This window comes from Ottowia flava, from assembly GCF_008017535.1.
Lineage (GTDB): Bacteria > Pseudomonadota > Gammaproteobacteria > Burkholderiales > Burkholderiaceae_C > Ottowia > Ottowia flava.
This window is the reverse complement of sequence record NZ_VRUA01000010.1, coordinates 56568-111751: the sequence shown is the minus strand read 5'-3', so window position 1 is coordinate 111751 and position 55184 is coordinate 56568. Positions and strand designations below refer to the sequence as shown.

At 67.7% G+C, this 55184-nt stretch carries 53 protein-coding genes and 1 tRNA gene (2 of these 54 cut by a window edge); 26 read left to right on the top strand and 28 right to left on the bottom strand.

All coding sequences use genetic code 11. The annotated features are described in order from the left end of the window. On the bottom strand, nt 1–516 hold the 5' portion of the coding sequence (gene speE / locus FVQ98_RS11725) for a polyamine aminopropyltransferase (RefSeq protein WP_147913623.1). 450 nt of this gene lie to the left of the window's left edge; 516 of the gene's 966 nt are visible here — the first part of the coding sequence; its start codon is at nt 514–516; its stop codon lies off the left edge, out of view. After that, complete coding sequence (gene speD / locus FVQ98_RS11720) at nt 513–956, bottom strand: adenosylmethionine decarboxylase (RefSeq protein WP_147913622.1); 444 nt, start codon at nt 954–956, stop codon at nt 513–515. The genes speE and speD overlap by 4 nt, the downstream gene beginning before the upstream one ends. A 239-nt stretch (nt 957–1195) precedes the next feature. On the opposite strand from speD, the gene FVQ98_RS11715 reads away from it, so the two are divergent. Beyond that, a complete protein-coding gene (locus FVQ98_RS11715) occupies nt 1196–1750 on the top strand; it encodes a DUF2946 family protein (protein ID WP_147913621.1) in 555 nt (184 codons plus the stop codon). A gap of 108 nt (nt 1751–1858) precedes the next feature. On the opposite strand, the gene FVQ98_RS11710 is transcribed toward FVQ98_RS11715, so the two are convergent. The 4 genes from FVQ98_RS11710 to FVQ98_RS11695 form a co-directional block, all read right to left on the bottom strand. After that, nucleotides 1859–2758 (bottom strand): c-type cytochrome, encoded by a 900-nt coding sequence (locus tag FVQ98_RS11710; protein WP_147913620.1) that lies wholly within the window; start codon nt 2756–2758, stop codon nt 1859–1861. A gap of 123 nt (nt 2759–2881) precedes the next feature. After that, entirely contained in the window at nt 2882–4423 is a 1542-nt protein-coding gene (locus tag FVQ98_RS11705; RefSeq protein ID WP_147913619.1) for an efflux transporter outer membrane subunit, read from the bottom strand. Next, nucleotides 4423–7686, bottom strand: a complete 3264-nt coding sequence (locus FVQ98_RS11700) for an efflux RND transporter permease subunit (protein WP_147913618.1) — start codon at nt 7684–7686, stop codon at nt 4423–4425. Before FVQ98_RS11700 ends, FVQ98_RS11705 begins: the two co-directional genes overlap by 1 nt. A 17-nt stretch (nt 7687–7703) precedes the next feature. Further along, nucleotides 7704–9011, bottom strand: coding sequence for an efflux RND transporter periplasmic adaptor subunit (locus FVQ98_RS11695; RefSeq protein WP_147913617.1), 1308 nt, complete (start codon nt 9009–9011; stop codon nt 7704–7706). Nucleotides 9012–9236: 225 nt separating this feature from the next. Between FVQ98_RS11695 and FVQ98_RS11690 the strand changes: the two genes are divergently transcribed. Continuing rightward, nucleotides 9237–9890 carry a TetR family transcriptional regulator gene (locus tag FVQ98_RS11690; protein WP_147913616.1) on the top strand — a complete coding sequence of 218 codons (654 nt, stop codon included), beginning with the start codon at nt 9237–9239 and terminating at the stop codon, nt 9888–9890. 16 nt (nt 9891–9906) lie between these two features. Continuing rightward, nucleotides 9907–9982, top strand: a tRNA-Arg gene (locus tag FVQ98_RS11685). A gap of 315 nt (nt 9983–10297) precedes the next feature. Here the strand turns inward: FVQ98_RS11685 and FVQ98_RS11680 are convergent. The 5 genes from FVQ98_RS11680 to FVQ98_RS11660 form a co-directional block, all read right to left on the bottom strand. Continuing rightward, nucleotides 10298–11827: a catalase gene (locus FVQ98_RS11680; protein ID WP_147913615.1), complete on the bottom strand. Its 1530-nt coding sequence runs from the start codon at nt 11825–11827 to the stop codon at nt 10298–10300. Nucleotides 11828–12055: 228 nt separating this feature from the next. Next, nucleotides 12056–14017 (bottom strand): penicillin-binding protein 2, encoded by a 1962-nt coding sequence (gene mrdA / locus FVQ98_RS11675; RefSeq protein WP_147913614.1) that lies wholly within the window; start codon nt 14015–14017, stop codon nt 12056–12058. Between the two features lie 75 nt (nt 14018–14092). Further along, nucleotides 14093–14611, bottom strand: a complete 519-nt coding sequence (gene mreD / locus FVQ98_RS11670) for a rod shape-determining protein MreD (RefSeq protein ID WP_147913613.1) — start codon at nt 14609–14611, stop codon at nt 14093–14095. Further along, nucleotides 14608–15738, bottom strand: coding sequence for a rod shape-determining protein MreC (mreC, locus tag FVQ98_RS11665; RefSeq protein ID WP_147913612.1), 1131 nt, complete (start codon nt 15736–15738; stop codon nt 14608–14610). Before mreC ends, mreD begins: the two co-directional genes overlap by 4 nt. A gap of 181 nt (nt 15739–15919) precedes the next feature. Next, nucleotides 15920–16960 carry a rod shape-determining protein gene (locus FVQ98_RS11660; protein WP_147913611.1) on the bottom strand — a complete coding sequence of 347 codons (1041 nt, stop codon included), beginning with the start codon at nt 16958–16960 and terminating at the stop codon, nt 15920–15922. 200 nt (nt 16961–17160) lie between these two features. Here FVQ98_RS11660 and gatC point away from each other — a divergent pair, with 200 nt between their 5' ends. The 4 genes from gatC to gatB all read left to right on the top strand — a co-directional run bounded on the left by gatC (nt 17161) and on the right by gatB (nt 20962). Beyond that, nucleotides 17161–17460 (top strand): Asp-tRNA(Asn)/Glu-tRNA(Gln) amidotransferase subunit GatC, encoded by a 300-nt coding sequence (gene gatC / locus FVQ98_RS11655; RefSeq protein ID WP_147913610.1) that lies wholly within the window; start codon nt 17161–17163, stop codon nt 17458–17460. Next, nucleotides 17460–18926: an Asp-tRNA(Asn)/Glu-tRNA(Gln) amidotransferase subunit GatA gene (gatA, locus tag FVQ98_RS11650; protein ID WP_147913609.1), complete on the top strand. Its 1467-nt coding sequence runs from the start codon at nt 17460–17462 to the stop codon at nt 18924–18926. The genes gatC and gatA overlap by 1 nt, the downstream gene beginning before the upstream one ends. Before the next feature lie 31 nt (nt 18927–18957). Then, a complete protein-coding gene (locus FVQ98_RS11645) occupies nt 18958–19392 on the top strand; it encodes a copper resistance protein NlpE (RefSeq protein WP_147913608.1) in 435 nt (144 codons plus the stop codon). Between the two features lie 67 nt (nt 19393–19459). Beyond that, complete coding sequence (gene gatB, locus FVQ98_RS11640; protein WP_147913607.1) at nt 19460–20962, top strand: Asp-tRNA(Asn)/Glu-tRNA(Gln) amidotransferase subunit GatB; 1503 nt, start codon at nt 19460–19462, stop codon at nt 20960–20962. A gap of 134 nt (nt 20963–21096) precedes the next feature. On the opposite strand, the gene FVQ98_RS11635 is transcribed toward gatB, so the two are convergent. Further along, nucleotides 21097–21813, bottom strand: coding sequence for a DUF4124 domain-containing protein (locus FVQ98_RS11635; RefSeq protein WP_147913606.1), 717 nt, complete (start codon nt 21811–21813; stop codon nt 21097–21099). Then, nucleotides 21810–22529: an orotate phosphoribosyltransferase gene (pyrE, locus tag FVQ98_RS11630; protein WP_147913605.1), complete on the bottom strand. Its 720-nt coding sequence runs from the start codon at nt 22527–22529 to the stop codon at nt 21810–21812. Before pyrE ends, FVQ98_RS11635 begins: the two co-directional genes overlap by 4 nt. A 12-nt stretch (nt 22530–22541) precedes the next feature. On the opposite strand from pyrE, the gene FVQ98_RS11625 reads away from it, so the two are divergent. Then, entirely contained in the window at nt 22542–23333 is a 792-nt protein-coding gene (locus tag FVQ98_RS11625; protein ID WP_147913604.1) for an exodeoxyribonuclease III, read from the top strand. A gap of 103 nt (nt 23334–23436) precedes the next feature. Here FVQ98_RS11625 and FVQ98_RS11620 read toward each other — a convergent pair whose 3' ends face one another. Together FVQ98_RS11620 and FVQ98_RS11615 are read right to left on the bottom strand one after the other, a co-directional pair. Next, nucleotides 23437–24501 (bottom strand): phosphotransferase, encoded by a 1065-nt coding sequence (locus FVQ98_RS11620; RefSeq protein ID WP_147913603.1) that lies wholly within the window; start codon nt 24499–24501, stop codon nt 23437–23439. Further along, nucleotides 24498–25691 (bottom strand): acyl-CoA dehydrogenase family protein, encoded by a 1194-nt coding sequence (locus tag FVQ98_RS11615; RefSeq protein ID WP_147913602.1) that lies wholly within the window; start codon nt 25689–25691, stop codon nt 24498–24500. The genes FVQ98_RS11620 and FVQ98_RS11615 overlap by 4 nt, the downstream gene beginning before the upstream one ends. Before the next feature lie 120 nt (nt 25692–25811). Here FVQ98_RS11615 and FVQ98_RS11610 point away from each other — a divergent pair, with 120 nt between their 5' ends. From FVQ98_RS11610 to FVQ98_RS11590, 5 genes are all read left to right on the top strand, one after another. Further along, nucleotides 25812–26516 (top strand): GntR family transcriptional regulator, encoded by a 705-nt coding sequence (locus FVQ98_RS11610; RefSeq protein WP_147913601.1) that lies wholly within the window; start codon nt 25812–25814, stop codon nt 26514–26516. A gap of 72 nt (nt 26517–26588) precedes the next feature. After that, nucleotides 26589–27755 carry an acyl-CoA dehydrogenase family protein gene (locus FVQ98_RS11605; RefSeq protein WP_147913600.1) on the top strand — a complete coding sequence of 389 codons (1167 nt, stop codon included), beginning with the start codon at nt 26589–26591 and terminating at the stop codon, nt 27753–27755. A 170-nt stretch (nt 27756–27925) separates the two neighbouring features. After that, on the top strand, nt 27926–28561 hold the full coding sequence (locus FVQ98_RS11600) for an MBL fold metallo-hydrolase (protein WP_147913677.1): 636 nt from the start codon (nt 27926–27928) through the stop codon (nt 28559–28561). A gap of 160 nt (nt 28562–28721) precedes the next feature. After that, the gene (locus FVQ98_RS11595; RefSeq protein WP_370512953.1) at nt 28722–30089 is read left to right on the top strand and encodes an AmpG family muropeptide MFS transporter; all 1368 of its coding nucleotides are present in this window, start codon (nt 28722–28724) and stop codon (nt 30087–30089) included. A 154-nt stretch (nt 30090–30243) separates the two neighbouring features. Next, a complete protein-coding gene (locus FVQ98_RS11590; protein WP_147913598.1) occupies nt 30244–30951 on the top strand; it encodes a response regulator in 708 nt (235 codons plus the stop codon). On the opposite strand, the gene FVQ98_RS20415 is transcribed toward FVQ98_RS11590, so the two are convergent. Further along, entirely contained in the window at nt 30924–31394 is a 471-nt protein-coding gene (locus FVQ98_RS20415; RefSeq protein ID WP_377615110.1) for a DUF2859 domain-containing protein, read from the bottom strand. The genes FVQ98_RS11590 and FVQ98_RS20415 overlap by 28 nt on opposite strands. On the opposite strand from FVQ98_RS20415, the gene FVQ98_RS11585 reads away from it, so the two are divergent. After that, nucleotides 31350–32204, top strand: a complete 855-nt coding sequence (locus FVQ98_RS11585) for an ATP-binding protein (protein WP_377615109.1) — start codon at nt 31350–31352, stop codon at nt 32202–32204. The two genes, FVQ98_RS20415 and FVQ98_RS11585, sit on opposite strands and share 45 nt — an antisense overlap. 278 nt (nt 32205–32482) lie before the next feature. On the opposite strand, the gene FVQ98_RS11580 is transcribed toward FVQ98_RS11585, so the two are convergent. The 9 genes from FVQ98_RS11580 to radA all read right to left on the bottom strand — a co-directional run bounded on the left by FVQ98_RS11580 (nt 32483) and on the right by radA (nt 42507). Next, nucleotides 32483–33751 carry an O-antigen ligase family protein gene (locus FVQ98_RS11580; protein WP_147913597.1) on the bottom strand — a complete coding sequence of 423 codons (1269 nt, stop codon included), beginning with the start codon at nt 33749–33751 and terminating at the stop codon, nt 32483–32485. 71 nt (nt 33752–33822) lie between these two features. Beyond that, nucleotides 33823–34035: a zinc-finger domain-containing protein gene (locus tag FVQ98_RS11575; RefSeq protein WP_147913596.1), complete on the bottom strand. Its 213-nt coding sequence runs from the start codon at nt 34033–34035 to the stop codon at nt 33823–33825. A gap of 75 nt (nt 34036–34110) precedes the next feature. Then, nucleotides 34111–35160, bottom strand: a complete 1050-nt coding sequence (locus tag FVQ98_RS11570) for a glycosyltransferase (protein ID WP_147913595.1) — start codon at nt 35158–35160, stop codon at nt 34111–34113. Nucleotides 35161–35210: 50 nt separating this feature from the next. Continuing rightward, nucleotides 35211–36149, bottom strand: coding sequence for a branched-chain amino acid transaminase (locus FVQ98_RS11565; RefSeq protein ID WP_147913594.1), 939 nt, complete (start codon nt 36147–36149; stop codon nt 35211–35213). A 73-nt stretch (nt 36150–36222) separates the two neighbouring features. Further along, the gene (locus FVQ98_RS11560; protein ID WP_255507743.1) at nt 36223–36720 is read right to left on the bottom strand and encodes a glycerate kinase; all 498 of its coding nucleotides are present in this window, start codon (nt 36718–36720) and stop codon (nt 36223–36225) included. A gap of 138 nt (nt 36721–36858) precedes the next feature. Beyond that, nucleotides 36859–37905, bottom strand: a complete 1047-nt coding sequence (gene proX / locus FVQ98_RS11555) for a glycine betaine/L-proline ABC transporter substrate-binding protein ProX (RefSeq protein ID WP_147913593.1) — start codon at nt 37903–37905, stop codon at nt 36859–36861. Between the two features lie 23 nt (nt 37906–37928). Next, a complete protein-coding gene (proW, locus tag FVQ98_RS11550) occupies nt 37929–39197 on the bottom strand; it encodes a glycine betaine/L-proline ABC transporter permease ProW (protein ID WP_147913592.1) in 1269 nt (422 codons plus the stop codon). Between the two features lie 39 nt (nt 39198–39236). Continuing rightward, a complete protein-coding gene (gene proV, locus FVQ98_RS11545) occupies nt 39237–40496 on the bottom strand; it encodes a glycine betaine/L-proline ABC transporter ATP-binding protein ProV (RefSeq protein ID WP_147913591.1) in 1260 nt (419 codons plus the stop codon). A 589-nt stretch (nt 40497–41085) separates the two neighbouring features. Next, on the bottom strand, nt 41086–42507 hold the full coding sequence (gene radA, locus FVQ98_RS11540; RefSeq protein WP_147913590.1) for a DNA repair protein RadA: 1422 nt from the start codon (nt 42505–42507) through the stop codon (nt 41086–41088). A 102-nt stretch (nt 42508–42609) separates the two neighbouring features. On the opposite strand from radA, the gene FVQ98_RS11535 reads away from it, so the two are divergent. Then, nucleotides 42610–43839 carry an MFS transporter gene (locus FVQ98_RS11535; RefSeq protein WP_147913589.1) on the top strand — a complete coding sequence of 410 codons (1230 nt, stop codon included), beginning with the start codon at nt 42610–42612 and terminating at the stop codon, nt 43837–43839. 266 nt (nt 43840–44105) lie between these two features. Continuing rightward, nucleotides 44106–44693 carry a GAF domain-containing protein gene (locus FVQ98_RS11530; protein WP_147913588.1) on the top strand — a complete coding sequence of 196 codons (588 nt, stop codon included), beginning with the start codon at nt 44106–44108 and terminating at the stop codon, nt 44691–44693. Between the two features lie 7 nt (nt 44694–44700). Here the strand turns inward: FVQ98_RS11530 and FVQ98_RS11525 are convergent, their stop codons facing one another. From FVQ98_RS11525 to FVQ98_RS11515, 3 genes are read right to left on the bottom strand one after another with little or no spacing between them, the layout of a single operon-like run. Next, entirely contained in the window at nt 44701–44949 is a 249-nt protein-coding gene (locus FVQ98_RS11525) for a hypothetical protein (protein ID WP_147913587.1), read from the bottom strand. Continuing rightward, nucleotides 44946–46007 carry an NAD(P)H-dependent flavin oxidoreductase gene (locus FVQ98_RS11520; protein WP_147913586.1) on the bottom strand — a complete coding sequence of 354 codons (1062 nt, stop codon included), beginning with the start codon at nt 46005–46007 and terminating at the stop codon, nt 44946–44948. The genes FVQ98_RS11525 and FVQ98_RS11520 overlap by 4 nt, the downstream gene beginning before the upstream one ends. Before the next feature lie 20 nt (nt 46008–46027). Then, on the bottom strand, nt 46028–46753 hold the full coding sequence (locus FVQ98_RS11515) for an aldolase (RefSeq protein ID WP_147913585.1): 726 nt from the start codon (nt 46751–46753) through the stop codon (nt 46028–46030). 183 nt (nt 46754–46936) lie between these two features. On the opposite strand from FVQ98_RS11515, the gene hpaR reads away from it, so the two are divergent. From hpaR to FVQ98_RS11465, 10 genes are all read left to right on the top strand, one after another. Beyond that, complete coding sequence (gene hpaR, locus FVQ98_RS11510; RefSeq protein WP_147913584.1) at nt 46937–47443, top strand: homoprotocatechuate degradation operon regulator HpaR; 507 nt, start codon at nt 46937–46939, stop codon at nt 47441–47443. Next, complete coding sequence (locus FVQ98_RS11505; protein WP_147913583.1) at nt 47440–48144, top strand: fumarylacetoacetate hydrolase family protein; 705 nt, start codon at nt 47440–47442, stop codon at nt 48142–48144. The genes hpaR and FVQ98_RS11505 overlap by 4 nt, the downstream gene beginning before the upstream one ends. Next, nucleotides 48141–48938, top strand: coding sequence for a fumarylacetoacetate hydrolase family protein (locus FVQ98_RS11500; RefSeq protein WP_147913582.1), 798 nt, complete (start codon nt 48141–48143; stop codon nt 48936–48938). Before FVQ98_RS11505 ends, FVQ98_RS11500 begins: the two co-directional genes overlap by 4 nt. A 12-nt stretch (nt 48939–48950) precedes the next feature. After that, nucleotides 48951–50420 (top strand): 5-carboxymethyl-2-hydroxymuconate semialdehyde dehydrogenase, encoded by a 1470-nt coding sequence (hpaE, locus tag FVQ98_RS11495; RefSeq protein ID WP_147913581.1) that lies wholly within the window; start codon nt 48951–48953, stop codon nt 50418–50420. A gap of 59 nt (nt 50421–50479) precedes the next feature. Further along, complete coding sequence (locus FVQ98_RS11490) at nt 50480–51448, top strand: tripartite tricarboxylate transporter substrate binding protein (protein WP_147913675.1); 969 nt, start codon at nt 50480–50482, stop codon at nt 51446–51448. A gap of 186 nt (nt 51449–51634) precedes the next feature. Then, entirely contained in the window at nt 51635–52558 is a 924-nt protein-coding gene (gene hpaD, locus FVQ98_RS11485; RefSeq protein WP_147913580.1) for a 3,4-dihydroxyphenylacetate 2,3-dioxygenase, read from the top strand. 14 nt (nt 52559–52572) lie between these two features. After that, entirely contained in the window at nt 52573–53031 is a 459-nt protein-coding gene (locus FVQ98_RS11480) for a 5-carboxymethyl-2-hydroxymuconate Delta-isomerase (protein WP_147913579.1), read from the top strand. Nucleotides 53032–53035: 4 nt separating this feature from the next. Beyond that, the gene (gene hpaH / locus FVQ98_RS11475) at nt 53036–53851 is read left to right on the top strand and encodes a 2-oxo-hept-4-ene-1,7-dioate hydratase (RefSeq protein WP_147913578.1); all 816 of its coding nucleotides are present in this window, start codon (nt 53036–53038) and stop codon (nt 53849–53851) included. Between the two features lie 9 nt (nt 53852–53860). After that, nucleotides 53861–54688: an aldolase/citrate lyase family protein gene (locus tag FVQ98_RS11470; protein WP_147913577.1), complete on the top strand. Its 828-nt coding sequence runs from the start codon at nt 53861–53863 to the stop codon at nt 54686–54688. 25 nt (nt 54689–54713) lie between these two features. After that, nucleotides 54714–55184 carry the 5' portion of a class II aldolase/adducin family protein gene (locus FVQ98_RS11465; protein ID WP_147913576.1) on the top strand. The gene runs 312 nt beyond the window's last position, so 471 of the gene's 783 nt are visible here — the first part of the coding sequence; it begins with the start codon at nt 54714–54716; its stop codon lies off the right edge, out of view.

The window sequence follows — 55184 nt, the reverse complement described above, 5'->3', positions numbered from 1 at the left end:
GGGGCCGAACGGATCGGTCAGGTCGAGCACGATCTGGTCGAACCGTTCACCGTCGGCCTGGAACATGTAGGCATGGCCGTCGCCGATGCGCAGTTCCAGCCGCGGGTCGTCGAACGCGCCCGCGCTCACCCTGGGCAGCCATTCACGCGCCATGGCGGGCACGTCGCCATCCAGCTCGACCATCAGCACGCGCGCCATCTGGCGGTGGCGCAGCAACTCGCGCGCGCTGCCGCCGTCGCCGCCGCCGATCACCAAAGCGCTGCGCACATTGCCGTGGCTGACCGCGGGCAGCTGCACCATGGGCTCGTGGTAGAAAAATTCGTCGCGCTCGCTGGTCATGAAGCAGCCGTCGATGCGCATCGCGCGGCCGAACAGCGGCGTGTCCAGCACCTCGATGTGCTGCAGCGGCGTGCGCCGCTCGGCCAGCACGCGCGCCGTCCGCAGGTAAAAGCCGAAGTCGGGCGACAGCGCCTCGGCAACGAAGCCCGCGCCGGGCCCCTCAGCGGGGGCGCTCATGCGCGTTCGACGCGGTGCAGGTGCGGCTCGGTCGGGCCGAAGGCGGTGGCCACGGTGTCGAACAGCTGCTGCGCGCTGGCGCTGTTGTCGGTGCTGTAGCTGCACACGTACACGTCGAGCGTGACGTAGCCGTCTTCTGGCCAGGTGTGGATCGACAGGTGCGATTCGGCCAGCACGATGCAGCCCGTCACGCCCGCGCCTTCGCCGAAACTGTGGAACAGCGCGCCGACGGTGGTCAGGCCCGCGTCGGCCACGGCGCGTTTGCAGAAGGCTTCGAGGTAGGCCGCGTCGTGCATCAGGCGCGCGTCGCAGCGGCAACCGTGCAGGTCGCCGATCAGGTGCAGGCCGGGCGCCTTGCGTGCCACGGGGCGCAGGCGGGTGGTGTCAGGGGCAGAGGCCAGGGCCAATGCGGAACGAGGGGTGGTTTGCAGTGGCTGCATGCCATTCTCCAGGGTCGACATTTGTGGGCAGCGGGCGCCGAACGGGCCGCTGGGCGAGGCCGCCGGAGGGCGTGCAGCGCGGGTGGCGTTGGCGGCGTGCAAGGGGCGTCGCACGGCCAGGCTGCAGCTTGGGCGAAAAACCCATGATTATATTCCGTTACGGAATAAGGCGCACGTTCCATTCACCCATCTGAATGGATCGACGCGCTCTCCGTTGCGCGCCGCGTATCATGGCCCGCATGGACGACATCGTGTTGCAGGCCATGGCCAAGTGGCCGAACGTGCCGCATTGCTACGGCTGGCTGGGCCTGGACGCGCGTGGTGACTGGTACCTGCGCGACGGCGAGGCCCAGGCGCTGGGCACGTTCACCAGCGGCGTGCCCGGCGCCAAGGGCTCGCGCCTGGTGCACGAAAAGCTGGTCGCCTTCATCCAGCGCAACTACCAGCCCGACGAGCAGGGACGCTGGTTCTTTCAGAACGGGCCGCAGCGCGTGTTCGTCGAGCTGGAAGCCGCGCCCTGGGTCTGGCGGCTGGCGGACGATGGCAGCGTCACGGCGCAGGACGGCCGGCCGGCGCAGGTGCAGGAGGCGCTGGTGGACGAGCAGGGCCGCGTCTTCCTGCAGGCCGACCGCGGCCTGGGCCTGGTGCACACGCAGGACATGGGCCTGCTGGCCGACGCGGTGGACGCCGGGCGCTGGATACCGCGCGAGGTGGACAGCGCCAGCCTGCCGGCGCTGGGTGGCTACGTGCTCAGCCCGCAGGCGGCGTCAGGCAAGGCGCCTGCGACGGGCTGATTACTTCAACTTTGATAGCTGCTTGCGCAGGTGGCTGTAGGGCCAGCGGCATAAAACATCAAAAAAGCCGCTCGAGGGAGCGGCTTTTTTGTGGTGGCAGCGAAAGACTTACTTGGCCGCGTCCGCCATGTACTGAATGGCGGCACGCAGTTCGTCGTCGGTGGCGGTGGAGGCGCCACGCGGGGGCATGGCGCCCTTGCCGGTGATCGCCACTTTCAGCATGGTGTCGATGCCAGTGGCCAGGTAGGGCGCCCAGGCCGCCTTGTCGCCAAACTTCGGGGCACCGGCCACGCCAGCGCCGTGGCAGGCCACGCAGCTCTTGTCGTACAGCGCCTTGCCCACGGCAGGGTCGACCGCGGCGGTGGCTGCCGCGGGGGCGGCCGCAGCGGGTGCTGCCTCGGCCGACGCGGGGGCCGCCGGAGCGGGGGTTGCAGCCGGTGCAGCGGCAGGCGCGGCAGCGGCCGCAGGCGCCGGGGCAGCCTCGGCCGAAGCCGCGGCGCTGGCGCCGGCAGCGGGCGCAGCCGGCTCGGTGAACTTGGCACCAGCGGCGTTGGCCATGTAGGCCACGGCGCGAGCGATTTCAGTGTCGGTGAAGTTGCCGCCACCTTGCGGAGCCATGCCGCCCTTGCCCTTCAGCGCGGACTGCACCAGCGTGTCGAAACCGAGGGCAATGCGGGGCGCCCAGGCGGCGGTGTCTTCAAACTTGGGCGCGCCGGCGGTGCCGGTGGCGTGGCAGGCCGCGCACTGGGCCTTGTAGACCTCGGCGCCGGCCACCAGCGGGCGGTTGGCGTCACGCACTTCCACCGTGCCGATCTTCTGCAGGCGCTCGGCAATGCCGCGTTCCACGTCGGTCGCGCCGGGCGCCAGCTTGTTGCTGGTGGTCACGAAATAGACGAGGCCGATGATGATGAACACCGGAAGCACGAAAGCCCCCACGCTGACCCAGAACAGCTGCTTGGGGGTCTTGATCGGGCCGGTGTGTGCTTCCTCGTGCGTGATGTCGCTCATGGCGTCCTCGGGGACTCTCGTCGTGGGTGTCGAAAAAAAAGCGCAGCGCGGCACATCGAACGCGCGCGCGGCAACCGCTGATTATAGGGACTGCCGGACCCCCGCCCGGCAGTCGCAGGGCCCTCAGCTTGCCGGTGTGGCGGCAGACATGGCTTGCGGTGCGGGCTCGGTCCAGCCGCCGCCCAGCGCCTTGTACAGCTGCACCTCGTTGGCACGCTGTGCGAACTGGGTCTGGGCGAGCGCCTGCTCGATCGCAAACAGCGAACGCTGCGCGTCCAGCAGGTCGAGGTAGCTGGCGATGCCGTTGCGGTAGCGCAGGTCGGCCAGACGGAAGCGGTCGCGTTCGGCCACGGCTTGGGCGGTCAGCGCGGCCAGCTGATCGGCAAGCGTGGCGCGGCCAGCCAGGGCGTCGGCCACTTCGCGGAACGCCGTCTGGATGCTCTTCTCGTACTGCGCCACGGCGATCTCGCGCCCGGCCTTGGCGGAATCCAGGCCTGCTTGGTTGCGGCCCATGTCGAAGATCGGCAGCGTGATGCTGGGGCCGAACGACCAGGCCCTCATGCCACCGGAGCCGAACAGGCCGTCCAGGTCGCTGCTGACGCGCCCGAGCGAGCCGGTCAGCGTGATGCGTGGGAAGAAGTTGGCGCGCGCCGCGCCGATGTTGGCGTTGGCCCCAATCAGCTGCTGTTCGGCCGCGCGGATGTCCGGGCGGCGCAGCAGCAGGTCCGACGGCAGGCCGGCCGGCACTTCGGCAAAGCCGGGCAGCGGGGCGGCCGGCTCGACGGCGGCCGTCGGTTTGGTCAAATCGTTGGGCGCCGCGGCCAGGTTGACCGGCGGCACGGCCGGGATCAATTCGTCCGGCAGCGGCTGGCCGACCAACAGCGTGAGCAGGTTGATGTCCTGCGCGCGCAGACGTGCCTGCTGGGCGCGCGTGGCCTGCGCGCTGGCGCTGAGGGATTCGGCTTGGCGCATGTCGAGCGCCGACGAGACGCCGTTGTCAAAGCGCAGCTTGGTCAGGCGCAGCGACTGGTCGCGTGTGGCCAGCGTGCGCTCGGCCAGGGCTTGCAACTCGGTGTCGGTCTTCAGCTGCAGCCAGGTGCTGGCCACGCTGGCGATCAGGCTGATCTGGGCGCTCTTGCGCGCTTCTTCCGTCGCCAGGTAGTTGGCCAAGGCCACATCCTTGAGCGCGGCGACGCGGCCGAAGAAGTCCAGTTCCCATGCCGAAACGCCGATGCCGACCGAGTACTGCGAGGACACGCTGGAGCCGCCCATCGCCGCATACGGGTTGGGTGCCGAGCGCGTGCCGCCGGCGCTGGCGCCCAGCGTGGGCACCTGGTCGGCGCGGCGAATCTGGTATTGCGCGCGCGCCTGCTCGATGTTCTGCACCGCCACGCGCAGGTCGCGGTTGTTGTCCAGCGCCAGCTGAACCAGCTGGCGCAGCTGCTCGTCCTGCACGAACTGCTGCCATGGCAGGTCGGCCGCGGCGATCAGGCCTTCCGGCTGGGCGCCGGCGCTGGCCGGCCAGTCGGTAGCCACTGGCGCGGCGGGGCGCTCGTATTGGGGGACCAGCGAGCAGCCGGTCAGCACCACCATCAGGGCTGCGGCGGCCAGCACGCGCAAGCGCGGCGTGCCCGCGGTGGGGAGGACGAGGGAGCGTGTGCCCATCATGGTTGATCCTTAGGGGGGTTGGGCTGCGGGGCGTCGTGCGCACCGTCGTGCAGGGCGCGGCGGTCGGCCTCGGAAAGGTTGGACTCCGCATCCTCGACGTAGTGGCGTGCCGCTTCAGGCGTGATGCCCGACTGCGCCGCGTGCTCGGCAAAGCGCTCCTGCTCGCGCTGCGAGCTCTTGAAGAACTTGCGCACCACCACAAAGAAGATCGGCACGAAGAACACGGCGAGCAAGGTGCCGACGACGATGCCGCCGATCACCCCGGTGCCGATGGCGCGCTGGCTGGCCGCGCCTGCCCCGCTGGACGTGGCCAGAGGCACGACGCCCAGCGTGAACGCCAGCGAGGTCATGATGATCGGGCGGAACCGCAGGTGCGCCGCGGCCAGCGCCGATTCCAGCGCGCTGAGGCCCTGGGCCTGCAGGTCTTTCGCGAACTCAATGATCAGGATGGCGTTCTTCGCGGACAGACCGATGATGGTGATCAGCCCCACCTGGAAGTACACGTCATTCAACATCCCTCGACTGGTCACCGCCAGCAGCACGCCCAGCACGCCGAGCGGCACCACCAGAATCACCGCCAGCGGGATCGACCAGCTTTCGTACAGCGCGGCCAGCGCCAGCACCACCGCCAGGATGGCGAAGCCGTACAGGATCAGCGCCTGGTTGCCGGCGAGTTTTTCCTCGCGCGACTGGCCGGTCCACTCGTAGCCAAAGCCTTCCGGCAGCTTGGCCGCCAGCGCTTCCATTTCCTTCATCGCTTCGCCGGTGGAGTGCCCGGCCTTGGCAGCGCCGGAAATGCGCATCGACGGGTAGCCGTTGTAGCGGATCGTCTGCATGGCGCCCGTGATCCACTGGGTCGAGGCGAAGGCGGACAGCGGCACCGCCTGTCCTTTGCTGTTCAGCGCGGTCAGCTGCAGGATGTCTTCCGGCTGCATGCGCGCGGGTGCGTCGGCCTGGATGATCACGCGCTGCAGGCGCCCCTGGTTGGGGAAGTCGTTGACGTAGGCCGAGCCGAGCGACGCCGAAATCGCGTTGTTGATGGCGGCAAAGGTCACGCCCTGCGCGGCCGCCTTGTCGCGGTCGATGTTGATCTGCAGTTGGGGCGCGTCTTCCAGCCCGTCGGGGCGCACGCCGTCCAGCACCTTGCTTTGCATGGCCATGCCCAGCATCTGGTTGCGCGCCGCCAGCAGCGCGTCGTGGCCCTTGCCACCGCGGTCCTGCAGCCGGAAGTTGAAGCCGGAGCTGACGCCCAGTTCAGGAATCGGCGGCGGGCTTAAGGGGAAGATGAACGCGTCCTTGACGCCCGACAAGGCCCCCATCGCACGCTTGACGATGGCGTCGACCGAGTGCTCGGCGCCCTTGCGTTCGTCCCAGGGCTTGAGCGAGATAAAGGACAGCGCGGCGTTCTGGCCCTGACCGGCAAACGAGAAGCCCGCGACCGCGACCATGCTGGCCACTTCAGGCTGTTTGAGGATGTAGTTCTCGACCTGTTCGATCACGCCGATCGTGCGGTCCAGCGTGGCACCGGGCGGCAGCTGCATGTTGACCAGCATCGTGCCCTGGTCTTCGTTCGGCAGGAAGCCGGTGGGCAGGCGCGCGTACAGCCAACCCGCACCCACGGCGAGCGCCAGGTACACGACCATCAGGCTGCCGGAGCGGCGCAGCAGCTTGCCCACGATACTTTCGTAGCCCTTGGCCGTGCGGTTGAACCGGCGGTTGAACCAGCCGAAGAAACCGCGCTTCTCGGCGTGGTGGTCGTCGATCGGCTTGAGCAGCGTGGCGCACAGCGCGGGCGTGAGCGACAGAGCCATGAAGGCAGAGAAGAAGATCGACACCGCCATCACCGCCGAGAACTGGCGGTAGATGTTGCCGACCGAGCCGGCAAAGAAGGCCAGCGGGACGAACACCGCGATCAGCACCACGGTCACGCCGATGATGGCGCCGGAGATCTGGCCCATGGCCTTGCGCGTGGCCTCCAGTGGGGGCAGGCCTTCCTCGGCCATGATCCGTTCGACGTTCTCCACCACCACGATGGCGTCGTCCACCACGATACCGATCACCAGCACCATGCCGAACATGGTCAGCACGTTGATCGACATGCCGAAGGCCAGCAGCGCCGCGAACGTGCCCAGCAGCGCCACGGGCACCACAATGGTCGGAATGACCGTGTAGCGCCAGTTCTGCAGGAACAGGAACATCACCAGGAACACCAGCGCAACGGCTTCCAGCAGTGTCTTGACCACTTCGGTGATCGAGATGCGCACGAAGTCGGACGAGTCGTAGGGCACCACCCACTTCATGCCGGCGGGGAAGAACTGCTGCAGCTGCGTCATGCGCGCACGCACTTCCTGGGCGGCGGCCAAGGCGTTGCCGCTGGGCGACAGCTGTACACCCAGGCCGGCGCCGGGCTTGCCGTTCAGACGGGCCGAGGTCGCGTAGCTTTGAGCACCCAGTTCGACCCGGGCCACGTCTTTCAGGCGCACGGTGCTGCCGTCGGCGTTGGCGCGCAGCACGATGTTGCTGAACTGCTCCACGTTGGCCAGCTGGCCGGCCACGACCACGGTAGCGCTCATGGTCTGGCCCAGCGCCAGCGGCAGATCGCCGATGCTGCCGCCCGCCACCTGTGCGTTCTGCTGGCTGATGGCGCTGGCGACGTCGGCGGTCGATAGGTTGTAGCTCTGCAGCTTGGCCGGCTCGACCCAGATGCGCATGGCGCGCTCGGCGCCGAACAGCTGCACCTGGCCAATGCCGGGCAGGCGCTGCAGCTCGGGCAGCACGTTGCGCGAGGCGTAGTCGGAAATGTCGTTGATGTCGGTGCCGGGGTCGTCCGAAGACAGCATCACGAACAGCAGGAAGTTGGAGGCGGATTTCTCCACCCGCACGCCCTGCTGGTTCACCGCCGAAGGCAGGCGCGGCGTGGCGCGCGACAGGCGGTTCTGCACGTCCACCTGCGCCAGATCGATGTTGGTGCCGGGCTCGAAGCTCAGCGTGATCGAGCCGGTGCCGTTGGCCTGCGCCACCGACTCCATGTATGCCAGCCCGGGCGAGCCGTTCATTTCACGCTCGATCACCGACAGCACGGCGTCTTCCAGGGTTTGAGCCGAGGCGCCGGGGTAAGCGGCAGATACCACCACCGTGGGCGGAGCGACCGTCGGGTACTGGGCGATGGGCAACTGCGTGATCGAGATGGCGCCCAGCACCATCAGGAACAGCGCGATGACCCACGCAAAGATGGGTCGGTCAATAAAAAACTTGGCCATGCGAGCGTCCTAGCAAATCAACGGGACGCGGCCGAGGCGGGCGCTGCAGCGGGGGCCGACGCGGCGGATGCCGGTGCACGGGACGCTCCTGAAGCAGGAGCTGCCGCCGCACCAGGGGCGCCGGCTTTGGGCTTGTTCGGGTCCCAAGCCACGGGCTTGACCTTCTTCGCACCGAACATCAGCTTCATGGCGCCTTCGACCATCACCTGCTCGCCCGGCTTCAGGCCTTCGGTCACGATCCAATCGGTGCCTTTCTGGCCACCGATCTTGATCGGGCGCGGACCCACAGCGCCGTCGGCGGCGACCACCATCACGCTGTCGCCATGGCTGCCGCGCGTCACGGCTTGCTGCGGCAGCAGGATGGCGTTGGCCACCTGTGCCTGCTCGATCACCGCGCGCACGTACAGGCCCGGCAGCAGCACGCCCTGCGGGTTGGGCACCTCGGCGCGCAGCAGGATCTGGCCGGTGGCCGGGTCGACCGTCTGGTCCGAGAAGAGCAGGCGGCCGGGCTGGCTGTATTCGGTGCCGTCTTCCAGCACGATCTTGACGGACTGAACGCCCGAATCGCGCTCCAGCTGGCCCTTGGACAGCTGTTGGCGCAGTTTCATCGCGTCCGAGGCGGATTGCGTGATGTTCAGGTACAGCGGGTTGATCTGCTGGATCACCGCCAGTTGCGTCGCGTCGCCCTGGCCCACCAGCGCGCCTTCGGTCACCAGTGCGCGGCCGATGCGGCCGGAAATCGGCGCCGTGACGGTGGCGTAGCCGACGTTGATGTCTGCAGATTTGATAGCTGCCCGCGCAGCCGCCACCTGGGCTTGAGCCGCTTTTTCTGCAGCAACGGCGGCGTCAAACTCCTGCTTGCTGACCGCGTTGGCCGCCACCAGCGGGCGGTAGCGCGTCACCGTGCCGCTGGTCTGCGCGAGCTGTGCCTGGGCCTGCGCCAGTTGCGCCTGCGCGGTTTGCAGCGTCGCCTGATAGGGCGCAGGGTCGATCGCGAACAGCTTCTGCCCGGCGCGCACATCGCTGCCTTCCTGGAACAGGCGCTTTTGCAGGATGCCGGCGGCGCGGGCGCGGACCTGGGCCACGCGCGAGGGCTCCAGCCGGCCGGGCAGCTCGGTTGTCAGGCCCACGGTCCCTGGCTGCACCGTGACCACGGCGACTTCCGGTGGCGGCATGGCACCGCCCGCGCCGGGACCGGCGGCAGCAGGCGCATCCTTCTTGTCACCGCCGCCGCACGCTGCCAGGCTGAAGGCGATCAGGACGGCCGCGCCCAACGGCAGCAAGCGGTGGGGCGCGGAGGAGCGAACGGCGTGTTGTTCGGACATGTTGTTCTCGGTTCAAAAGGAAACGGGCAATCACCGGACCGATGGCCCGGTGGTTGAAAGGGGCGGCGCTGATGTTGGCGCCATCTTGCAGGTTGCTGATGACAGATATTGTCAGCGGGCACCGCATGTAGAAAAGGATCTCTGACGGCATTCTACATACATTCATGCATGTATGTGATAACATCGACACCAATTTTCCTGCATCACCCTGGGGTTTTATTGCCGATGGCCCGCCGTACGAAGGAAGACGCACTTGCCACGCGCGACGCATTGCTCGATGCGGCCGAGCGCGTGTTCGGCCGTCGCGGCGTGGCACGCACCTCGCTGGCCGAGATCGCCGAAGACGCCGGCCTGACCCGCGGCGCGGTGTACTGGCATTTCAAGGACAAGGCCGACCTGTTCACCGCCATGATGGACCGCGTCACGCTCCCGCTCGATGCCAGCATGGCCCGGCTGGCCGAGGTGGAGCGCGATCCGCTGATCCAGTTGCTCGAACGTGTGCACGAGGCCGTTGTGGTCATCGCCACCGACGAGCGCACCCGGCGCGTGCTGGAAATCGGCTGCCTGATGGTCGAGCAGGTGGCCGAAATGGGCAGCCTGCGCGACCGCGAGGTGCAAAAGCAGCGCCTGGGCATCCAGATGCTGACGCAGTCCATCCAGCGTGCGGCTGACTACCACCGCGTCACGCTGCCCGCGCCGTCGGAAACGCTGGCGCATGGCCTGTACGGCCTGGCCCATGGCCTGGTGGTCCAGTGGCTGCTGGACCGGTCGTTCGACCTGCGAACCACCACCCTGACCGCGGTCGACGCCTACCTCAGCGGCCTCGGATTCGACCTCAGCCAAGCCCGCGCGCAGTGCACCGCCCACAATCAGGGATAATCCCCGGCTTGCAGCAGCGGCTGTAGCTCAGTGGATAGAGTATTGGCCTCCGAAGCCAAGGGTCGTGGGTTCGATCCCCGCCAGCCGCGCCATCGCATCCAACGCCTTGAAGTTCAAGGCGTTTTTTGTTTCCCGGCGAGCTGTGCGTCGACGGCACGCGCTGCGCCGAAGCGCGGCACGCCAGGCGGCGAACGGGTCGGGTGCGCTACACGAACGTCAGCCCCAAAAAAATATGTCAAATAGGCTGATCGCCCTACGGGGATCTGCGCAGGCAGCTACTGATTAGATAGCACTTGTGCCGCGGGTCACGCGTTGGCAGCTGCCTGCTCAGCGCCGTCGCCGGCAAGAAAAAAACCTGCGACCGTGACGTCGCAGGTTAGAGCGGGGCGCCGCGTGGCGAACGCCCTTCAGACCGGCAGCGGCACCAGTGGGTTGCCGTTCATCGGGTCGTCCTTCTTGGACGCGAGCGCCTTGGCCAGGTCCAGCCCCAGCGCCTTGGCCACACCGGCACCGTAGGCCGGATCGGCGGCGTTGCAGTTGCGGATGTGGCGGAATTTGATGAACTCGGGGGCGTCGCCCATGGCGCGGGCGGTGTTGCCGAACAGGGCTTCCTGTTGCTCGGGCTTCATCAGGCGGAACAGCTTGCCCGGTTGCTCGAAGTAGTCCTTGTCGTCCTCGTGGAAGTCCCAGAACTTGGCGTCGCCGTGGATGCGCAGCGGCGGCTCTTCGTACTGCGGTTGGCCCTGCCACTGGCCGAAACTGTTGGGTTCGTAGTGCGGCAGGCCGCCGTAGTTGGCGTCGACGCGGCCCTGGCCGTCGCGGTGGTTGCTGTGAACGGGGCACTGCGCCTGGTTGACGGGGATCTGCTGGTAGTTCACGCCCAGGCGGTAGCGCTGGGCATCGGCATAGTTGAACAGGCGCGCCTGCAGCATGCGGTCGGGGCTGGCGCCGATGCCGGGCACCAGGTTGCTGGGGGCGAAGGCGGACTGTTCGACGTCGAGGAAGAAGTTCTCGGGGTTGCGGTTCAGCTCGAATTCGCCGACCTCGATCAGCGGGTAGTCGCCCTTGTACCAGACCTTGGTGAGGTCAAACGGGTGCAGGCGGTAGGTCTCGGCTTCCACCTCGGGCATGACCTGGATGTACATCTTCCACTTGGGGAAGTCGCCGCGCTCGATGGCGTCGAACAGGTCGCGCTGGTTGCTTTCACGGTCCTTCCCCACCAGCTCGGCCGCCTCGGCGTCGGTCAGGTTCTCGATGCCTTGCTGCGTGCGGAAGTGCAGCTTGACCCAGAAGCGCTCACCGGCCTCGTTCCAGAAGCTGTAGGTGTGCGAGCTGAAGCCGTGCATGTGGCGGTAGCTCTTGGGGATGCCGCGGTCGCTCATCACCACGGTGACCTGGTGCAGCGCCTCGGGAAGCAGCGTCCAGAAGTCCCAGTTGTTGGTGGCGCTGCGCAGGTTGGTCTTGGGGTCGCGCTTGACGGCCTTGTTCAGGTCGGGGAACTGGCGCGGGTCGCGCATGAAGAACACCGGCGTGTTGTTGCCGACCATGTCCCAGTTGCCTTCTTCGGTATAGAACTTGAGGGCAAAGCCGCGGATGTCGCGCTCGGCGTCGGCGGCGCCGCGCTCACCGGCCACGGTGGTGAAGCGCGCGAACATTTCGGTTTTCTTGCCGACTTCGCTGAAGATCTTGGCGCGCGTGTACTTCGTGATGTCGTGCGTGACGGTGAAGGTGCCGAAGGCGCCTGAGCCTTTGGCGTGCATGCGGCGCTCGGGAATGACTTCGCGCGCGAAGTTGGCCAGCTTCTCGTTCAGCCAGACGTCCTGCGCCAGCAGCGGGCCGCGCGGGCCGGCGGTCAGGCTGTTGCGGTTGGTGACCACGGGCGCGCCGAAATCCGTGGTCATGTGGGTAACGGGGCACTTCTTCGAATCGTCTTTCATGGGAGCTCCTGGCTGATTGAACGAGGCTGGGGCGTGTCCAGCGTGCCCTCATCATATAAAGTGTTTATGAAAATGGAAAAATAATAGTTTTTATTTCGACCATAGGTGAAGCGCATTGAAGGGGTCAATGCGCCATGTGAAAACTGACCTGACGGCGAGCGACTGGGTAACGACGGGGGTGTGATCACCCCGCCGCGCGGCTTGGCGGAATCGCCGGCCGTGCGCCGCTCAGGGCGCAATGGCCGCTGCTGCGGCCGTGCCAGGCACCATGTCGGCCACGCGCCGTGGTGTGCCGATGGGCGCGGCTGCCTGACCCTGCTGCACCGCGCGCATGTCCGCTTCGCTGGGGTAGAGACCGGCCAGCCAGTAGTCCATCACGCGGCGCACCAGCGGGGCAGCGTGCGCGGCGCCGAAACCCGCGTTTTCGACGATGGCCGCCACGGCGATGCGCGGGTTGTCGGCCGGGGCGAAGGCGATGTAGAGCGAATGGTCGCGCTGGTGCTCGGCCAGGCGGCGGGCGTCGTAGCGCGATTTCTGGCCAATGGTCACCGCCTGTGCCGTGCCGGTTTTGCCCCCCGAGAGGTAGGGCGCACCGGCGAACACGCGGGTCGAGGTGCCCTCCTGCGTCACGCCGACCATGCCGCGCTTGACCAGGGCCACGTTGGCAGGCTTGTAGCCCAGGTCGACCGGTGCGGGTTGCTCGACGTCCTTGAACGCCAGGGTCTGGGGGTCCTGCTCGGCCTTGACGATGTGCGGCGTGTGGCGCACGCCGCCAGCAGCCAACGTGGCCGTGGCGCTGGCCAACTGGAGCATGGTGAAGTTGTTGTAGCCCTGGCCGATGCCCAGCGAGATCGTCTCGCCCGCATACCACTTCTGCTGCGCTGCACGCTTATAGGTGGTGCGCTTCCACTCGGTCGACGGCAGGATGCCGCGCGTTTCGCCCGGGATGTCGATGCCGGTGATCTGCCCAAAGCCCAGCGGCTTCATGAAGTCGTGGATGGCGTTCACGCCCATGTCGTTGGCCAGCTGGTAGTAGTACACGTTGCTGGACTTCACGATGCTGCGATACAAGTCCACCGCGCCCAGCGCGTGGCCGGAACGGAAGGTGTGGCCGGCAAAGGTCCAGGAGCCGCCGTCCATGATCACGGTGTTCGGCGCGCGCTTGCCGGTTTCCAGTGCCGCGAGGCCCATGAAGGGCTTGTAGGTGGAGCCCGGCGGATAGGTGCCGCGCAGCGCACGGTTGAGCAGCGGCTTGTTGAGCGAGTCGTTCAGCTCGGTCCAGGTTTCCTGGTCGATGCCTTCCACGAACAGGTTGGGGTCGTAGGTTGGCTTGCTGACGAAGGCCAGCACCTCGCCGTTCTGCGGGTCGATGGCGACCAGCGCGCCGCGGCGCTCGCCGTACATGTCTTCCACCAGCTTTTGCAACTGGATGTCGATCGACAGGCGGATCGACTCCCCCGGCGTCGCCGGGTGGCTGGCCAGGCGCCGCACGGCGTGGCCTCCGGCGGAGGTCTCCATCTGCTCGACGCCGGTGGTGCCGTGCAGGAGCTTCTCATAGCTGGCCTCCACGCCCAGCTTGCCGATGTAGTCGGTGCCGCGGTAGTTGGGCGCATCGTCCGAATCGTCGATGCGCTCCTTCTCCTTCTGGTTGATGCGCCCGATGTAGCCCACCACGTGGCCACCAGTCTCGCCCAGCGGGTAGGTGCGGAACAGCCGCGCCTTGATCTCAACGCCGGGGAAGCGGTAGCGCTGCGCGGCAAAGCGGGCGACTTCCTCGTCCGTCAGACGCATGCGCACGGGCAGCGATTCGAAGGTCCGCGAATCTTCCTGCAGGCGCTTGAAGCGGCGGCGGTCGCGCGGCGAGATTTCCACCACCTGGTTGATCGCGTCGATCACCTCGTCCACCGGCTTGCCGGTGCGCGACGGCGTGATTTCCAGCGTGTAGGACTTGTAATTGGTGGCCAGCACCACGCCGTTGCGGTCCAGGATCTCGCCGCGGTTGGGCACGATCGGCACCACCGCCGTGCGGTTGGTCTCGGCGCGTTCGGCGTAGACGTCGTGGCGCACCACCTGCAACACATAAAGCCGCCAGCCAATCAACGCAAAGCAGCCCAGCACCACCAGCGCGACCACGGCCAACCGCACGCGAAAGCGCGTCAGTTCGGCGTCCAGGTTGCGGATCTCAGCCATGCGTTGATACTACGAAAAAGATAGCTGTCTGCGCAGGTGGTTGTAGGGCTGGGTTGCGATTTTGCTCGAAAGCGGTCACAGGGGCCGGTTGGCGTCCGGGTTCGGCGCCCGGCGCTGCGGCGCCAGCAACAAGATGCTGACGAAGGGCCACAAGGCCGATTCCAGCAAGGGCGCCAGCAGCACCTGCCAGCCGGGAAACACCGCGCCGCCGATCAACCGCAGCGCGATGGTAATGGCGTGCGCCGCGGCGAACAAGGGCAGCAACTGCACCGCCTGCCCCGGCACCGAAAACCACAGGATGCGCCGGTGGATCATGATGGCGCTGTAGATCAGCACCGAATACGCCAGCGCGTGCTGCCCCAGCAGCGAGGCCTCGTGCACATCCAGCACCAGCCCAAACACAAAGGCCACACCCAGGCCGATGCGGCGCGGCTGGTGGATGCTCCAGAACACCAGCACCACCGCCAGCACGTCGGGCATCCACAGCACGCGGCCCAACGGCAGCAGGTCGAGCATCAGCGCCAACAGCAGGCTGCCCCAGATGAAGGTGGGGCTGGCTGGCAACAGTAGCTGCTGGCCGCGCGGCATGATCATCGGGCGGCTCCTGAAGCAGCGGTGCGGGGCGGGGCTGCGCGCGGGCTCGAGGCCGCCCGTGCGGGCGGTGCGGTGCGCCGTGGCGGTGTCGCCGCAACTGGAGCGCCTCGCGCCGGGGCGCTGGCCGACGCGGCACGCGGTCCAGCCGGGCGGGAGCCGCGCGGCGCGGGTGCTGCGGCCACCGCATCGTCCACCACGGCCGACGCGGGCCGCGCGGCGGGCAAAGCCCCTGGCAGCGGCGCACTGGCCGTTTGGAGCGCCGCGGTGGAGGGCGGCGTCAGCGGCGTGAGCACCATCACGTGCGTGACCGCGCTTAGGTTGGCCAAGGGCTGGCAGACGATGCGCGCAAAGCTGGTGTCGCTGCGCCGGTCGACGCGCGTGACCTTGGCCACGGGCAGGCCGGGCGCATAGACCCCGTCCACCCCGCTGGTGGTCAGCAAGTCGCCTTCCTTGACGTCTTCGGTGACCGACATGTAGCGCAGCTCCATCGAGCCACCGTGCTGCGTCGGGTCTCCATAGGCCACGCTGCGTGCGCCGGTGCGGGCGTTCATCACCGGGATCACCTGATCGCGATCGATCAGCAGCGTGATCTCACTGACGAACGGGTAGACGCGCGTCACCTGACCCAGCACGCCGGATTCGTCCATCACGGGCGAGCCCGGCTCGATGCCCTGCATCTGCCCCTTGTCGATCACCACGCGGCGGCTGTACGGGTCGGTTGCGTCGTACAGCACCTGCGCTGCGGTGGCCGTCACCTGCACACGCTCGCGCAGCGTCAGCAAGCCGCGCAGGCGGTTGTTTTCCAGCAGCAACTGTTCAACCTGGCCGGCGCGCTGCGACTGTTCGGCCAGCTTGCGGCGTGCGGCTTCTTCAGTCACGTGCGCGGTTTTCAGGTCGGTGAGGTAGGCGGTGAAATCGTTCACCATCTGCACCGGCTGCAAGGCCAGCCATTGCGCCGGGTACAGCGCCGTGGCAATGGCAGCGCGCAGGGGTTGCACCAGGTGAAAGCGCGCATCGGCCACCATCAGAAACAGTGCCAGGGCGCTGAAAAACACCAGGCGAGACAGCGCCGACGGCCCTTGTTTGAAGAAGGGCGGCGGCGAGCGGTCTAGCGTTTCGAGAGGCATGGGGCGTCAGCGGGTGCCGGTCGCTGGCGAATTCGGGAGTGATTCGCTACGGAAATGTGAGCATTATGCGCAATTCCCGGCGGCGCGAGCGGCACTTTTTGCGTATGCAGTTGCTTCCGTTGGCTTTTGGCATGCTCCCGCGTGGGGCATAGGCCAGCGCGGCGCGATGGCCGCAGCCCAATCACTCGTTGGTGAAGATGTTGCCCAGGCGCTCGATGCGCTCCAGCGCCAGGCCGCAGCCACGCACCACGCAGGTAAGGGGCTCTTCGGCCACCAGCACCGGCAGCCCGGTTTCCTCGGCCAGCAGGCGCTCCAGGTCGCGCAGCAGGGCGCCGCCGCCGGTCAGCATCATGCCGCGCTCGGCGATGTCGGCGCCCAACTCGGGCGGGGTTTCTTCCAGCGCCTTTTTCACTTCCGACACGATGCTGTTGAGCGGCTCGGTCAGCGCTTCCAGGATCTCGTTGGAGCTGATGGTGAAGCTGCGCGGCACGCCTTCGGAGAGGTTGCGGCCCTTGACCTCCATCTCCTTGACTTCGCTGCCGGGGAAGGCGCTGCCGATCTGCTTCTTGATCGCCTCGGCCGTTGGGTCGCCGATCAGCATGCCGTAGTTGCGGCGGATGTAGTTGACGATGGCGTCGTCGAACTTGTCGCCGCCCACGCGGGCGCTGCCCTTGTAGACCATGCCGCCCAGCGAAATCACGCCCACTTCGGTCGTGCCGCCGCCGATGTCCACCACCATGGAGCCGCTGGCTTCACTCACGGGCAGGCCGGCGCCAATGGCCGCGGCCATGGGTTCCTCGATCAGGTAGACCTCGCTGGCGCCCGCGCCCAGGGCCGATTCGCGGATGGCGCGGCGCTCCACCTGGGTCGAACCACAGGGCACGCAGATGATGATGCGCGGGCCGTTGAAGAAGTTGCGGCGGCTCACCATCTTGATGAACTGCTTGAGCATCTGCTCGGTGACGGTGAAGTCGGCGATCACGCCGTCCTTCATGGGGCGGATGGCTTCGATGTTGCCGGGCACCTTGCCCAGCATGGCCTTGGCTTCGCCGCCGACGGCCTGGATGGTCTTCTTGCCCTGCGGGCCGCCTTCGTGGCGGATGGCGACGACCGACGGCTCGTCCAGCACGATGCCCTTGTCGCGCACGTAGATCAGGGTGTTGGCGGTGCCCAAATCGATGGCCAGGTCGGTGGAAAAGTACCGACGGAAAGCTCCAAACATGAAATGTCCTTGAGGCTGCTGGCCGGCACCCTGCCGCCGGCTGAGCTTGTTCGATGCGATTTGCGAGAGATTTGGGTGCAATTGCGGCCCGAAGAGGGGCCGTTGCGCAAAGGCGGGATAATAACGCATTGGCCCGTCTGGAACCCGCTTCCAGCGGGCCAAAACCTTCAAAAACCGCACACCGCTTTTGGCCAATCCGCATGGCGCTGACCCCCAACGACGTCGACCGCATCGCCCATCTGGCGCGACTTGCGCTGACCGACGCTCAAAGTGAGCAGATGCTCGTCAAACTCAACGGCTTTTTCGACCTGGTGCAGGCCATGTGCGAGGTCGACACGCAAGGCGTCGAGCCCTTGCCGCACCCCGTGGCCGCCATTCAGGACATCACCCTGCGCTTGCGCGACGACGTGGTCACCGAGCACAACCAGCGCCAAGCCAATCAGCGCAGCGCCCCGTCGGTGGAAGACGGCCTGTATCTGGTTCCCCGGGTGATTGAGTGATGAGCGACGCCTTGCACGATTTGACGGTGGCTCAGCTCGCCGCACGATTGAAGTCCCGGGATGTGTCTGCCGACGAGGTGGCACGCCATTTCCTGGCGCGCAGCCAGGCAGCCTCTGATCTCGGTGCCTACCTGGCGCTTGACGAAGAGGCCACGCTGGCCCAGGCGCGCGCCGCCGACGCCCTGCTGACTGCGGGCAACGCACCCGCGCTGGCAGGCGTACCGATCGCGCACAAGGACATCTTCGTCACACGCGATTTCGCCACCACCGCAGGCTCGAAGATGCTCGAGGCCTACCGATCGCCCTTCGACGCCACGGTGGTGCACCGCTTGGCCGAGGCGGGCATGGTCACGCTGGGCAAGCTCAACTGCGACGAATTCGCCATGGGCTCGGGCAACGAGAACTCGGCCTACGGCGTTGCGCGCAACCCGTGGGACGCCGTGCGCGTGCCGGGCGGCTCGTCCGGCGGCAGCGCGGCGGCGGTCGCGGGGCGTCTGGCGCCAGCGGCCACGGGCACCGACACGGGCGGCTCGATCCGCCAGCCGGCCAGCTTCTGCGGCATCACCGGCATCAAGCCGACCTACGGCCGCGCCAGCCGCTACGGCATGGTGGCCTTTGCCTCCAGCCTCGACCAAGCTGGCCCGATGGCGCGCACCGCTGAAGACTGCGCGTTGCTGCTGTCGGCCATCTGCGGGCCGGATCCTGACCGCGATTCCACCTCGCTCGATGTGCCCGCCGAAGACTTCACGCGCGGCCTGACGGGCGATCTGACCGGCCTGCGCATCGGCCTGCCGACCGAGTTTTTCGGGGGGGGCCTGAACGGCGACGTGCGCGCAGCCATTGACGGCGCGCTGGCCGAACTGCGCCAACTGGGCGCCACCGTGGTCGACATCTCGCTGCCGCGCACGCGCATGGCGATCCCGGTGTACTACGTGCTCGCCGCGGCTGAAGCCAGCTCCAACCTCAGCCGCTTCGACGGTGTGAAGTTCGGCTACCGCGCGCCGGACTACACCGACCTGGAGGACATGTACAAGAAGACCCGCGCCCAGGGCTTTGGCGACGAGGTGCAGCGCCGCATCATGACCGGCGCCTATGTGCTGAGCCATGGTTACTACGACGCCTACTACCTGCAGGCGCAAAAGGTGCGTCGCCTCATCGCGCAGGATTTCCAGCGCGCGTTCGAGCAATGCGACGTGATCGCCGGTCCGGTGGCGCCTTCGGTCGCCTGGGGCATTGGTGCGCACGGCGACGACCCGCTGGCCGACTATCTGGCCGACATCTACACGCTACCCGCCTCGCTGGCCGGTCTGCCGGGCCTGAGTGTGCCCGCCGGCTTTGGCGAAGGCGGCATGCCGGTCGGCCTCCAGCTGATCGGCAACTACCTGCAGGAGGGGCGTTTGCTCAACGTCGCGCACCGGCTGCAGCAGGCCACCGATTTTCACCAGCGCCGCCCGCCCGGGGCCTGAGCCGGTCGGCGCCACCTGAACCGGAGTTCACATGTACAAGCGAGTTCCTCTTGTCATTGCCCTTGCTGCGCTGCTGGGCGCGACCCTGCCTGCACAGGCCACCTCGGCGCCGCCCGTGCCGATCCAGGCGCCGCGGTCGGTGCAGGTCATGGCCTGGGAAGGTACCTATGCGGGCGAGCTGCGTTGCGCCGACTGCCTGGGCATCCACATCGAGGTGGAATTGCGCCCCGATCGCAGCTACGTCGTGCGCGAGCTGTACCGCGGCAAGCGCAAGGCGCCGATTGTCTCGCGCGGCAAGTTCCGCTTCGACGATCAGGCACCCGATGTGATCGTGCTGCGCACCCAGGGTGGCGGCAGCCTGGCGTTTCGCCTGCGGGACAACGCGCTGGAGTTGCGCGAGCACGGCACGCACGCCTCGCTGGGCGACGATCCGCGCTACCTTTTCACCCGGCAGGCGCCGCGCTGAGCGCGCGAATGCCCTGTGTTCGCTGGTCGGCCCCTGCTTATTTCAAACCTTTGTCCTGTCTGATTCCATGAGTGCTCCGCTCGTCCAAGGCTACGAAGTCGTCATCGGCTTCGAGACCCACGCCCAACTGCAGACGCAGAGCAAGATCTTCAGCCGGGCCAGCACGGCCTTCGGTGCCGAGCCCAACACCCAGGCCTGCGCGGTTGACTTGGCGCTGCCCGGCACGCTGCCGGTGATGAACCGCGAGGCGGTGGCCTGCGCTATCAAATTGGGACTGGCACTTGGCTCCCACATTGCGCCACGCAGCATTTTTGCCCGCAAGAATTACTTCTACCCCGACTTGCCCAAGGGCTACCAGATCAGCCAGTTCGAGATCCCGGTGGTGCAGGGTGGCGAGGTCAGCTTCTTCCTCGAAACCGGCAAGGGCGCCGACGCGGTGCGCGAAAAGAAAACCGTGCGCCTGGTGCGCGCGCACCTGGAGGAAGATGCCGGCAAGTCGGTGCACGACCAGTTCCCCGACGCTTCGGGCATCGACTTGAACCGCGCCGGCACGCCGCTGCTGGAGATCGTGACCGAGCCCGACATGCGCAGCAGCGCCGAGGCCGTGGCCTACGCCAAGGAGCTGCACAAGATCGTCACCTGGATCGGCATCTGCGACGGCAACATGCAGGAAGGCAGCTTCCGCTGCGACGCCAACGTCAGCGTGCGCAAGCCGGGCCAGCCGCTGGGCACGCGCCGCGAGATCAAGAACCTGAACAGCTTCCGCTTCATGCAGCAGGCGATCGACTTCGAGATCCGCTGGCAGATCGAACAGATCGAAGACGGCCTGGCGATCCAGCAGGCCACCGTGCTGTTCGACCCCGACACGGGCGAAACGCGCGCCATGCGCACCAAGGAAGATTCGGCCGACTACCGCTACTTCCCCGATCCCGACCTGCCGCCGCTCAGCGTGTCGGCCGAGTGGATCGAGAGCACGCGCGCCACCATGCCCGAGCTGCCGCGCGCCATGGCCGAGCGCTTCGTGGCCGATTACGGCCTGCCCGAGTACGACGCCACCACGCTCACGCAGTCGCTGGCCATGGGCGCCTACTTTGAAGCCGCCGCCCAGGCCAGCGGCCAGCCCAAACTGGCCAGCAACTGGGTGATGGGCGAGCTGTCGCGCCGCCTGAACGCCGAAGAAATCGGCATCGAAGCGACCAAGGTCTCGGCCGCGCAGCTGGCCGCGCTGATCGGCCGCATCTACGACAACACCATCAGCAACGCCGCCGCGCGCCAGGTGTTTGAGGCGCTGTGGGCGGGCGAGGGGCAAAAATCGGAAGCTGCGGACGCAGCCGCAGCGGTGGACGCGCTGATCGAGGCCAAGGGCCTCAAACAGATGAACGATTCAGGGGCGCTGGAAAAAATCGTCGACGAGGTCATCGCCGCCAACCCGGACAACGTGGCCCAGTTCCGCGCCGGCAAGGACAAGGCCTTCAACGCGCTGGTCGGTCAGGTGATGAAGGCCAGCAAGGGCAAAGCCAACCCGGGCCAGGTGAACGAACTGCTGCGCAGCAAGCTCGGCGGCGCGTGAAGGCGAGTGGCGCCTGCTGGCCGGCGCGCGTCAGTCCAAAAATGCTATCAAATAAGAAGCTGTTTGCGCTGATGGCTGTAGGGCTGGCGGCCAATTTGGCTTGAGAAACACCCTCTGGCCAGGGCAGGTCTGCTCTAGGGCGTTCGCGCCGCAGGCGCGGAAGCACCGCCCGGCGCCTTGCCTGGCGCCTTGGCCTGCGCCGCCCACAGCACTTTCAGGCGCGCCAGTTGCTCATCGAAGCGGGCATTGATGCGGTCGCGCTCGGCTTGTTGGGCATCGATGGCGCGCTGTTGGGTGGCGATGGCCTCGGCGTTGGCCTCGATCGCGCGGCGCACCTTGGCAGGGGCCCGGGACGGGTCCTTCTTGTAGAACTCCATCTCCTCGTTCAGGCCCTTGCGCTCCTGCTGCAACTCGGCGATGCGCTCCTTGGCCGCGCCCACGATGGTCTGGCTTTGCGCCAGCGCGTTCTTGCGGCCGTGTTCGTGCGCGGCCTGGTTGGGGTAACGGGTGATCAGCGCCTCGTCGCGGCGGATGGCGTCGCGCGCGCGCTGGCGGTCCAGCTCGGCTTCGCGCTGGCGGGCTTCCTCAGCCTCGCGCTCCTTGGCCGTGAGCGTCGGGCCGACCACGCGCTTGGTGGTGCCGCTGCGGTTCAGCTCGCGCTGTTCGCGGTCGTTGCAGGCCAGAATCGGTCGGTCGGATGTGAGGCGACGGCCGTGCGCGTCGATGCAGGTGTAGATGCTGCTCGTGGCCGGCTGCGCACTGGCCACCGGGGCCCACAGCGCCACAACGGCAGCGCTAGTCACCCAGCGGACGATCTGTAAAAAGGGGCGGTAGCGCAGGCGGTTCGTCATGTCCTCTGATCAACGCCATACCGCGTCCGGTAGGCGGACACGGCATTGACGTAGGGCAAAAATTTGTCAGTTGACTGCAGGTGATGCAATAACTGGGCCAAGTTGGCGATGGCGCACACCTGCAGGCCCAGCGTTTCCCGGACATATTGCACGGCGCTCCAGTCCACGTCCTTGCCGCCTTCCGTCGCTTTCTCCTGTCGGTCCAGGGCAATCGCCACCGCGTGCGGCGTGGCGCCGGCCGCGCGGATGAGCGCGATCGACTCGCGCACGGCGGTGCCGGCCGAAATCACGTCGTCCACGATCAGCACCCGGCCCTGCAGCGGCGCGCCGACCAGGGTGCCGCCTTCGCCGTGGTCCTTGGCTTCCTTGCGGTTGTAGGCAAAAGGTTTGTTGACGCCCTGGCGTGCCAGCTCCACCGCCACGGCCGCGCCCAGCGGAATGCCCTTGTAGGCGGGGCCGAAGATCACGTCGAACTCCAGCCCCGACGCCAGCAGGGCCCGCGCATAGAATTGCGCCAGCCGCGCCAGCTTGGCCCCGTCGTCAAACAGCCCGGCGTTGAAGAAGTAGGGGCTCATCCGCCCCGCCTTGGTCTTGAATTCGCCGAAGCGCAGCACCCCTGCGTCGATGGCAAATTGCACGAATTCCTGCGCCAGCCCGTCCTGGTCGCTGGCCGCCCCGGCGGCGGTCGATGGCCCGTGGTTCACGGCGCTGTTCATTGGAGAATCCCCTTGTTCAAGCTCACCAGCCTCAACCTGAATGGCATCCGTTCGGCCACCACCAAAGGCGTGGAAACGTGGCTGGAGCAGCACGCGCCGGATTGTATTTGCGTGCAGGAAATCAAGGCGCAGATGCCCGACTTGGCCGGCAAGTTCGAGATTCTGGCGGGCATGAAGGGGCACTTTCACCTGGCCGAGAAGAAGGGCTACTCCGGCGTGGGTGTGTACACGCGCCATGAGCCCACAGCGGTGATCGCGGGGTATGGCTCGGAAGAATTTGACGCCGAGGGCCGCTACCTGGAAGTGCGTTTTGACACGCCCAAGCGCAAGTTCTCCGTCATCAGCTGCTACTTCCCTTCCGGCTCGTCCGGCCCGGAGCGGCAGGAGGCCAAGTACCGCTTCCTGGCCGAGTTCTACCCCGTGCTGCACCGCCTGCAGGCCGAGCGCGACTTCGTCTTGTGCGGCGACGTGAACGTGGCGCACCAGGAAATCGACCTCAAGAACTGGAAGAGCAACCAGAAAAACAGCGGCTTCCTGCCCGAAGAGCGCGCCTGGGTCAGCCGCGTCATCGACGAGCTGAAGCTGGTGGATGTGTACCGCCACCTGCATCCCGACACCACGGGCGAGGCCTACACGTGGTGGAGCAACCGCGGTCAGGCCTACGCCAAGAACGTGGGCTGGCGGCTCGACTACCACCTGGCGACGCCCGCCATCGCCCACCTGGCGCGCGAGACGGCGATCTACAAGGACCAGAAGTTCAGCGACCACGCGCCGATCACCATCGACTACGATTTGTCGCTATAAGTTGAGTAGCTGACCGCGCAGATGGTTGTAGGGCTGATGGCCGATTCCTTTCTGAAAACCTGACTGGGTGAACGGCGGCGACGCCTGACGCCGCAGCGCCCCTTCAACCCCGCGTCGCCTGGTAGCGCTGCGCCGCCTGCCAACCCAGCTCGGCCAGCGGGCCGGCCTTGGCGCCGGTCTGCACCGCGTCGGCCGAGGCTGCGTTGCCGTCCTGTGCGCGCTGGGCGATGCCGTGCAGGATGGCGGCCATGCGGAACAGGTTGTAGGCGATGTAGTAGTCCCAGTGCCCGGCGGCGTCGCGGCCCGTCGCTTCGCCGTACCAGCGCACGTACTCGGCTTCGGACGGAATGCCCAGACTAGTCAGGTCCAGCCCGCCAATGCCGCGCCACAAGTCGTGCGGGATGCGCCAGCCCATGCACTGGTAGGCCAGATCCGCCAGCGGGTGGCCGAGCGTGGACAGCTCCCAGTCCAGCACGCCGATCACGCGCGGCTCGGTGGGGTGGAAGATCAGGTTGTCCAACCGGTAGTCGCCGTGCACCAGCGTGGTTTCGTCGCCCGGCGGCAGGTGCGCGGGCAGCCAGTCCATCAGCCGCTGCATGGCGGCGTTCACGGGCAGCGGCGATTCGCGGCACTGGCGCGTCCAGCGGGCGATCTGGCGGCCCACGTAATGGCCTTCCTTTCCGTAATCGCCCAAGCCCACGGCGTGGTAGTCGACCGCGTGCAGCGCGGCGATGACGCGGTTCATCTCGCGATAGATCGCCAGGCGTTCGGCCGGCGCCATGCCCGGCAGGCCCTGGTCCATGAAGACGCGGCCCTGCAGGAATTCCATGACGTAGAAGGGCGTGCCGATCAGGCTGCCGTCCTCGCAGTACGCCAGCATGCGCGGCACCGGCACGCCGCTGCCCTGCAGCGCCTGCATCACGCGGAATTCGCGGTCGATGGCGTGCGCCGACGCCACCAGCGTGCCGGCCGGCTTCTTGCGCAGCACGTACTGGCGGCTTGGGCCCGCGTCGATGCGGAAGGTGGGGTTGGACTGTCCGCCGGCCAGCACGCTGAGCTGCGGCGCGGCGTCGCCCAGCAGGCCTTGCGCGCGCAGGTAGTCGGTCAGCGGGCCGAGGGGCAGCGCTGCCGCGCCAGTGGACGCAACGTTGCTGGCGGCCGCGCTCATGCGCCGGCCTCGGGCGCCGCGGCGGCTTTGTCCGCCATGTGCACCAGCTTGCGCGCCATGCTCCAGCGGTGCACTTCGCTCGGGCCGTCGTAGATGCGGAAGGCGCGCATGTCGGTGAAAATGCGCATCACCGGCGTTTCGCCCGTCACGCCCTGGCCGCCCAAAATTTGCACGCTGCGGTCGACCACGCGCCATTCGGCTTCCGAGCACACGACCTTGGCGCGGCTGGATTCAAAGTTGCCCTTTTCGCCCTGGTCCAGCAGCCACGCCGTGTGCCAGATGTGCAGGCGCGCGGTGGTCAGGTCCATGTCGTTGTCGGCCAGCATGAAGCCCACGCCTTCGTGCTCGGCCAGCGGCTTGCCGAAGGCGTGGCGTTGGCGCGCGTAGTTCAGCGCCGTGTCATGCGCGCGGCGCGCCTGGCCCAGCCAGCGCATGCAGTGCGTCAGGCGCGCCGGCGCCAGGCGCACCTGCGCGTAGCGAAAGCCCTTGCCGATCTCACCCAGCACGTCGGCGGCGGGGATGCGCACGTCGTCAAAGCGCAGCACGCCGTGGCCGCCGGCAAAGCAGGCGTCCATCGCGTCCATGTTGCGCACCAGGGTAATGCCTTCGCGGTCCATGTCGGTCAGGAACATGGTGGCCGAGCCGTCTTCCATGCGCGCCATGACGATGGCGTAGTGCGCGCCTTCGGCCCCGGTGATGAACCACTTGTCGCCGCTGATCAGGTAATCGTCGCCGTCGCGCACGGCGGTGGTGGCCAGCATGGACGGGTCGGCGCCGGCGCCGGGCGAGGGCTCGGTCATGGCAAAGCAAGACCGCCATTCGCCCGCCACCTGGGGGCGCAGCCAGCGCTCTTTCTGCGCCGGCGTGGCCACTTCTTCCATCAGGTGGATGTTGCCTTCGTCTGGCGCGTGGATGTTCAGCGCCGTCGGGCCCAGCCACGAATAACCGGCTTCTTCAAACACCACGGCTTTTTCAACGTGCGTCAGGCCCATGCCGCCCAGCTCGCGCGAGGCGTGCGGTGTCAGCAGGCCGGCGGCCTTGCCGCGCGCCACCAGCTCGCGGCGCAGCGCCTCGCTGGGGCCGTGGTGCGACTGGCGCTCGTCGTTTTCCAGCGGAATCACTTGTTCGGCGATGAACTGCCGAACACGGTCACGCAGCGCGATCAGTTCGGGCGAGAGGGAAAAGTCCATGGAGCACCTCCGGTTGGGTCGGCCGCAGGATAGCGGCTGGTTGGTCGGATTGTCAGACAATATTGCGGGCAATCCTGTCTCAGATGTGATACCTTCGCCCGCACTGTTGTGGCCTGACCCATGCCCGCCGCTCCTCTGACCGATCCTTTTGCCGACGTTCCGTTCGCTGCGCCGGATGCCCCCGTGACCGCGGCCGATGCGGTGTTTCACGGCATCGTGCAAGGCTTGTCGCAGCAGCGCTTCGTACCCGGCCAGCGCCTGGTGGAGGTGGACTTGGCCGCGCAGTTCGGCGTCAGCCGCGCCTCGGTGCGCGAAGCGCTGCAGCGGCTGGCGGCCGAAGGCGTGGTCGAGTTGCACCGCCACAAGGGCGCGGCGATCCGCACGCTCACGCCGCCCGAAACGCTGGACGTGCTGGACGTGGCCGAGCGCATGACCGGCCTGCTGGCGCGCAGCGCCGCGCGCGCCGTGGCCGCGGGCGCGCCGGGCGATGCCATTGAGGCGGCGCTGGCCGCCATTGACGCGGCCGACCGCAGCCACGACGCCGACGCCTTCGCCCAGGCCCGCCGCGCCCTGTACCGTGCCCTGCTCGCCGCCAGCGGCAGCCGCGAACTGCGGCGCCTGCTGCCGTCGATTCACATGCCCATCGTCTACGCCCAGCACCGCCCGGCGACGTTGCAGCAGGTGCGCCTGCGCGACTACCAGGCCATGGGCCAGGCCATCCTGGCGGGCGACGAGGCAGCGGCCGACGCCGCCGGCATGCAGCACGTGCGCAACGTGCGCGACGCCATCGCCAGCCGCCTGGCCGCGCAGGGCGACCTGCATTGACCGATTTAAAGCCTTTTCACCCTCCCGCCCTACAACCACCTGCGCGAGCAGCTCCTAAAAGAAGAGTCATCCATGCTACCCAACCTGTACCTGTCTGCCGATGAGAAAGCCGAACTGGCGGCCTTCACCGATTCGCTGGAGCGCTTTTGCGACGCCGAGATCGAGCCGCATTACGCCGCCTGGGAAAAGGCCGGCCTGGTCGACCGCGAGCTGTTCCGCAAGATGGGCGAGCACGGCTACCTGTGCGCCGACGTGCCCGAGCAATACGGCGGCGTGGGCGCCAGCGTGCACTTCTCGTTTGCGGTGATCGAGGTGCTGTCGTGCCGCGGCTACGGCGGCTTCGTCGGCGGCCTGCAGGTGCACACCGACATCGTCCCGCCCTACCTGCTGCACTGCGGCACTGAAGCGCAGCGCGAGTACTGGCTGCCCCGCATGGTCAGCGGCGACGCCGTGGCCGCCATCGGCATGACCGAGCCCGGCGCCGGCAGCGACCTGAAGGCGATCCGAACCACCGCCATCCGTGATGGCGACGGCTACGTCATCAACGGCAGCAAGATCTTCATCAGCAACGGCCAGCATTGCGACCTGCTGGTTCTGGCCGCCAAGACCGACCCGGCCGCCGGCGCCAAGGGCGTCAGCCTGTTTTTGGTGGACACGCGCGCCGCCGGGTTTGCGCGCGGCAAGAACCTGGACAAGGTCGGCCAGCACGCGGGCGACACGTCCGAGCTGTTCTTCGACAACCTGCGCGTGCCCGCCGACGCGCTGCTGGGCGGCGTTGAAGGCCAGGGCTTCGTGCAGATGATGCGCGAGCTGCCGCGCGAGCGCCTGATCATCGGCGTGCAAGCCGTCTACGGCGCCCAAGGCGCGCTGGACGTGGCGCTGAAATACGTGCAAGAGCGCCAGGCCTTCGGCCACGCCATCGGCCAGTTCCAGAACACCCGCTTCACCCTGGCCCAGTGCGCCACCGAAGTGGCCACGTCCGAAGCCTTCCTGAACGCCTGCATCGCCGCCTACCAGCAAGGCCTGCTCACGCCCGAAGCCGTCAGCGCCCTGAAGCTGCAAACCACCGAAATGCTCGGCCGCGTCGCCGACGCCTGCCTGCAGCTGTTCGGCGGCTACGGCTACATGACCGAATACCCCATCTCCCGCTTCTGGACCGACGCGCGCGTGCTGCGCATCTACGGCGGCACGTCGGAAATCATGAAGGAGCTGGTGGCGCGGTCGATTTTGGGGCGCTGATCGCGTTGAGGGTGGCGAAAGCCCAGCGCTGCGCCATGTGCTGACCGCGGTCACTTGTTTTTTTGTAGCTGGCCGCGCAGGTGGTTGTAGGGCTGGCGGGCGATTTGGCTTAAAGTACCTGCATGTCCGTTGAAACGACCCCCGCACCTGCCACCGGCGCCGCCAGCGCCGTGCTGCACTACCGCACCGTGCCAGTCACCGCCTTTGCGCAAAACTGCTCCATCGTCTGGTGCGGCGCCACGCGCGACGCGGCGGTGATCGACCCGGGGGGCGATCTGGCGCGGATTGAAGAAGAAGTGCAAGCGCTGGGCGTCAAGCTGAAAGCGATCTGGCTGACCCACGCGCACATCGACCACGCGGGCGGCACGGCCGAGCTGAGTGCGCGGCGGGGGCTGCCCATCGTCGGCCCGCACCCGGGCGACCAGTTCTGGATCGACGGCATTGCCGAGCAGGGCCGCATGTTCGGCTTTCCGCAGGTGGCGCCCTTCACGCCGACGCGCTGGCTGCACGACGGCGACACGGTGCAGATCGGCCAGTGCGTGCTGGACGTGCGCCACTGCCCGGGCCACACGCCGGGGCACGTGGTTTTCCATTCGCGCCAGGCGCAGCGCGCCTTTGTGGGCGACGTGCTGTTTGCCGGCAGCATCGGCCGCACCGACTTTCCGGGCGGCAACCACGCGCAGCTGATCAGCAGCATCCGCGAACGCCTGTGGCCGATGGGCGACGACACCGTGTTCATCCCCGGCCACGGGCCGGAGAGCAGCTTTGGCGAAGAGCGCCGCCACAACCCCTACGTGCGCGGCTGAGGGGTGTAACGCTTCAAAAAGCGCATGAAATCAGCGCGGGCTGCGTCAATAATAGGAGCAATGAACCGCTTCCGGCCTGCCCTGCATTTCCGTGCTCTGCCCTGGCCGATCGCTGTGGCGGGGGCGCTTGGCACGCTCGCCGCGCCGTCGAAAGGCCGCCTTGTCTGACGCCCAACCGGCGGCCAGCGCCGCCACCCCACCGTCGCCCGAGCCGCGCACCGGCTGGGCCGACACGCTCAGGATCTACCTCGCGCCCAACAGCTTGCGCATGCTGGCGCTCGGCTTTTCGGCCGGGCTGCCCTTGCTGCTGGTGCTGGGCACGCTGTCGTTCCGCCTGCGCGAGGCGGGCATCGACCGCTCGACCATCGGTTACCTCAGCTGGGTCGGCCTGGCCTACGGCTTCAAATGGGTGTGGGCGCCGCTGGTCGACCGGGTGCCGCTGCCGGGGCTGACGCGCTGGCTGGGCCGGCGGCGCAGCTGGCTGCTGCTGGCGCAGCTGGGCGTGGCCGCCGGGCTGGTGGGCATGGCGCTGGCCGACCCGCGCGTGTCGCTGGCCGGCGTGGTGTGGTGCGCGCTGGTGGTGGCATTTGCGTCGGCCACGCAGGACATCGCGCTGGACGCCTACCGCATCGAATCGGCGCCGACCGACCTGCAGCCAGCGCTGGCGGCCAGTTACCAGACGGGTTACCGCCTGGCCATGATCTGGGCTGGCGCGGGTGTGCTGTGGGTCGCGGCGCGGGCGCAGGGCGCCACGACCGGCTACGACAACGCGGCCTGGGCGGCCGCGTACCTCGTGATGGCCGCATCGATGGCGCTGGGCGTGCTGACGGTGTTGATCTCGCCCGAGCCGCCGCCGGTGCCCCAAAAGCCCGCGCGCACCGCCGGCGAATGGGTGCAGAGCGCGCTGATCGAGCCTTTTGCCGACTTCTTTCGCCGCTACAAGTGGCAGGCCGCGCTGATCCTGGCGCTGATCGCCGTCTACCGCATCAGCGACGTGGTGATGGGCATCATGGCCAACCCGTTCTACGTCGACATGGGCTACACCAAGGACGAGGTGGCGGCCGTCACCAAGATCTACGGCGTGGTCATGACGCTGGTGGGCGCCTTCGTGGGCGGCTCGCTGGCGCTGCGCTTCGGCGTCATGCGCATCCTGATGCTGGGCGCGCTGCTGTCGGCACTGACCAACCTGCTGTTTGCCTGGCTGGCCGGCTACGGCCACAGCGTGCCGGCGCTGATCGCCGTGGTGTCGGCGGACAACCTGGCGTCGGGCATCGCTTCGGCGGCGTTCGTCGGCTACCTGTCGAGCCTGACCAACATCAGCTATTCGGCCACGCAGTACGCGCTGTTCTCGTCGCTGATGCTGATGCTGCCGAAGTTCGTCGCGGGCTTTTCCGGCGACTACGTCAACGCCTTTGGCTACGCGGGCTTCTTCACCAGCACCGCGCTGCTGGGCCTGCCGGTGCTGGTGCTGGTCGCGCTGGCGGCACGAAGTTCAAGGTCAAATCGGCCTGCGGCGCTAGATGGGTAAGCGCAGAAAGCTATTGAAATAATAGCGAAACGCGGCACCGCTGCCGCGGCGTTTACCTATCTTTACCGCGCCTTCAAGCCGTGCCAGCGCGGTGCGCCGATGATGAGCGCCAAAGCCGCCTGGGCGGCGCTGCAGCCGTGCTAGAAAGGAGCGCATGAGCACCCAACGCCTGTTGATGATCGAAGACGACGTGCGCCTGGCCGGCATGGTGGGCGAATACCTGTCGCAGTCCGGCTTTGCCGTGGAACACGCGGTGGACGGCAACAGCGGCCTGGCCACGCTGCAGGACAAGCCGTTCGACCTGGTCGTGCTGGATTTGATGCTGCCCGACATCGACGGTCTGGAAGTCTGCCGCCGCCTGCGCGCGCTGCCCGGCGAGGTGGCGCGCACACCCGTGCTGATGCTGACCGCCAAGGGCGACCCGATGGATCGCATCGTGGGCCTGGAGCTGGGTGCTGACGATTACCTGCCCAAGCCCTTCGAGCCGCGCGAGCTGCTGGCGCGCATCCGCGCCGTGCTGCGCCGCCACCAGCCCGGCGCCGCGCCCGAGCACCAGGTGCTGCGCTTTGGCTCGCTCGAGATCGACCGCGACGCGCGCATCGTCACCGTGAATGGCCAGGCGGCCGATCTCACCAGCTACCAGTTCGACCTGCTCGTCACCCTGGCCGAGCGCGCTGGCCGCGTGCTGACACGCGAGCAGATCATGGAGGCGGTGCGCGGGCGCGAGCTGGAGGCGTTTGACCGCTCGATCGACGTGCACATGGGGCGCATCCGCGCCGCCATCAAGGAAGACGTGAAGAACCCCAAGCGCATCGTCACGGTGCGGGGGGTCGGTTACGTCTTCGCCAAGCAGCAGGATTGACGCGCGTGGGCCTGCCCAACCCGATTGCCCGCAAGCTGTACCTGCGCATCTGGCTGGCGGTGGCCGGCAGCGTGGCGGTGCTCAGCCTGCTGGTCGGCTGGGCCTGGCACAAGGCAGATCAGCAGCGCGACCGCGAGCGCCTGACGCAGCCGCCGCGCGAGGTGATGGTGCGCAACGCCGCGGGCGATTTGATCGGCACCGCGGAAGCGCAGCCGCGCCGCGTGCCGGGCGAGCCACCGCTGTTTGAGTTTGTCGTCACCTTGCAGGACGGGCAGGTGCTGAACCTGCAGATGCCGCCGCGCAAGCGCGCCGAGCCTGGTCGCCGCGGCGGCAATTCGTTGCTGGCCTGGCTGCGGCCGCCCTACGGCTTTCTGTGGGTGCTGGGGCTGGCGGGCTTGATGGTCATGGTCGGGGTGTTTCCGGTCGCGCGTCGGCTGACGCAGCGGCTGGAGGGGCTGCAGCGCGGCGTTCAGCGCTGGGGCGAGGGCGATCTGTCGGTGCGTTTGCCGGCCTCGGGCCAGGACGAGGTGGCGGACCTGTCGCGCCGCTTCAACGATGCGGCGGAGCGGGTCCAGAGCCTGATGGATTCGCAAGCGGCGCTGCTGCGCTCACAGAAGTCGCTGCTGGCCAACGCCTCGCACGAGTTGCGCTCGCCGCTGGCGCGCATCCGCATGGCGCTGGAACTGTCGGGCTCGGCGCCGTCGCCGGCCGTGCGCGCGGAAATCGGCCGCAACATCGTCGAACTCGATCAGCTGATCGACGAAATCCTGCTGGCTAGCCGCCTGGACGCCAAGGAGCTGGATCTGGGCACGATGGAAGAGGTCGACCTGGTTGGCCTGGTGGCCGAGGAGGCGGCGCGCGTCAACGCGGCTTTTGAGCCGGCCGAAGGCGTGACCAGCGTACTGGTGCCAGGCGTTAACCGCTTGCTGCGCCGGGCGGTGCGCAACCTGCTGGAAAACGCGCGTCGCTACGGCGGCCAGGACGTGAGCGCCGAACTGTGGACCGAGAACGGCCAGGCGGTGGTAGCGGTCAACGACCGCGGGCCGGGCGTGCCTGTCGACCAGCGCGAACGCATCTTCGAGCCCTTCTACCGCATGCCTGGGGCAAGCGAGAGCCACGGCGGCGTCGGCCTGGGCTTGGCGCTGGTGCGCTCGATCGCCGAACGCCACGGTGGGCAGGTCTCTTGCGGACCCCGAGAGGGCGGCGGTGCGCGGTTTAGATTGAGTTTCCCGTTGGTTTTATCCAACAAATGAATTCTTTTGACTAAATTTTCGCGACTTCCGCCACGCGCCCCCCGGAATGAGGGGTTTCCACATTTCCTGCAACTTGTAAAGTAGGTGTTTTGCTGTCACACTCTCTCTCGGTCCTTGGCTCACTTGCGCTTGCAAGCGCCAAAAGACTGTGAGAGTCAGGTCCTCACAAGAAGCGTCACACGAAACCGCCCCCTACCCGGGGCGGTTTTCTTTTTGGGCGCCACAAAACGTCTGAGCACCACTGGACCCGCGCGACTTCGTCGCCCATGCCCCGAGCGTCAGCCATGGATCGGAGGACGAGCCGGCTGAGGATGCAGCGTGGCAAAGAGGAAGATCAGCAGCGCCAAGTAGATCATCACGCCGTTGTAGTGCGCGAAAAACACCTGCGTCAGGCCAAAGCCCATGTGCGCGCCTACGACAGTCACGCCGAGCAGACGTATGCAGATCTCATCGTCAAGTGGCAGCTGAGGCGTGCGGCCAACGGTCCGCCGCCTCGGCCAGAACAGGGCCAGGGGCACCAGGTACAACACGCCCAGTCCCGCCACCCCAAGCAGCCCGCGCTTGACGAACTGGTCGATCACTTCGTTGTGGGCGTGCCCATATTCCAGCACCGCGGGGCCAGCTTGGCCGGCCGCGACACGGCGGGCTTTCTCCGCCGCATAGCCTGCCTCGCCCCAACCCAGCAGCGGCTTTTCACGGCCCATCGCCCAGGCCAGGTTCCAGTGGTCGAGGCGGTGGCCGACCGAGGTGTTGGCATTTCCCGTGGATTCGTAAGAGGTCACTTCTGCGATCGCCCAATCCAGGCGCTGTTCCAGTTGAGGTGCCATGCGCCAGCCGAGCGGCACCAGCAGCACGCCCAGCACCAGCAGCCCCACCAATGCGCGGCGGTGCGATACCCAGTGGGCAATCAGCCAGAACAAAATCGGGAGGCACAGCGCGATCGCCAGCCACCCACCCCGTGTCTGCGAAAGCAGCGAGCCGAGCAAACCCAGTGCGCAGCAGGCCAACACCGCCAGCCGCAGAGGCCAGCGCCAGCGCGGCCCGTAGACCGTGAACTGCAGCCAGCACATCACACCGAACATGCCGCACAGGTTGCCCAACTGGATGGCGTTGCTGGTTTTCTCGGCGCTGGTCCAGGGACGGTCCAGTCCCAGGATGAAAACCTCGTACAGCGCGCGCAAGCCTCCGCAGGCGGCACCGACCGCAATGCCGGCGAGCAGCCAGCGCAGCTGCGGCGGAAAGCGCATGAGGTACAGCAGGCAAGGCAGCACCAGCGCGTAGCGCACCGGTTTGTTCAGGACACTCACGCCTTTGGACCAGTCGCTGCCGTGCAGCCACACCAAAGCCATCACGACGATGGCGCCGGCCAGCCAGCGTGTCTCAGGCCGTACCGGCCAGCGCCACCAGTAGGGGGCGCCTGCCAGGGCCCCGACAAACAGCAGGCCAATGCCCCAGGCGTAGCCGGAGGGTAGCCACAGGGCCAGCGCAGGCACCAGAAAGGCCGCCAGGCTCGTGAGGCGGAGGTGGGTCGCTTCGGTGAGGTTCAAGATGCAGTCGGGCGGCTACTGCTGACCGCATCGCCCCGGCTGGTCATGGCGGTGCCAGAGGGACTGGCGGATCAGTGGGAAGCGACGTGTTCGCCCGCCTTGAGCTGATACAGAGTTCCGCAGTACGGGCACCTGGCTTGCCCGGTGTGGGCAACATCCAGGTACACCTTGGGATGGGCGTTCCACAGTTCCATTTTCGCCAGCGGGTTAGGGCAGAAGACGCCGCCCTGGGGCGTCAGGTCTTTGGCCAGCAGGATGACCGGTGCGGGAGTAGTCGTGCTCATCGGTGAACGTTTCAAGGTGGCGCCCGGCTCAACGGCTGAACGGGCGCGGTGGCGATGCCGCTATTGTCCAGCGTTTTACTGCGGGTCTGGCGCGGGCTGCGGTCGCACGGCCGGCGCCTGCCGCAACTGGTCCAATTCACGCAGATAGAAGGCGTCGAGCTCGCGCAGCTTGCCCGCAATGTCGAACCGCTCGATCGGGTAGTCGCGGCGCGGCGGGCGCTCGGCCAGCATTTCGGTCAGGGCGGTGGTCAGCGCAACGCTGTCGTCGATGGGCACCGACACCGGCGCCATGGCGTCGGCCAAGTGAAGCGCGCCCTCGGTGCGGGTGGCGATGATGGGAAGGCCGGCCTGCATGGCTTCCAGCAGCACCAGGCCAAACGGCTCCGAACGGGCTGGGCTGACGAAGGCGTCGAACGCGCTCAGCCAGTCCTTGGGGTGCCGTGAGAACCCCGGTGTGACCACCCGCGAACCCGAGCGCCGCTGCAGCTTGGCCAGCGCGGGCCCGTGCCCGACCACCACCAGCCAGGTGTTGGGCAGGTTGGCCTGCTCGAAGGCGTCGATCAAGGTATCGAACCCCTTGCTGGCCTCGGCACGACCCATGGCACCGAATACCCAGGCGTCGGCAGGGATGCCATGCTGCGCGCGCAACTGCGAGCGCGCGTCCGGGGAGGGCATGTGCGGCAGGATCCAGTTGTCGATCTGGGCGGTGTGCCCGCGCAAGGGCGTCGGGATCTCGCGCAACTGCCAAGGCGCAATGGCGACCAGCGCGTCCAGGTCGGCATGTTGCTGTGGCTTGTAGCGGATGTGCAAGGTGGCCACCCGCAGGCACAGGCCCGGCACGGCACGCAGCGCGCGGCAGGCAGCGCTCAGGTGGGCGTGGGCGACATCTGGCTGGATGCGGCGCAGCGCGCGCGTCGCATGCCACCAAGACAGCCAGTCCGGCACCAGCACCAAGTTGACGCGCGGGTCGACCAGGTCGGCGTAGGCGTCTTCGTGGGTGCCCGCGGCGCCGCGGCGCAGGACGAGGGATACCTCGTGCTCGCGCGACTGCGCATTGGCCAACTCGATCGCGTGGCGTTCGCTGCCCGCGAAGTGGCGTGTGAGGATCAGGTGCGCGATACGCATGGCCGGGGCGCTGGGCCGACGGCCTGCGCTGAACCGTGTAATCGGTTCAGTTATACCTTGGTGAGCCAGTGAGCGTATTTCGGATTGCGTCCGTTGACGATGTCAAAAAATGCGTTCTGGATCTTTTCGGTGACCGGGCCGCGCTCGCCTGCGCCGATCTGGATGCGATCCAGTTCGCGGATGGGCGTGACTTCGGCAGCCGTCCCGGTGAAGAACATTTCATCGGCGATGTAGCACTCGTCGCGGGTGATGCGCTTTTGCACCAGCTGGATGCCGAGGTCTTCGCAGATGTGCAACACCGTGTTGCGCGTGATGCCATTCAGGGCCCCGGCCGACAGATCGGGCGTGTAGACCACGCCGTCCTTGACGACAAACACGTTCTCGCCCGCGCCTTCGCTGACGAAGCCGCTGGTGTCCAGCAGCAGCGCCTCGTCGTAGCCATCGTCCAGCGCTTCCATGTTGGCGAGGATCGAGTTGCTGTAGTTGCTCACAGCTTTGGCCTGCGTCATCGTGATGTTCACGTGGTGGCGGCTGTAGCTGCTGGTCTTGACGCGGATGCCGCGCTTCAGCCCCTCTTCGCCCAAGTAGGCGCCCCATTCCCAGGCTGCGACCATCAAATGGATGGTGTTGCCCTTGGGGCTGACGCCGAGCTTTTCGGAGCCGATCCAGGTCAGCGGGCGCAGGTAGGCGCTTTTCAGCTGGTTGGTTCGCACCACTTCCTTCTGCGCGTCGTTGACCTGATCTTGGGTGAAGGGAATCTGCATGCGCAGGATCTTCGCGCTGTTGAACAGGCGCTGCGTATGTTCCTGTAACCGGAAAATGGCGGTGCCATTGACCGTGTTGTAGGCACGCACCCCTTCGAAGGCGCCGCAGCCGTAGTGCAGCGTGTGCGTCAGCACATGGATCTTGGCGTCGCGCCAGTCGACCAGATGACCGTCGAACCAGATCTTGCCGTCGCGGTCGGCCATCGAAAGAGGAGGTGTGCTCATGAAAATCCCTGTGAATGCACGCGGGCGGCCAGCTTGCAGCGTTCCCTGCCGGTCAAAAGGTTAACCGACGATTTTATGCCTGCCGGTTGTCCGCGTCGATGGGCGTGGCGACCGGATAGGCCCCGGGCGCTGAGTCTGTAGCCTTTTTGCTTAATGAGAGCTCCGCACCCGCGTCCGCCGGTGGTGTGGGACGGTCCAGGCGCCAGCCGTTGAGTTGGCCGCGCTGGAATTCTGCCGTCACCTGCGAGCCGCCCGGGTCGGTCCAGCGGTAGACCTCGGGCTCGGCGCCTTCGGGCGACAGGCGCTCGCCCATCGAGCGGGTCAGCGCCATCACGTGCAGCAGGGCGCTGCGGGGCTTGAGCTTGGCGTTGAGCATCACCGCACTGTCGACGTAGCCGATAGGCCGGTCGGCGGCGCGCTTCATCACCTGGAGCACGCGCGTGTAGTACAGCAGGAACCACAGCACCAGCGCGGTGCCGGCCAAGGCCAGGCCGGCCCAGCCGCCGGCGCGCCAGGCGCCGGCGCCCAGGGCGACGGCGATCACGAGGGTCAGAATGCGTTGCCAGGTCATGCCGTGATTGTCGCTGTGCCGGGTAGCAAGACTTGGTTATTGAGGAAAATTGGCCTCTAGCCCTACAACCATCAGTGCGAATAGCTATTAAACTAATAGCAATTGACGCGAGCCATCGGGCCCGTCGCCCAGCCGCCGTCAGCGGACGGCGGCGCGCGCTTGCTCGATCCAGCCGTCGAACAGCGCCTGGTGCGCCTTGATCCAGCCTTCGGTGTGGCGCTCGATGTCGGCAGGCTTGTCCTGGCCGTCGTTCATGGCGTTGTTCTGCGCGGTGATGTCGGTCACCGGCAGCTTCATCAGGCTGAACAGCTTGGCCGCGTCTGGGTGCGCGTCGATGAAGGCGCGGTTGGCCAGGATGCGCTGGGTGTTGATGACCGAGCCGTAGTTGCGCCCGTTGGGCAGCGTGGTGTCCAGCTTGGCCTGCTCGCCCGGCAGCGCCGAAAACGGCACCTGCAGCCAGACCACGTCTTTGCCCGGCACCAGCACGCTGCTGACCCAGTACGGCGTCCAGGTGAAGTACAGGATCGGCTTGCCGGCCTTGTAGCGCTGGATCACGTCGGCCATCAGCGCCGGGTAGCTGCCCTGCTGGTGCTGCACGGTGTCGCGCAGCTTGTAGGCCGTCAGCTGGGTTTCGATCTGCGCTTCGCAGCCCCAGCCAGGCGTGCAGCCCGTGAGGTTGGCCTTGCCGTCGCCGTCGGTGTCGAACAGCTTGGCGATCGCCGGGTCGTTCAATTGCTGCAGGTTGGTGATGCCGTGGGCGTCGGCCGTCTTCTTGTCGATCAGGTAACCCTGGATGGCGTCGGCCGAATAGGCGTTGTCGCGCCACAGCTTGGCGTCACCGCCCGAGTTCTTGTAGTAGTCGTCGTGCAGCGGCTGCCAGTGGTCGGCCAGGAAGGTGGCGTCGCCGTTGGCAATGGCCAGGTGGGCGGTCGGGTATTCCACCTCGCGGATCGGCTGCACGTCGTAGCCCAGGCGCTCCAGCCCCTTCATCACCAGCAGGGTCTGGAAGGTTTCTTCGGCGATAGTGCTTTTCAGCGGTTGCACGCGCACGCCCTTGCCGGGCTGGCTGGGGTCGGCGGCGAAAGACGGGGCCACGGCGGCGACCAGGGTCAGGGCGAGCAAGGCCGCGCTGGCGGCACGCCAGTGCGAGGGTTGCGAGGGGCGCAGGGGCAAAGCGGTGTTCATGGCAATTCCTTCAGGTTCGGGGCTCAGGCCGGCTGGGCCTGCGGGTGGGCGTTGGGGGCGGCCGTATCGGCGGCGGCGCTGGCCGGGCGGCGCGCCAGCGCGCGCCGCACCAGGCCGATCGGGCCGCGCGTGGCCCAGCTCTGGCCGTGGCGCTGCGGCTGGCTGAGCGCCTGCGTCAGGCGGTCCAGCACGATGGCCAGGATCACGATGCCCAGGCCGCCCACGCTGGCCAGGCCCATGTCCAGGCGGCCAATACCGCGCAGCACCATCAGGCCCAGGCCGCCCACGGCGATCATGGAAGCGATCACCACCATCGACAGGCTCAGCATCAGCGCCTGGTTGATGCCCGCCATGATCGACGGCATGGCCAGCGGCAGTTGCACCTTGGTCAGCAGCTGCCAGGGCGAGGCGCCGTAGGCGGTGGCCGCTTCGACCAGGTCGGGCCGCACCTGGCGGATGCCCAGGTTGGTCAGGCGCACCAGCGGCGCCAGCGCGAAGATGATGGTGACGATGACACCCGGCACGTTGCCGATGCCGAACAGCATCACCACCGGCACCAGGTACACGAAGGCGGGCGTCGTCTGCATAGCATCCAGCAGCGGGCGCACCAGGCGGTTGGCGCGCTCGCTGCGCGCCAGCCAGATGCCCAGCGGCACACCGATCAGCACGCAGAACGACAGCGCGGTCAGCACCAGCGACAGCGTCACCATGGCCTCGTTCCAGATGCCCAGCAGGCCAATCACCAGCAGCGACAGGCCCGTGAAGATGGCCATGCGCGCGCCCGCCAGCTGCCAGGCCAGCAGCGACAGCAGGCCGATCATCACCAGCGTGGGCGGGTACAGCAGGGCGGCTTCCACGCCGCCCAGCAGCGCGTCGACCGGCTGGCGCAGCGCCTGGAAGGCGGGGCGGAAGTGGTCGACGAACCAGCTCAGGCCGTCGTTGATCCAGCCTTGCACCGGCAGCGCGCCGTCGAACCAGCCGGCCACCGTGTGGGCGGCGGAATCGGCGGCCTGCGTGGCCTGCGCCGGGGCGTCCGCGGCCGCGGCGCCGGATGCGCTCATGTCCTGCGTCACTGCCTGCGGGCCACCCAGCCAGGCGGGGTGGGCGTCCGTGGGGGCGGCTTGGTACGGGTCCTGGAAGGCGGCGGAAGGCGCGGAGGCGCTGGCTTGGGCGGCCGCGGCGCTGGCGTCCTGCGTCACGGCGGCGGCGCCGTCCAGCCACGCGGGCTGGCTGTCGGTCGGGGCCGCCTGGTAGGGGTCGGCAAAGGTGGGGGATGTGTCGGTCGTGCTCATGGCGAACTCTCCGGGGGTCTGGTCGTCAACGCGTCGGTCTCAGGCGCTCAGCGCGGGCTCGGCGGTGGTTTCGGTCGGCTCGGGCAGCGGATTGCCGCGCGGGTCGGTGGTCGGATCGAGGAACTTCAGCAGCGTGTTCTTGCTGATCGTGCCGACGAAGCGGCCGTCCTCCGCCACCACCGGCAGCGGCGCGGGCTGCGCGACCATGCGGCTGTAGAGGTCGGCGATGGGCGTGTCGGCGGCCACCGGCTCGACGTCGGGCACGAAGGCGTGGCGCAGGCCCAGCGTGCCTTCGTGGCCGTGCAGCGCGTTGCGCAGCGAATCCGCGGACACGGCGCCCAGGTACTGGTGGCGCGTGTCCACCACGTAGGCCCATTCGCGGTCCTGGTCCTGCAGGCGCTTCAAGGCCGGGCGGCAGCCGCGCGTGGGGCTTTCGGACACCTCCACCTGCGTCTTGCGCGCGATGTCGGCGGCCTTGAACACCGCCGCCGCGTCCACGCCGCGCACGAACTGGCGCACGTAGTCGTTGGCGGGCGCGCGCAGGATGTCTTCGGGCGTGCCGACCTGCTCGACCTGCCCGTCTTTCATGATGGCGATGTGGTCGCCGATGCGCATGGCCTCGTCCAGGTCGTGCGAGATGAAGACGATGGTGCGGCGCTTGATCTGCTGCAGGCGCAGCAGCTCATCCTGCATTTCGGTGCGGATGATCGGGTCGAGCGCGGAAAACGCCTCGTCCATCAGCAGGATCGACGGGTCGGCCGCCAGCGCGCGCGCCAGGCCCACGCGCTGCTGCATGCCGCCCGAGAGCTCGTCCGGGTAACTGTCGGCCCACACCGCCAGGCCGACCTGCTCCAGCGCATCGCGCGCGGCGGCGTCGCGCTCGCCCTTGGGGATGCCGGCCAGCTCCAGCCCGAAGGCCGTGTTTTGCAGCACCGTCAGGTGCGGCAGCAGCGCGAACGACTGGAACACCATGCTGATGTGCTTGCGGCGGAACTCGCGCAGCTGGGCGTCGCTGTACTGAGCGATGTCCTCGCCGTCGACCACCACGCGGCCGGCCGTGGGCTCGATCAGCCGGTTGAGCATGCGCACCAGCGTCGACTTGCCCGAGCCCGACAGGCCCATGACAACGAAGACCTCGCCCGCCTCGACGCGCAAGCTGGCGTCGAACACGCCGATCGACTGGCCGGTCTGCGCCACGATCTCCTGTTTGGACAGGCCTTGGCGGGCCAGTTCGAGCGCGCGCTCGGGCTGGTCGCCGAAGACCTTGAACACCTTGTCTATCTCAATGGTTTTGGCCATGTTGTCCTTCCGGTTGGCAAAAGCAGCGGCGCCGGTGGGCCACCTGGACGGTGGATGACCGGCCAATGCACGCTGCATGGCGAACGAGGGGATGGGGCCGGGCCAGCTGACTGACCCCTGTGACGGCCCCAGGGCGGGCGATGTGGGTTGCACTGCGCAGGCGGCAGGAACCCAGCAAGTCCTTGGCCGCCCCGGCGCCGCTCAGTAGGGAGCGGCGCAACCGATGGGGCAGGCCCGCGGCCGAGATGCTCGGCCTGAAAACGCAAAGCGCCCAGCCAAGCCAGGCGCGACAGAATTTACATATTATATCCAAATCGCTATGTAAGTCAATGCCAACTGCGAGTTCTGGGTATGAGGGGCGTGGCGGAGGCCGCCCAGCCGTGAGAAGCCGCGGTCAGGTTCGCCTTGGGCGGCCGCGCCCATCGCGCGGTAGCGTCGCACGGCGCAGAGGGCATCCACCCTCAGCGTTGCCAGCCCGATGATGAGACGACCGCCTTCGCTGGTTTTTAGGCGATCTAGGCCTGCAGCCCTAAATGGATAGGCGCTGGCGGCTATTGATTTTGAAGTAAACGTCGACGGGCGATGCGGCTCAGTCCAGCCCACGCACCAGCGCCATCGCTTCGTCCACGCGCTCCACGGCGTGGATGGTCAGGCCTTCGAAGGCCTTGTCCGCCTTCTTGGGCGCGTTGGCTTTAGGCACGACGGCGACGGAGAAGCCCAGCTTGGCGGCCTCCTTCAGCCGCTCCTGCCCGCGCGGCGCGGGCCGCACTTCACCGGCCAGGCCGACTTCACCAAAGGCCAGAAAACCCTTGGGCAACGCCTTGCCACGCAGGCTGCTGGTGATGGTCAGCATCACCGCCAGGTCGGCCGCGGGCTCGCTGATGCGCACGCCGCCCACGGCGTTGACGAACACGTCCTGGTCGCCCGTGGCCACGCCGGCGTGCTGGTGCAGCACCGCCAGCAGCATGGCCAGGCGGTCGCGCTCCAGGCCGACCGACAGGCGCCGCGGGCTGACGCCGCCGGTGTCGACCAGCGCCTGAATCTCCACCAGCATCGGCCGCGTACCTTCCAGCGTCACCAGCACGCAGCTGCCGGGCACGGGCTGGCTGTGTTGGCTGAGGAAAATCGCGCTCGGGTTGCTGACTCCTTTCAGGCCTTTTTCCGTCATGGCGAACACGCCGATCTCATTCACCGCGCCAAAGCGGTTCTTGATGGCACGGATCAGCCGGTACGACGAATGCGTGTCGCCCTCAAAGTACAGCACCGTGTCGACCATGTGTTCCAGCACGCGCGGGCCGGCCAGCTGGCCGTCCTTGGTCACGTGGCCGACCAGCACGATGGCGCAGCCACTGGACTTGGCCCAGCGCGTCAGGTGCGCCGCGCATTCGCGCACCTGCGCCACGCTGCCCGGCGCGCTGGTGAGCTGGTCGCTGTACACGGTCTGGATGGAGTCGATCACCGCCACGGCCGGGCGCTGCTCGGCCAGCGTCGCGAGGATGCGCTCCAGCTGGATCTCGGCCAGCACCGCGACCTGCGAACCGGTGATGCCCAGCCGCCGCGCGCGCAGGGCGACCTGGGCGCCACTCTCCTCCCCAGTCACGTAGAGCGTGCCGCCACCTGGCACTTCGCCACCACCCGGCGCCGGCAAGTCCGCCCGCTGCAGCGCGTCCAGTGCCTGCAGCAGCAGCGTCGACTTACCGATGCCCGGGTCGCCGCCGATCAGCACCACGCCGCCTTCGACGATGCCGCCGCCCAGCACGCGGTCCAGCTCAGGCTGGCCGGTGGGCGTGCGCGCCACGTCCACTGCTTCGATCACGGCCAGCGGCCGCACCGGGCTGTTGGGCGCGAGCGACGCAAAACCCGCGCCTAAACGGTTCTTGCCTGCGCCCGCCGTTTCCGGCACGCTCTCGACCAAGGTGTTCCAGGCACCGCAACCGGGGCACTTGCCCAGCCAGCGCGGACTTGACGCGCCGCATTGGTTGCAGATGAAGGTGGTTTTGGGACTGGCCATGAAACGATGGTACTGGGGTGGGTCTGATGGCTTTTCAGGCGCCGTGAATCGGGCAAAACCCGGCTACCATGCGCGCACTTTAGAGAAGGACGGAGACTGTCAATGATCGCTGCAGAAGCTGAGGTGCACCCCCCGGTATCGAGAAACCGCTTGCTCTTCACCTCCGGCATGGGCTGGATGTTCGACGCCATGGACGTGGGGCTGCTGTCCTTCGTGCTGGCCGCGCTCAAGGCCGACTGGGGCCTGTCGGCGGGGCAAATGGGCTGGCTGGGCGCCATCAACTCCATCGGCATGGCGGTGGGCGCCATGATGTTCGGCATGATGGCCGACCGCATCGGCCGCAAGCACGTGTTCATCATCACGCTGCTGCTGTTCGCCATCGCCAGCGGCCTGTCGGCCTTTGCCACCACGCTCACCGTGCTGATGGTGCTGCGCTTTTTCATCGGCATGGGCCTGGGCGGCGAACTGCCGGTGGCCAGCACCTACGTGTCCGAACGCGTGCCTGCGCACGAGCGCGGGCGCATCGTCGTGCTGCTGGAAAGCTTCTGGGCGCTGGGCTGGATCCTGGCCGCGCTGATTGCCTACTTCGTCATTCCACGCTTCGACAAGGACATGGGCTGGCGCGTTGCGCTGATGCTGGGTGCGCTGCCCGCGGTGTACGCGCTGTACCTGCGCCGCAAGCTGCCCGACGACAAGCCCACCGCGCCGCCATCGGCCGGCATGCCCTGGTCGGCGCGGCTGGCGGCGCTGTGGTCCGACGAACACCGCCGGTCCTCGCTGATGCTGTGGGTGCTGTGGTTCACCGTCGTGTTCTCGTACTACGGCATGTTTCTGTGGCTGCCCAGCGTCATGGTCGGCAAGGGCTTTGCGCTGATCAAGAGCTTCGAGTACGTGCTGCTGATGACGCTGGCGCAGCTGCCCGGTTACTTCACCGCCGCCTGGCTGATTGAACGCATGGGCCGCAAGTTCGTGCTGGTGGTCTACCTGCTCGGCACTGCGGCCAGCGCCTGGGCCTTTGGCAACGCCAACACCGAAGGCGCACTGCTGCTGTACGGCGCGCTGCTGTCCTTCTTCAACCTGGGGGCCTGGGGCGCGCTGTACGCGTATTCGCCTGAAAACTACCCCGCCGCCATCCGCGCCAGTGGCGTCGGCATGGCCGCGGGCGTCGGGCGCATCGGCGGCATCCTGGGCCCGCTGGCCATCCCGTTCCTCGGGGCTCAGGGCTGGAGCACCGGCGCCGTATTCACCCTGTTTGCCATCACCATCGTCATCGGTGCGCTGGCCGTGGCGCTGCTGGGGCGTGAAACCAAGGGCGAGCTGGCGGTGCAATAAAGGTCGGCCGCCGGCCGGCCCGGCCGTCGCTTTCCAAAGTGGCGATCACTGGAAGTTGCTATTGTTTGAGTAGCTGCCTGCGCAGATACTTCTAAGGCTGGTGGACGTTTTCATCCAAAATCCCCCAGCCCCTGGGGGTATTGGAACTTTTGATTGCGTCGCACGCGCTCAGCGGCCGACAATCGGCCTTCACCCTTGGCTTCACGACGGGCAGGCCGACTGCCCGCACCGACAGGCAGCGCCGGCTGCCGGGACCTGACAACCACATGAGCGTGCATCTCTGGGACTACGCGCCCGACGCCCTTGAAGTGCATGTGAGCGAGTTGCTCCTTGCCACCGCCACCCGCAGCGACACCCTGGTGGACGACACCGTGCGCGAAGTGCTGCACGACCTGCGCAAGCACCTGGCCATGGAGGTGATCTTCCTGTCCGAAATCCGCGACGGCCAGCGCAACTTCAAGCACGTCGACACCCAACCGGGCTGCGAGCTGATCGCCACCGGCGGCGGCTCCAGCCTGGAAGAATCCTTCTGCCAATGCGTGCTGGACGGGCGCCTGCCGCAGCTGGTGCACGACGCGGCCACGCACCCGGCCTTTCCGCTGCTGCCGGCCACGCCGTTTCGCGTCGGCGCGCACCTCAGCACGCCGATCGTGCTGTCCGACGGGCGCGTGTACGGCACGCTGTGCTGCTTCAGCCAGACCGCCGACCCGACGCTGACGGAGCGCGACCTGCTGAAGCTGGCCAGCGTTGCGCGGGTGGCAGCCAAGCGCATCGACGCGCGCCTGCAGAGCGTTCGCGACGAAGAAATGGCGCGCTGGCAGATCGAGCCGGTGCAGCCGCCGCCGCGGCGCTGAAGCCGCGCTAGCCCGCGCTGCTGCTGGCCTGGTCGGCCAGCGCCACCACGGCGCCGATCGCGCCGCGCGCCTGTGGGCTGTTGTGCCAGCAGGTGCTGCGCATCATCTGCGAAATCTGCTTGGTGACGGCCAGCGGGTCCAACCCGGCCAGCTGCGCCAGCGAGGTGTAGCCCGCCTGTTCCAGCCGCTGCACCACCGTCGGCCCCACGCCCTTGAGCGCCAGCAACTGAGCGCGTTCTTCGGCAGAGAAGCTCATGCGGCGGCGTGCTCCAGGCCCTGTGCCAGCGTCTGCGTGATCTCGGCCGCGGGCGCGGCGCGGCAGTGCTGCGCGTTCTGGCCGCTCCACAGCGGCGTGAAGTCGGTGCGGCCCAGCTTTTCGGCCGCCGCGCGCAGGGGCGCGGCAAGCGCCGTGGCCAGCGGGAAGGCAGGCGCGGCGGCGCTGATCGGCCCTTGTTCGCGCACCATCCGGTTGACGATGCCGCGCGCCGGGCGGCCGGTGAAGCAGTTGGTCAGCGCGGTGTGTCGTGCGGCTTCAGACTGCAGCGCGGCGCGGTGCAGGGCGGTCGTGGTGGCCTCGTCGGCGCACAGGTAGGCCGTGCCGACTTGTACCCCGGACGCGCCCAGCGCCATCGCCGCGCGCACGCCCGCCGCGTCGGCGATGCCGCCCGCGGCGATTACTGGCACGTGCAGCGCCGCCACCAGCTGCGGCAGCAGGGCGAACGTGCCCATCTGCTCGGTCAGGTCGTCGCTGAGGAAGTGCCCGCGGTGGCCGCCAGCCTCCAGACCCTGGGCGATCACGGCGTCGGCGTCATGCTCCTGAAGCCATAGCGCCTCGCGCACGGTGGTGGCCGACGAGAGCACAAAAGTGCCCTGATTCTTGAGGGCCTGCAACAGCTCGGGCGCCGGCAGTCCGAAATGAAAGCTGACCACGCGCGGCTTGAATTCGGCCATCAGCGCGGCCGACGCGGCGTTGTACGGCGTGCGGCCCGCCCCGGCGGGCACAGCGTTCACGTCCAGGCCCAGCTCGGCGTAGTACGGCGCCAGCGCCGCGCGCCAGGCCGCGTCGCGCGCGGCATCGGGCTTGGGCGGCGTGTGGCAGAAGAAGTTGACGTTGTAGGGCAGGCCGCTGGCGGCCAGGCGCTCCAGTTCGGCGCGCAGGGCGTCGGGCGCCAGCATGGCGGCGGGCAGCGAGCCCAGCCCGCCCGCGGCGCTGACGGACAGCGCCAGGGCGCTGCCCTGCACGCCGGCCATGGGCGCCTGGATCAGTGGCCAGCGCGTGCCGAAGGCAGAGGTGAGGGCAGTGGATTGGGTCATGGGCGGATTCTGCCGCGCTGCTACAGCTTGCGCCGCAGCGCCTCGAAAAACAGCTCGGACTGCAGGCGTTCGCCCAGCGTCTGCGCCGCCACGCGCGCCGCCAGCTCGGCGCTGGCCGGCGCCAGCGGCCGGCCGGTGGCGCGCGCCAGCACCTCGGCCTGGCAGGCGCGTTCCAGGTAGTACAGATCGTCGTAGGCGTGGTCGATGCGCGCACCGCACACCACCACGCCGTGGTTGCCCAGGAAGACCACGTCGGCGTCGCCCATCGCGCGGGCGATGCGCTCGCCCTCGTTGGCGTCCAGCGCCAGGCCGTTGTAGTGCGCGTCGGCCGCCGTTCGGCCGTGAAACCGCATCGCGTTCTGCGACAGCGTGGTGTCCAGCATGCGCAGGTCGATCAGCGTCAGCGCCGTGGCGTGCGGCATGTGCGTGTGCATCACGCAGGCCTGCCCGCACAGGCGGTGGATGGCGGCGTGGATGAACATGGCGGTCGGCTCGACTTCGCGCCGTCCGGCCAGGCGCTGGCCTTGGCTGTCGACCATGACGATGTCGTCGGCCTCGACCTCGCTCCACATCAGCCCGCGCGGGTTCAGCAGGAAGCGCCCCGAGGCGTCCGGCAGTTCCACGCTGAAGTGGTTGCACACGCCTTCAGCCAGACCGTGGAACGCCGCGGCGCGCAGGGCCAGCGCGAGGTCGGCGCGCAAGCGGCGCACGGGCGGTGCGTCGAAATCCGAGGCGTGAATGGACATGGCGGTCAGGTCTCCGGTGCGGCGGCGAGTGGGGTACGGGGCCATGGTCTCACACCCGGCGCGGCTTGGGAGGGCGCGTCGGCTGCCCCCGTCTTGCGGCCTGCGATGGGGCGCCGCAGCGCCCCGCGGGGGACCGTGCGGAGAAGGCTTGCACGGGTGCAAGATATTTAATACATTAAATAAATGCCCCGCCCTGCCCGATTTCGCCACCGCAACCTTCCCTTGCTGTTGCTGAAAGCACGTGAGGCGCTGATGGAGCGCCGCCGCCCCGCGCTGCGCAGCCACGGGCTGTCGGACCAGCAGTGGCGCGTGCTGCGCGTGCTGTCCGACCCGGCGCATGCCGAGGGGTTGGACACCGGCAGCCTGGCGCGCGAAGCACATCTGCTCAGCCCCAGCCTGACCGGCATGCTGGCGCGCATGGAGCGCGACGGGCTGGTGCGGCGCCAGCGCAGCGAGCAAGACGCGCGCCGCAGCGTGGTGTTTGCCACCGAAGCCGGGCTGGCCGTGGCCAGCGCGTTGCGCGTTGCGATAGAGGCGCAGTACGAATCGCTGGAAGCCCAGCTCGGCCAGCACAAGCTGGAACAACTGTACGCCCTGCTGGACGACCTGATCGCCCTGCAGGGCGACGAAGAGGAGAACGAACCGATGACCGACGATCTGCAGCCCATGCCAGACGAGGTGGCCCGATGAGCGCCAGCGCCTGGCTGCCGACCGGGACGGTGTACGGCACGCTGCTGAACTTCCGCCGCGAGGCCGAGCTGTGGGCGCCGCGCATGACCGAGGCGCCGTACAAGGCTGCGCCGCGCGCGCCGGTGCTGTACGTGAAAACGGCCAACACCTACGCGCCGCAGGGCGCCGCCGTACCCGTGCCGGGTGAGGTGGACGTGGGCGCCAGCATCGGCCTGGTGATCGGTGATGGGTGGTCAGAATCGGCTCAAGCGCTACAACCATCAGCGCAAGCAGCTATTAATATGGTAGCAAAAACTTTGCCGCCCATCGCAGGTTGCGTGCTGCTCAGCGACCTGAGCCTGCCGCACGACAGCTATTACCGCCCCGCGCTGCGCTATCGCAACCGCGACGGCTTTCTGGTTTGCGGCCCGGCCCTGCGTCCCTTGGCCAAGCTCGCCGACGTCGGCGCGATCGCCCTGGACGTCAAGATCAACGGCAGCACCGTGCAAACCGTCTCCCTCGCCAGCCTGGTGCGCGATGCCGCCACCTTGCTCGCCGACGTGGCCGAGTTCATGGCGCTGGAGCCGGGCGATGTGCTGATGGTCGGCACCGACTGCTTGGCGGACGGCACGCGCCCGCGCGCCAAGGCGGGTGACCGCATCGAGATCAGCTCGCCCGGCTTCGCGCCGCTGGTCCACACGCTGGCACAGGAGGCCACATGAAACATGCGCGCATCGCCTGGTCTGGCGCCGTGCACGACGCCGTGGCCGTGGACGGACAACTGCAACTGCTCACGCCCGGCCTGCGCGGCCAGCGCGTCGGTTTTGACGACGTGGTCTGGCTGCCGCCGCTCACGCCCACGCCGCCGCACCGCCCGCGCAGCGTGCTGGCGCTGGCGATCAACTACGCCGACCACGCGCGCGAGCTGGCTTTCAAGCCGCCCGAGGAGCCGCTGGCGTTCGCCAAAAGCGCCTCGTCGCTGATCGGCCACCGCGCGCGCACCGTGCGGCCGGATGGCGTCGAGAACATGCACTACGAGTGCGAGCTGGCCGTGGTCATCGGCCGCGAGGCGCGCCGCGTGAAAAAGGGCGACGCTTACGACTACGTGCGCGGCTACACCGTGGCCAACGACTACGCCATCCGCGACTACCTGGAAAACTGGTACCGCCCCAACCTGCGCGTGAAGAACCGCGCCACCTGCACGCCCATCGGCCCCTGGCTGGTGGACGCGGCCGACGTGGCCGACCCCATGCGCCTGGCGCTGCGCACCACGGTGAACGGCCAGGTCACGCAGCAGGGCACGACGGCCGACATGGTGTTCGACGTGGCCACGCTGATCGAGTACTTCAGCAGCTTCATGACGCTGTACCCCGGCGACCTCATCCTGACCGGCACGCCGGACGGCGTGGTCAATTGCCCGGTGGGCAGCGAAGTGGTCTGCGAGATCGAGGGCATCGGCGCCCTGCACAACACCATCGTTTCTGAACCAAATCGGGCGCTAGCCCAGGCCCAATAAGCGCGAGCAGCTATGAAAATTGATCATCTGATTGACGGAAAGGCGGTCGCGAGCGACACCTATTTCGAAACCGTGAACCCCGCCACGCAAGCCGTGCTGGCCGAAGTGGCCGCCGGAGGCGAAGCCGAAATGCACGCGGCCGTGGCCGCCGCCAAGGCCGCGTTTCCGGCGTGGGCCGGCCTGCCCGCGACCGAGCGCGCCAAGAAGATCCGCGCCCTGGGCGAGCTGATCGCGAAGCATGTGCCCGAGATCGCCAAGACCGAAACCGATGACACCGGCCAGACCATCAGCCAGACGGGCAAGCAGCTCGTGCCGCGCGCGGCCGACAACTTCAGCTACTTCGCCGAGATGTGCACGCGGGTGGACGGCCACACCTACCCCACGCCCACGCACCTGAACTACACGCTGTTCCACCCGGTGGGCGTGTGCGCGCTGATCAGCCCGTGGAACGTGCCTTTCATGACCGCCACCTGGAAGGTCGCGCCCTGCCTGGCCTTCGGCAACACGGCGGTCCTCAAGATGAGCGAGCTGTCGCCACTGACCGCGGCACGCCTGGGCGAGCTGGCGCTGGAGGCGGGCATTCCGGCCGGCGTGCTCAACGTCGTGCACGGCTACGGCAAGGAAGCGGGCGAGCCCCTGTGCGCGCACCCCGACGTGCGCGCCATCAGCTTCACCGGCTCGACCGCCACGGGCAACCGCATCGTCAAGACCGCGGGCCTGAAGAAGTTCAGCATGGAGCTGGGCGGCAAGTCGCCCTTCGTCATTTTTGACGACGCCGACCTCGACCGCGCGCTGGATGCCGCCGTGTTCATGATCTTCAGCAACAACGGCGAGCGCTGCACCGCCGGCAGCCGCATCCTGGTGCAGCAAAGCATCTACGCCGACTTTGCCGCCAGGTTCGCTGAACGGGCGAAGAAGATCGTGGTGGGCGACCCGCAGGACGAGAAGACCATCATCGGCCCGATGATCAGCCAGGGCCACCTGTCCAAGGTGCGCAGCTACATCGACCTGGGGCCCAAGGAAGGTGCGACCCTGCTGTGCGGCGGCATCGACCGGCCGTCCTACGCGGCGGAACTGCCCGCGCACGTGGCCAAGGGCAACTTTGTCTGGCCCACGGTGTTTGCCGACGTGGACAACCGGATGCGCATCGCGCAGGAAGAAATCTTCGGCCCGGTGGCCTGCCTGATCCCGTTCAAGGACGAGGCGGACGCCATCCAGAAGGCCAACGACATCGAGTACGGCCTGTCCAGCTACGTCTGGAGCGAGAACATCGGCCGCGCCCACCGCGTGGCCTCCGCCATCGAGGCGGGCATGTGCTTCGTCAACAGCCAGAACGTGCGCGACCTGCGCCAGCCCTTCGGCGGCACCAAGGCCAGCGGTACCGGGCGCGAAGGCGGCACCTGGAGCTATGAGGTGTTTCTGGAGCCCAAGAACGTGGCCGTGTCGATGGGTTCGCACCACATTCCGCACTGGGGCGTCTGAGTCCAGACGCGCCTTTCCATTTCCAGCAGTACCAGGAGAACCCCATGAACCCGACCGCCATCACCCGCCGTCATGTGTTGCAAGCCGGTGCGGCCGCCGCCGCGCTGCCGTGGCTGGCCAGCGCGCAGGCGCAAGGCACGTGGCCGAGCAAACCCTTGCGCATCGTCGTGCCCTTCACGCCGGGTGGCACGACCGATTTCGTCACGCGCCTCGTCGCGGCCGAGACCAGCAAGATCCTGGGTCAGCCCATCGTCGTGGAGAACAAGCCCGGCGCCGGCACGGTGATCGGGGTGGACAGCGTGGCCAAGGCGGCGCCCGATGGCTACAGCTTCGTCACGGTGGCCAACAGCTTCACGGTCAACCAGACGCTGCTCAAAAAACTGCCCTACGACACCCTCAAGGACCTGCGCCCGGTGGCGCTGATGGGCTTGTCCGAGCACGTGCTCGCCACCTACCCCGCCAGCGGCCTGAAAAGCGTGGCCGACATCGTGGCGCAGGCCAAGGCCGGCAAGAAGCTCAGCTACGCCTCGTTCGGCCAGGGCACCTCGGCGCACCTGGCGGGCGAGATGCTCAACAGCCAGCTGGGGCTCGACCTGGTGCACGTGCCCTACAAAGGCCAGGCGCCGGCCTTGAACGATTTGTTGGGCGGTCAGGTGTCGATGATGTTCGGCAACTGGCCCGAATTCCGCGGCCACGTCGAGGCCGGCAAGCTGGTGGCCATCGGCATGGCCACGGCCAAGCGTTCGGTGTACGCCCCCAACATCCCGACACTGGCGGAGCAAGGCGTGGACGTCGTGTCGAACTCGTGGAACGGCCTGCTCGCCCCCGCGGGTGTGCCCGACGAGATCGTGCAGCGCATGAACGCGGCCGTGAACCAGGCCATGCAGACGCCCACGGTGGTCGAAGCCTTCAAGAAGGGCGGCATCGCCGCCAAGTCGGGCACGCCGGCGCAGTTCGCCGACTTCATCCGCAGCGAGATCGCGCGTTATGCCGAGGTGATCCGCAAGGCGGGGATTACGGCGGAATGATGGGGCTCCCCCCTGAGGCGCTGACGCGCCTTCCCCCCTCTCTCTTCGCGCTGCGCGCTGCGGGAGGGGGGACAACGCCAGTTGCCGGCGCAGGTCCGGCAACGGCGTTCGCTGGGGTGGCGGGCTTCGCCGCCACGGGTTCGCGATCCGCCCGAGGCTGATCACACTTCTTCAAGGAGACACACCATGGGCAAACTGGCATTGGCCGCCAAGATCACCCACGTGCCCAGCATGTACCTGAGCGAGCTGCCCGGCCCGCGCCAGGGCACGCGGCAGGACGCGATCGACGGTCACAAGGAAATCGGGCGGCGCTGCCGCGAGCTGGGCGTGGACACTATCGTGGTGTTCGACACGCACTGGCTGGTCAACGCCAACTACCACATCAACTGCGCGCCGCACTGGGAAGGCACCTACACCAGCAACGAGCTGCCGCACTTCATCCGCAACATGGGCTTTGCCTGCCCCAGCAACCCCGAGCTGGGGCGTTTGCTGGCGCAGGTCTGCAACGAGCACGGCGTGGAAACGCTGGCGCACGACGCCACGACGCTGGGCCCCGAATACGGCACGCTGGTGCCCATGCGCTACATGAATGCCGACCAGCACTTCAAGGCGATCTGCGTGTCGGCGCTGTGCACCAGCCACTACCTGAACGACAGCGCCCGATTGGGCTGGGCCATGCGCGAAGCGGTGGAAAAGCATTACGACGGCACCGTCGCCTTCTTCGCCAGCGGCTCGCTGTCGCACCGCTTTGCGCAGAACGGCCTGGCGCCCGAGTTCGCCTTCAAGGTCTGGAGCCCGTTCCTGGAGCGGCTGGACCACGACGTGGTCGGCATGTGGCAGCGCGGCGAATGGGCCGACTTCTGCGCCATGCTGCCCGAGTACGCCAGCAAGGGCCACGGCGAAGGCTTCATGCACGACACCGCCATGCTGCTCGGCGCGCTCGGCTGGTCGGCCTACGACGGCCAGGTCGAGGTGGTCACACCGTACTTCGGCGCATCGGGCACCGGGCAGATCAACGCCATCTTCCCCGTCACGCCGCAAGACGGCAGCGCCGTACCGCAGCCCGAAGCTTCGCGCGCCGGCAGCTACCGTGCGTTTCCGCGGCTGTAAGCAGGGCGCCGCGCATGCCGCACCTGGTCATTCTCTACACCAGCAACCTCGACGCCGTGGTCGACATGCCCGCCCTGTGCCGCGACCTGGCCGACGCCATGATCGGCGTGCGCGACGAGAGGGGCGAGGCGGTCTTTCCGACCGGCGGCACCCGCGTGCTGGCCTACCCGGCGCCGCACTTTGCCGTGGCCGATGGGGGCGCTGCTGGCCGTGCGCAGGGCGCTGGCAAGACGGGCATCACCGGCAATGACCCGGGCGAATACGGCTTCATGTACCTCAACCTGCGCATGGGTCGCGGGCGCACCGCTGCTATACAAACAGAAGCTGGTCGCGCAATCCTGGCCAGCGCCAGAGCTCGATTGGATGCTGTGATGGCGAGCCGGCACATTGGCCTGACCTTGCAGATCGACGAAGGCCCGGAGGTGTTCGACGCCAAGCACAGCACCCTGCACCCCTTGTTCAAGAAGAGCTGATCGCATGCTGACCGACGACCAAATCCAAGACCTCGCCGCCGAGCTGCAGCACAGCGAAACCTCGCGCGTGCAGCTCGAGCATTTCTCCAAGCGCTTTCCCGGCATGACGATCGAGGACGGCTACCGCATCAGCCGTGCCTGGGTGGCGATGCAGCTGGCCGCGGGCAGGCGCGTGATCGGCCACAAGATCGGCCTGACCTCGCGCGCCATGCAGCAGGCCAGCCAGATCGACGAGCCGGATTACGGCACGCTGCTTGACTCCATGCTGTTCACCTGCACGCCCGGCGAGGTGCTGGACATCCCGTTCACGCGCTTCATCGCACCACGGGTGGAGGTGGAGCTGGCCTTCGTGCTCAAGGCCGATCTGACCGGCCCGAACGTGGATGTGGAACAGGTGCTGGCCGCGACCGACTACGTCACCCCCGCCATCGAGATCATCGATTCGCGCATCGAGCAGTTCGACCGCCACACCAAGGTCATGCGCAAGGTCTACGACACCATCAGCGACAACGCCGCCAACGCCGCCATCGTGGTGGGTGCCGAGCGTGCCGACGCGCGCGCCACCAACCGCCCCTGGGTCGGCGCCATCCTGCGCCAGAACGGTGCGGTCGAAGAAACGGGCCTCGCCGCCGGCGTGCAGGGCGACCCCGCCATCGGCATTGCCTGGCTGGCCAACAAACTCGCGCCCTGGGGCGAATCGCTGAAAGCCGGGCAAACCGTGCTGGCCGGCTCGTTCACGCGGCCGGCGGCGGCCAAGCAGGGCGATGTGTTCGACGCCGACTATGGGCCGCTGGGCCGGTTGCAATTCCGTTTCGTCTGAAAGACCGCTATGCAAACCCCCGTCAACGCTTTCAAACAAACCCTCGCCGCCGGTCAGCCGCAGATCGGCCTGTGGCTCGGCCTGGCCAACGCCTACAGCGCCGAGATCTGCGCCGGCGCCGGCTTCGACTGGCTGCTGATCGATGGTGAACACGCACCCAACGGCCTGACCGACATCCTGTCGCAGCTGCAGGCGATCGCTGCGTACCCGGGCACGCACGCCGTGGCGCGCGTGCCCATGGGCTACGGCCACCAGGGCGCGGTGCTGATCAAGCAGTACCTCGACTTGGGCGTGCAAACCCTGCTGGTGCCGATGGTCGACACGGCCGAGCAGGCCGCCGAGCTGGTGCGCGCCACGCGCTACCCGCAGGACGACGGCCAGGGCGGCATCCGCGGCATGGCCGGCGCGCGTGCGTCGCGCTGGGGGCGTTACCCGCAGTACGCCAAGGAAGCCAACCAACAGGTGTGCCTGCTGGTGCAGGCCGAGACCACCGAGGCGCTGCGCAACCTGGACGCGATCGCGTCCACGCCCGGTGTGCACGGCGTCTTCATCGGCCCGGCCGACCTGTCCGCGTCGATGGGCCACGTGGGCAACCCTGGGCATCCGGAAGTACAAGCCGCCATCGAAGACAGCATCGCGCGCATTCGCCAGGCCGGCAAGGCGCCCGGCATCCTGACGTCGGACGAGGCGCAGGCGCGGCACTACCTGACGCTGGGTGCCCAGTTCGTGGCGGTGGGGCTGGACACGCAGATTCTGGTGCGCCAGACCAGCGCGCTGGCGGCAAAATTCAAGGACGTTGCGCCGCCGCCCGCGCCTGCCAAGGGCAGTGTGTACTGAGCGCGACCCGAACGAGGAGACCCGCATGCAACGCGACCAAGCCGCCGCCACCGCGCGGCCCGAACTGCACCCCGACGAACTCGCCGCGCGCCAGCAATTGGCCGCGTGCTACCGCGTCTTCGCCCTGCTGGGCTGGACGGAGATGATCTACAACCACATCACGCTGCGCCTGCCCGACAGCGTGACCGGCGGTGAGAAACAGTTCCTCATCAACCCCTTCGGCCTGCACTACACCGAGGTCACGGCGAGCAACCTGGTCAAGGTCAACCTGGCGGGCGACATCCTGGACAGTTCGGTCTACCCCATCAACCCGGCAGGTTACGTGCTGCACAGCACGATCCATGCGGGCATCGAAGGCGCGCATTGCGTCATGCACACGCACACGACGGCGGGCGTGGCCATCGCCTCGCTGGCCAGCGGCCTGTCGCAAAGCAACTTCTACAGTGCGCAGCTGCACGACATGGTGGCCTACCACGACTTCGAGGGCATCACCATC

What these genes read in the sequence shown, in the direction of transcription:
- speD (WP_147913622.1), bottom strand. Translation starts at nt 956, where the DNA reads ATGCAGCCACTGCAAACCACCCCTCGTTCCGCATTGGCCCTGGCCTCT.
- FVQ98_RS11715 (WP_147913621.1), top strand. Translation starts at nt 1,196, where the DNA reads ATGGACGACATCGTGTTGCAGGCCATGGCCAAGTGGCCGAACGTGCCG.
- FVQ98_RS11710 (WP_147913620.1), bottom strand. Translation starts at nt 2,758, where the DNA reads ATGAGCGACATCACGCACGAGGAAGCACACACCGGCCCGATCAAGACC.
- FVQ98_RS11705 (WP_147913619.1), bottom strand. Translation starts at nt 4,423, where the DNA reads ATGGGCACACGCTCCCTCGTCCTCCCCACCGCGGGCACGCCGCGCTTG.
- FVQ98_RS11700 (WP_147913618.1), bottom strand. Translation starts at nt 7,686, where the DNA reads ATGGCCAAGTTTTTTATTGACCGACCCATCTTTGCGTGGGTCATCGCG.
- FVQ98_RS11695 (WP_147913617.1), bottom strand. Translation starts at nt 9,011, where the DNA reads ATGTCCGAACAACACGCCGTTCGCTCCTCCGCGCCCCACCGCTTGCTG.
- FVQ98_RS11690 (WP_147913616.1), top strand. Translation starts at nt 9,237, where the DNA reads ATGGCCCGCCGTACGAAGGAAGACGCACTTGCCACGCGCGACGCATTG.
- FVQ98_RS11680 (WP_147913615.1), bottom strand. Translation starts at nt 11,827, where the DNA reads ATGAAAGACGATTCGAAGAAGTGCCCCGTTACCCACATGACCACGGAT.
- mrdA (WP_147913614.1), bottom strand. Translation starts at nt 14,017, where the DNA reads ATGGCTGAGATCCGCAACCTGGACGCCGAACTGACGCGCTTTCGCGTG.
- mreD (WP_147913613.1), bottom strand. Translation starts at nt 14,611, where the DNA reads ATGATCATGCCGCGCGGCCAGCAGCTACTGTTGCCAGCCAGCCCCACC.
- mreC (WP_147913612.1), bottom strand. Translation starts at nt 15,738, where the DNA reads ATGCCTCTCGAAACGCTAGACCGCTCGCCGCCGCCCTTCTTCAAACAA.
- FVQ98_RS11660 (WP_147913611.1), bottom strand. Translation starts at nt 16,960, where the DNA reads ATGTTTGGAGCTTTCCGTCGGTACTTTTCCACCGACCTGGCCATCGAT.
- gatC (WP_147913610.1), top strand. Translation starts at nt 17,161, where the DNA reads ATGGCGCTGACCCCCAACGACGTCGACCGCATCGCCCATCTGGCGCGA.
- gatA (WP_147913609.1), top strand. Translation starts at nt 17,460, where the DNA reads ATGAGCGACGCCTTGCACGATTTGACGGTGGCTCAGCTCGCCGCACGA.
- FVQ98_RS11645 (WP_147913608.1), top strand. Translation starts at nt 18,958, where the DNA reads ATGTACAAGCGAGTTCCTCTTGTCATTGCCCTTGCTGCGCTGCTGGGC.
- gatB (WP_147913607.1), top strand. Translation starts at nt 19,460, where the DNA reads ATGAGTGCTCCGCTCGTCCAAGGCTACGAAGTCGTCATCGGCTTCGAG.
- FVQ98_RS11635 (WP_147913606.1), bottom strand. Translation starts at nt 21,813, where the DNA reads ATGACGAACCGCCTGCGCTACCGCCCCTTTTTACAGATCGTCCGCTGG.
- pyrE (WP_147913605.1), bottom strand. Translation starts at nt 22,529, where the DNA reads ATGAACAGCGCCGTGAACCACGGGCCATCGACCGCCGCCGGGGCGGCC.
- FVQ98_RS11620 (WP_147913603.1), bottom strand. Translation starts at nt 24,501, where the DNA reads ATGAGCGCGGCCGCCAGCAACGTTGCGTCCACTGGCGCGGCAGCGCTG.
- FVQ98_RS11615 (WP_147913602.1), bottom strand. Translation starts at nt 25,691, where the DNA reads ATGGACTTTTCCCTCTCGCCCGAACTGATCGCGCTGCGTGACCGTGTT.
- FVQ98_RS11610 (WP_147913601.1), top strand. Translation starts at nt 25,812, where the DNA reads ATGCCCGCCGCTCCTCTGACCGATCCTTTTGCCGACGTTCCGTTCGCT.
- FVQ98_RS11605 (WP_147913600.1), top strand. Translation starts at nt 26,589, where the DNA reads ATGCTACCCAACCTGTACCTGTCTGCCGATGAGAAAGCCGAACTGGCG.
- FVQ98_RS11590 (WP_147913598.1), top strand. Translation starts at nt 30,244, where the DNA reads ATGAGCACCCAACGCCTGTTGATGATCGAAGACGACGTGCGCCTGGCC.
- FVQ98_RS11585 (WP_377615109.1), top strand. Translation starts at nt 31,350, where the DNA reads ATGGTCATGGTCGGGGTGTTTCCGGTCGCGCGTCGGCTGACGCAGCGG.
- FVQ98_RS11575 (WP_147913596.1), bottom strand. Translation starts at nt 34,035, where the DNA reads ATGAGCACGACTACTCCCGCACCGGTCATCCTGCTGGCCAAAGACCTG.
- FVQ98_RS11570 (WP_147913595.1), bottom strand. Translation starts at nt 35,160, where the DNA reads ATGCGTATCGCGCACCTGATCCTCACACGCCACTTCGCGGGCAGCGAA.
- FVQ98_RS11565 (WP_147913594.1), bottom strand. Translation starts at nt 36,149, where the DNA reads ATGAGCACACCTCCTCTTTCGATGGCCGACCGCGACGGCAAGATCTGG.
- FVQ98_RS11560 (WP_255507743.1), bottom strand. Translation starts at nt 36,720, where the DNA reads ATGACCTGGCAACGCATTCTGACCCTCGTGATCGCCGTCGCCCTGGGC.
- proX (WP_147913593.1), bottom strand. Translation starts at nt 37,905, where the DNA reads ATGAACACCGCTTTGCCCCTGCGCCCCTCGCAACCCTCGCACTGGCGT.
- proW (WP_147913592.1), bottom strand. Translation starts at nt 39,197, where the DNA reads ATGAGCACGACCGACACATCCCCCACCTTTGCCGACCCCTACCAGGCG.
- proV (WP_147913591.1), bottom strand. Translation starts at nt 40,496, where the DNA reads ATGGCCAAAACCATTGAGATAGACAAGGTGTTCAAGGTCTTCGGCGAC.
- radA (WP_147913590.1), bottom strand. Translation starts at nt 42,507, where the DNA reads ATGGCCAGTCCCAAAACCACCTTCATCTGCAACCAATGCGGCGCGTCA.
- FVQ98_RS11535 (WP_147913589.1), top strand. Translation starts at nt 42,610, where the DNA reads ATGATCGCTGCAGAAGCTGAGGTGCACCCCCCGGTATCGAGAAACCGC.
- FVQ98_RS11530 (WP_147913588.1), top strand. Translation starts at nt 44,106, where the DNA reads ATGAGCGTGCATCTCTGGGACTACGCGCCCGACGCCCTTGAAGTGCAT.
- FVQ98_RS11525 (WP_147913587.1), bottom strand. Translation starts at nt 44,949, where the DNA reads ATGAGCTTCTCTGCCGAAGAACGCGCTCAGTTGCTGGCGCTCAAGGGC.
- FVQ98_RS11520 (WP_147913586.1), bottom strand. Translation starts at nt 46,007, where the DNA reads ATGACCCAATCCACTGCCCTCACCTCTGCCTTCGGCACGCGCTGGCCA.
- FVQ98_RS11515 (WP_147913585.1), bottom strand. Translation starts at nt 46,753, where the DNA reads ATGTCCATTCACGCCTCGGATTTCGACGCACCGCCCGTGCGCCGCTTG.
- hpaR (WP_147913584.1), top strand. Translation starts at nt 46,937, where the DNA reads ATGCCCCGCCCTGCCCGATTTCGCCACCGCAACCTTCCCTTGCTGTTG.
- FVQ98_RS11505 (WP_147913583.1), top strand. Translation starts at nt 47,440, where the DNA reads ATGAGCGCCAGCGCCTGGCTGCCGACCGGGACGGTGTACGGCACGCTG.
- FVQ98_RS11500 (WP_147913582.1), top strand. Translation starts at nt 48,141, where the DNA reads ATGAAACATGCGCGCATCGCCTGGTCTGGCGCCGTGCACGACGCCGTG.
- hpaE (WP_147913581.1), top strand. Translation starts at nt 48,951, where the DNA reads ATGAAAATTGATCATCTGATTGACGGAAAGGCGGTCGCGAGCGACACC.
- hpaD (WP_147913580.1), top strand. Translation starts at nt 51,635, where the DNA reads ATGGGCAAACTGGCATTGGCCGCCAAGATCACCCACGTGCCCAGCATG.
- FVQ98_RS11480 (WP_147913579.1), top strand. Translation starts at nt 52,573, where the DNA reads ATGCCGCACCTGGTCATTCTCTACACCAGCAACCTCGACGCCGTGGTC.
- hpaH (WP_147913578.1), top strand. Translation starts at nt 53,036, where the DNA reads ATGCTGACCGACGACCAAATCCAAGACCTCGCCGCCGAGCTGCAGCAC.
- FVQ98_RS11470 (WP_147913577.1), top strand. Translation starts at nt 53,861, where the DNA reads ATGCAAACCCCCGTCAACGCTTTCAAACAAACCCTCGCCGCCGGTCAG.